General features: G+C 34.1%; 52 protein-coding genes, 1 tRNA gene, 1 pseudogene and 1 riboswitch (2 of these 55 cut by a window edge). Of the genes and pseudogenes, 16 read left to right on the forward strand and 38 right to left on the reverse strand.

Going from position 1 to position 57,671, the window contains the following annotated elements; all coding sequences use genetic code 11:
- Positions 1-16, forward strand: the 3' end of a protein-coding gene (locus tag EB819_RS05815; protein WP_069799126.1) for a glycosyltransferase. The gene continues 803 nt to the left of window position 1, outside the view; only the last 16 of its 819 coding nucleotides appear in the window; the start codon falls outside the window, past its left edge; the stop codon is at positions 14-16.
- 223 nt (positions 17-239) lie between these two features.
- On the opposite strand, the gene EB819_RS05820 is transcribed toward EB819_RS05815, so the two are convergent.
- Genes EB819_RS05820 through EB819_RS05835 form a run of 4 tightly spaced genes read right to left on the reverse strand, consistent with a single transcriptional unit; the run spans position 240 to position 2,818 of the window.
- Positions 240-992 carry a glycosyltransferase domain-containing protein gene (locus tag EB819_RS05820; protein ID WP_069799124.1) on the reverse strand — a complete coding sequence of 251 codons (753 nt, stop codon included), beginning with the start codon at positions 990-992 and terminating at the stop codon, positions 240-242.
- Positions 993-1,805: a 2,3,4,5-tetrahydropyridine-2,6-dicarboxylate N-succinyltransferase gene (locus EB819_RS05825; protein WP_069799122.1), complete on the reverse strand. Its 813-nt coding sequence runs from the start codon at positions 1,803-1,805 to the stop codon at positions 993-995.
- A gap of 20 nt (positions 1,806-1,825) precedes the next feature.
- A complete protein-coding gene (locus EB819_RS05830) occupies positions 1,826-2,290 on the reverse strand; it encodes a hypothetical protein (RefSeq protein WP_069799120.1) in 465 nt (154 codons plus the stop codon).
- A 3-nt stretch (positions 2,291-2,293) separates the two neighbouring features.
- Entirely contained in the window at positions 2,294-2,818 is a 525-nt protein-coding gene (locus EB819_RS05835; RefSeq protein ID WP_069799118.1) for a C40 family peptidase, read from the reverse strand.
- A gap of 206 nt (positions 2,819-3,024) precedes the next feature.
- On the opposite strand from EB819_RS05835, the gene EB819_RS05840 reads away from it, so the two are divergent.
- Positions 3,025-3,669 carry a hypothetical protein gene (locus EB819_RS05840; RefSeq protein ID WP_069799116.1) on the forward strand — a complete coding sequence of 215 codons (645 nt, stop codon included), beginning with the start codon at positions 3,025-3,027 and terminating at the stop codon, positions 3,667-3,669.
- A gap of 683 nt (positions 3,670-4,352) precedes the next feature.
- On the opposite strand, the gene EB819_RS05845 is transcribed toward EB819_RS05840, so the two are convergent.
- The 7 genes from EB819_RS05845 to EB819_RS05870 form a co-directional block, all read right to left on the reverse strand.
- Positions 4,353-4,871, reverse strand: a complete 519-nt coding sequence (locus EB819_RS05845) for a helix-turn-helix domain-containing protein (protein WP_069799114.1) — start codon at positions 4,869-4,871, stop codon at positions 4,353-4,355.
- Positions 4,872-4,933: 62 nt separating this feature from the next.
- Positions 4,934-5,875 (reverse strand): hypothetical protein, encoded by a 942-nt coding sequence (locus tag EB819_RS05850; RefSeq protein ID WP_069799113.1) that lies wholly within the window; start codon positions 5,873-5,875, stop codon positions 4,934-4,936.
- A gap of 131 nt (positions 5,876-6,006) precedes the next feature.
- Entirely contained in the window at positions 6,007-6,132 is a 126-nt protein-coding gene (locus EB819_RS05855) for a hypothetical protein (RefSeq protein WP_245993229.1), read from the reverse strand.
- A 368-nt stretch (positions 6,133-6,500) separates the two neighbouring features.
- Positions 6,501-6,986, reverse strand: a complete 486-nt coding sequence (locus EB819_RS05860; protein WP_124878681.1) for a hypothetical protein — start codon at positions 6,984-6,986, stop codon at positions 6,501-6,503.
- A gap of 370 nt (positions 6,987-7,356) precedes the next feature.
- A complete protein-coding gene (locus EB819_RS12915; protein ID WP_260199814.1) occupies positions 7,357-7,479 on the reverse strand; it encodes a hypothetical protein in 123 nt (40 codons plus the stop codon).
- Between the two features lie 32 nt (positions 7,480-7,511).
- Complete coding sequence (locus EB819_RS05865) at positions 7,512-7,925, reverse strand: hypothetical protein (protein ID WP_069799109.1); 414 nt, start codon at positions 7,923-7,925, stop codon at positions 7,512-7,514.
- Between the two features lie 123 nt (positions 7,926-8,048).
- Entirely contained in the window at positions 8,049-8,906 is an 858-nt protein-coding gene (locus tag EB819_RS05870) for a hypothetical protein (protein WP_069799107.1), read from the reverse strand.
- 87 nt (positions 8,907-8,993) lie between these two features.
- Between EB819_RS05870 and EB819_RS05875 the strand changes: the two genes are divergently transcribed.
- The 6 genes and pseudogenes from EB819_RS05875 (at position 8,994) to EB819_RS13015 (ending at position 13,766) form a co-directional block, all read left to right on the forward strand.
- The gene (locus tag EB819_RS05875) at positions 8,994-9,986 is read left to right on the forward strand and encodes a helix-turn-helix transcriptional regulator (protein ID WP_069799105.1); all 993 of its coding nucleotides are present in this window, start codon (positions 8,994-8,996) and stop codon (positions 9,984-9,986) included.
- A gap of 50 nt (positions 9,987-10,036) precedes the next feature.
- Positions 10,037-10,137, forward strand: a riboswitch (SAM-I-IV-variant riboswitch).
- 53 nt (positions 10,138-10,190) lie between these two features.
- Entirely contained in the window at positions 10,191-10,472 is a 282-nt protein-coding gene (locus EB819_RS05880) for a hypothetical protein (protein ID WP_124878683.1), read from the forward strand.
- Between the two features lie 110 nt (positions 10,473-10,582).
- The gene (locus tag EB819_RS05885) at positions 10,583-11,179 is read left to right on the forward strand and encodes a hypothetical protein (RefSeq protein ID WP_069799103.1); all 597 of its coding nucleotides are present in this window, start codon (positions 10,583-10,585) and stop codon (positions 11,177-11,179) included.
- Between the two features lie 198 nt (positions 11,180-11,377).
- Positions 11,378-12,735: pseudogene (locus tag EB819_RS05890) on the forward strand (IS3 family transposase).
- Positions 12,736-12,831: 96 nt separating this feature from the next.
- Complete coding sequence (locus tag EB819_RS05895; RefSeq protein ID WP_069796498.1) at positions 12,832-13,083, forward strand: hypothetical protein; 252 nt, start codon at positions 12,832-12,834, stop codon at positions 13,081-13,083.
- A 491-nt stretch (positions 13,084-13,574) separates the two neighbouring features.
- A complete protein-coding gene (locus tag EB819_RS13015; RefSeq protein WP_069796499.1) occupies positions 13,575-13,766 on the forward strand; it encodes a transposase in 192 nt (63 codons plus the stop codon).
- A 184-nt stretch (positions 13,767-13,950) separates the two neighbouring features.
- Here the strand turns inward: EB819_RS13015 and EB819_RS05905 are convergent, their stop codons facing one another.
- From EB819_RS05905 to amaB, 15 genes are all read right to left on the reverse strand, one after another.
- Positions 13,951-16,995 carry a type III restriction-modification system endonuclease gene (locus EB819_RS05905; RefSeq protein WP_124878685.1) on the reverse strand — a complete coding sequence of 1,015 codons (3,045 nt, stop codon included), beginning with the start codon at positions 16,993-16,995 and terminating at the stop codon, positions 13,951-13,953.
- Between the two features lie 228 nt (positions 16,996-17,223).
- On the reverse strand, positions 17,224-19,101 hold the full coding sequence (locus EB819_RS05910; protein ID WP_069796503.1) for a site-specific DNA-methyltransferase: 1,878 nt from the start codon (positions 19,099-19,101) through the stop codon (positions 17,224-17,226).
- On the reverse strand, positions 19,098-19,868 hold the full coding sequence (locus tag EB819_RS05915; protein WP_069796505.1) for a DUF4391 domain-containing protein: 771 nt from the start codon (positions 19,866-19,868) through the stop codon (positions 19,098-19,100). Before EB819_RS05915 ends, EB819_RS05910 begins: the two co-directional genes overlap by 4 nt.
- Position 19,869: 1 nt before the next feature.
- Positions 19,870-23,037, reverse strand: a complete 3,168-nt coding sequence (locus EB819_RS05920; RefSeq protein ID WP_069796507.1) for a helicase-related protein — start codon at positions 23,035-23,037, stop codon at positions 19,870-19,872.
- Positions 23,038-24,296: 1,259 nt separating this feature from the next.
- Positions 24,297-26,150 (reverse strand): DNA topoisomerase 3, encoded by a 1,854-nt coding sequence (locus EB819_RS05925; protein ID WP_245993231.1) that lies wholly within the window; start codon positions 26,148-26,150, stop codon positions 24,297-24,299.
- 147 nt (positions 26,151-26,297) lie between these two features.
- On the reverse strand, positions 26,298-27,254 hold the full coding sequence (locus EB819_RS05930) for a type II toxin-antitoxin system HipA family toxin (RefSeq protein WP_245993233.1): 957 nt from the start codon (positions 27,252-27,254) through the stop codon (positions 26,298-26,300).
- Positions 27,244-27,564, reverse strand: coding sequence for a HipA N-terminal domain-containing protein (locus EB819_RS05935; protein ID WP_069796509.1), 321 nt, complete (start codon positions 27,562-27,564; stop codon positions 27,244-27,246). The genes EB819_RS05930 and EB819_RS05935 overlap by 11 nt, the downstream gene beginning before the upstream one ends.
- Positions 27,564-27,767, reverse strand: a complete 204-nt coding sequence (locus EB819_RS05940) for a helix-turn-helix transcriptional regulator (RefSeq protein ID WP_069796510.1) — start codon at positions 27,765-27,767, stop codon at positions 27,564-27,566. The genes EB819_RS05935 and EB819_RS05940 overlap by 1 nt, the downstream gene beginning before the upstream one ends.
- A 162-nt stretch (positions 27,768-27,929) precedes the next feature.
- Positions 27,930-28,003, reverse strand: a tRNA-Ala gene (locus EB819_RS05945).
- A gap of 14 nt (positions 28,004-28,017) precedes the next feature.
- Positions 28,018-28,251 (reverse strand): DUF2007 domain-containing protein, encoded by a 234-nt coding sequence (locus EB819_RS05950; protein ID WP_069796512.1) that lies wholly within the window; start codon positions 28,249-28,251, stop codon positions 28,018-28,020.
- Between the two features lie 30 nt (positions 28,252-28,281).
- Complete coding sequence (locus tag EB819_RS05955; protein ID WP_069796514.1) at positions 28,282-29,550, reverse strand: amidohydrolase family protein; 1,269 nt, start codon at positions 29,548-29,550, stop codon at positions 28,282-28,284.
- A gap of 12 nt (positions 29,551-29,562) precedes the next feature.
- Positions 29,563-32,484 carry an amidohydrolase family protein gene (locus tag EB819_RS05960; RefSeq protein ID WP_164467599.1) on the reverse strand — a complete coding sequence of 974 codons (2,922 nt, stop codon included), beginning with the start codon at positions 32,482-32,484 and terminating at the stop codon, positions 29,563-29,565.
- 176 nt (positions 32,485-32,660) lie between these two features.
- Positions 32,661-33,998, reverse strand: a complete 1,338-nt coding sequence (lat, locus tag EB819_RS05965) for an L-lysine 6-transaminase (RefSeq protein ID WP_069796518.1) — start codon at positions 33,996-33,998, stop codon at positions 32,661-32,663.
- A gap of 42 nt (positions 33,999-34,040) precedes the next feature.
- Entirely contained in the window at positions 34,041-34,658 is a 618-nt protein-coding gene (locus EB819_RS05970; protein ID WP_069796520.1) for a hypothetical protein, read from the reverse strand.
- Positions 34,659-34,726: 68 nt separating this feature from the next.
- The gene (gene amaB, locus EB819_RS05975; protein WP_069796521.1) at positions 34,727-36,280 is read right to left on the reverse strand and encodes an L-piperidine-6-carboxylate dehydrogenase; all 1,554 of its coding nucleotides are present in this window, start codon (positions 36,278-36,280) and stop codon (positions 34,727-34,729) included.
- A 251-nt stretch (positions 36,281-36,531) separates the two neighbouring features.
- Between amaB and serB the strand changes: the two genes are divergently transcribed.
- Both serB and EB819_RS12740 read left to right on the forward strand, forming a co-directional pair.
- On the forward strand, positions 36,532-37,734 hold the full coding sequence (gene serB, locus EB819_RS05980; protein ID WP_317126176.1) for a phosphoserine phosphatase SerB: 1,203 nt from the start codon (positions 36,532-36,534) through the stop codon (positions 37,732-37,734).
- A gap of 247 nt (positions 37,735-37,981) precedes the next feature.
- Positions 37,982-38,122, forward strand: a complete 141-nt coding sequence (locus EB819_RS12740) for a hypothetical protein (RefSeq protein WP_164467601.1) — start codon at positions 37,982-37,984, stop codon at positions 38,120-38,122.
- Here EB819_RS12740 and EB819_RS05985 read toward each other — a convergent pair whose 3' ends face one another.
- The 12 genes from EB819_RS05985 to EB819_RS06040 all read right to left on the reverse strand — a co-directional run bounded on the left by EB819_RS05985 (position 38,123) and on the right by EB819_RS06040 (position 53,179).
- Positions 38,123-38,650, reverse strand: coding sequence for a GNAT family N-acetyltransferase (locus EB819_RS05985; protein ID WP_069796526.1), 528 nt, complete (start codon positions 38,648-38,650; stop codon positions 38,123-38,125).
- Between the two features lie 82 nt (positions 38,651-38,732).
- Positions 38,733-38,939 (reverse strand): YgaP family membrane protein, encoded by a 207-nt coding sequence (locus EB819_RS05990; protein WP_069796528.1) that lies wholly within the window; start codon positions 38,937-38,939, stop codon positions 38,733-38,735.
- Positions 38,940-38,949: 10 nt separating this feature from the next.
- On the reverse strand, positions 38,950-39,252 hold the full coding sequence (locus tag EB819_RS05995; RefSeq protein WP_069796530.1) for a hypothetical protein: 303 nt from the start codon (positions 39,250-39,252) through the stop codon (positions 38,950-38,952).
- Positions 39,253-39,267: 15 nt separating this feature from the next.
- Positions 39,268-42,513 carry an efflux RND transporter permease subunit gene (locus tag EB819_RS06000; protein WP_069796532.1) on the reverse strand — a complete coding sequence of 1,082 codons (3,246 nt, stop codon included), beginning with the start codon at positions 42,511-42,513 and terminating at the stop codon, positions 39,268-39,270.
- Between the two features lie 77 nt (positions 42,514-42,590).
- Positions 42,591-43,679 carry an efflux RND transporter periplasmic adaptor subunit gene (locus EB819_RS06005; RefSeq protein ID WP_069796534.1) on the reverse strand — a complete coding sequence of 363 codons (1,089 nt, stop codon included), beginning with the start codon at positions 43,677-43,679 and terminating at the stop codon, positions 42,591-42,593.
- Positions 43,680-43,739: 60 nt separating this feature from the next.
- A complete protein-coding gene (locus tag EB819_RS06010) occupies positions 43,740-45,047 on the reverse strand; it encodes a TolC family protein (RefSeq protein ID WP_069796779.1) in 1,308 nt (435 codons plus the stop codon).
- Positions 45,048-45,247: 200 nt separating this feature from the next.
- Positions 45,248-45,580, reverse strand: a complete 333-nt coding sequence (locus EB819_RS06015) for a rhodanese-like domain-containing protein (RefSeq protein WP_164467603.1) — start codon at positions 45,578-45,580, stop codon at positions 45,248-45,250.
- 187 nt (positions 45,581-45,767) lie between these two features.
- Positions 45,768-46,811, reverse strand: a complete 1,044-nt coding sequence (locus EB819_RS12950; RefSeq protein WP_069796538.1) for a bifunctional transcriptional activator/DNA repair enzyme AdaA — start codon at positions 46,809-46,811, stop codon at positions 45,768-45,770.
- A 397-nt stretch (positions 46,812-47,208) separates the two neighbouring features.
- Entirely contained in the window at positions 47,209-47,823 is a 615-nt protein-coding gene (locus EB819_RS06025) for a DUF2911 domain-containing protein (RefSeq protein ID WP_069796540.1), read from the reverse strand.
- A 118-nt stretch (positions 47,824-47,941) separates the two neighbouring features.
- Positions 47,942-51,121 carry a carbamoyl-phosphate synthase large subunit gene (gene carB / locus EB819_RS06030; RefSeq protein WP_069796542.1) on the reverse strand — a complete coding sequence of 1,060 codons (3,180 nt, stop codon included), beginning with the start codon at positions 51,119-51,121 and terminating at the stop codon, positions 47,942-47,944.
- Between the two features lie 26 nt (positions 51,122-51,147).
- A complete protein-coding gene (locus EB819_RS06035; protein WP_069796544.1) occupies positions 51,148-52,227 on the reverse strand; it encodes a carbamoyl phosphate synthase small subunit in 1,080 nt (359 codons plus the stop codon).
- A 61-nt stretch (positions 52,228-52,288) separates the two neighbouring features.
- Entirely contained in the window at positions 52,289-53,179 is an 891-nt protein-coding gene (locus EB819_RS06040) for an aspartate carbamoyltransferase catalytic subunit (protein WP_124878687.1), read from the reverse strand.
- Positions 53,180-53,411: 232 nt separating this feature from the next.
- On the opposite strand from EB819_RS06040, the gene EB819_RS06045 reads away from it, so the two are divergent.
- From EB819_RS06045 to EB819_RS06070, 6 genes are all read left to right on the forward strand, one after another.
- Positions 53,412-53,831, forward strand: coding sequence for an IS1/IS1595 family N-terminal zinc-binding domain-containing protein (locus EB819_RS06045; protein ID WP_069796548.1), 420 nt, complete (start codon positions 53,412-53,414; stop codon positions 53,829-53,831).
- 95 nt (positions 53,832-53,926) lie between these two features.
- Entirely contained in the window at positions 53,927-55,168 is a 1,242-nt protein-coding gene (locus EB819_RS06050) for a hypothetical protein (protein WP_069796550.1), read from the forward strand.
- Positions 55,169-55,212: 44 nt separating this feature from the next.
- Positions 55,213-56,796, forward strand: coding sequence for an MFS transporter (locus tag EB819_RS06055; RefSeq protein WP_069796552.1), 1,584 nt, complete (start codon positions 55,213-55,215; stop codon positions 56,794-56,796).
- Positions 56,797-56,912: 116 nt separating this feature from the next.
- Entirely contained in the window at positions 56,913-57,140 is a 228-nt protein-coding gene (locus EB819_RS06060; RefSeq protein WP_069796554.1) for a DUF6814 family protein, read from the forward strand.
- A gap of 90 nt (positions 57,141-57,230) precedes the next feature.
- On the forward strand, positions 57,231-57,425 hold the full coding sequence (locus EB819_RS06065) for a hypothetical protein (protein ID WP_069796556.1): 195 nt from the start codon (positions 57,231-57,233) through the stop codon (positions 57,423-57,425).
- Positions 57,418-57,671: the 5' portion of an ATP-binding protein gene (locus EB819_RS06070; protein ID WP_069796558.1), read on the forward strand. The gene runs 2,401 nt beyond the window's last position; the window shows 254 of its 2,655 coding nt (coding positions 1-254); the start codon lies at positions 57,418-57,420; the stop codon falls past the right edge of the window. The genes EB819_RS06065 and EB819_RS06070 overlap by 8 nt, the downstream gene beginning before the upstream one ends.

The raw sequence follows: 57,671 nt of genomic DNA on the forward strand, positions 1-57,671 counted from the left end.
ATTAGAAGAAAATTAATAAACCATCATAATCAGAAAAATCTAATTAATTTTTAAACGCAAAGATTAATTGCATAAAACAAAAATAATCAAGAAAGCAAAGTTAAAATTCGCTAGCGAATTGATGAAGCTAAGAGGTTTAGATTGAAAAAAATAAAGTAAATAATTGAAATTCTTTGTGTTTTATGAATAAAAGACAACAATTTATAAATAAAAAATCTACTCTTTACGAGTAGATTTTTTTATGAGTCAAGACCTAAAAATCTTTTGATTTTATATTTCCATAGATCTTTGGCAATATTGCTTTTATGCTTCCCAAGAAGGTAAACGTAATCATTCTTCTTTCTGATGTCTCCTGGAATTACATTGTATTTAAAATGATGTTTCCAAGCGACATAATTGAAACTCAATTGGTCTCTTTTAGAAAAGTTCTTCACGAAATACCACCATTCTTCCATGACTTTGATGAGCTTTTCGTGGGTATGTTTTCTTACTAACACTCCACCAGAAATAAGACCATTGTTTTCAGGATAGTTTTCAGATTTTAGAAAATCAACATGTTTTTTGATGACTTCTAAATCGTCTTTTACCTTATTTTCAGTTTCGGCTAATGCTACGATGGCTTCATATTCTTGATAAACGCAATTTCTAGGGTCCATAATGGTTTGATTGTGGTCAAAACACGCCATAGAAACTTCTTCATTCAAGAAATTTTTAATCAACAAATGTGGATTTTTTTTGATGATAAAATTACCATCAATATAAATGCTGTATTGATAATCTTGCAAATGAAGATGTGGTAAAATTTTGTAGTACCTGTTGTTTCGGGTATTGTCTTGACCAACTGGCGGTTCTGTAACTACTACTACCTTCCAACTAGAAGATGAAAGATTACGGTCTGTAAAACAAACGTAATCTACATTTTCGAACTGCGGTTGTTCAATAAGCTCATTATACCCTCCAAAAATAGCAGTGTATACTACAATTTTCTCCATTTATACTGCTACATTATTTTCTCTTAAAGCATCGTTAAGAGAGGTTTTCTTATCTGTAGATTCTTTTCTTTTACCGATAATTAAAGCACAAGGAACTTGGAATTCGCCTGCAGGAAATTGCTTCGTATAACTTCCCGGAATCACCACAGAACGTGCAGGAACTCTACCTTTCAATTCTACTGGAGTATCACCCGTAACGTCTATAATTTTAGTAGAAGCTGTAAGCACTACATTTGCACCTAAAACCGCTTCTTTTTCTACATGAACTCCTTCTACTACAATACATCTAGAACCTACGAAACAATCATCTTCAATGATTACTGGAGCTGCTTGTAATGGCTCGAGAACTCCACCAATTCCTACTCCACCGCTTAAGTGAACGTTTTTACCAATTTGAGCACAAGAACCTACCGTTGCCCAAGTATCTACCATAGTTCCGGAATCTACATACGCCCCAATGTTTACATAAGAAGGCATTAAAATAACTCCCGGAGAAATATAAGCCCCTTCTCTTGCTACAGCATGAGGAACCACTCTCACTCCTTTTTCAGCATAATTTTTCTTCAAAGGAATTTTATCATGGAATTCAAAAGGACCTACTTCTATGGTTTCCATTTTCTGAATAGGGAAATACATTACTACTGCTTTTTTCACCCATTCGTTTACTTGCCAACCGTTTTCTGTAGGTTCAGCAACACGCAATTCGCCTTTATCTAAAAGAGCAATCACTTCTCTAATGGCAGTTTTACTCTCTTCTTTTTGTAATAAATCTCTGTTATCCCAAATGTTCTCAATGGTTTGTTGTAAAGACATAATTATTTTATTTTTTTTAGTTAAAATTGAAAATTATCCAGCAATTCAGCCTCTGGAAAATACTCTGCAAAGGTATTAGATAATTTTGAATTTTTAAATTTTATTAGACTATAACTGCCATCGTAAGCATAAATCTCTATTTCGGCGTCATCTCTTAAAAAATCATTATACCAAATTTCTGGATTTCCTTCTACATAAGGCAAATTTTCTAAGTCTAAGACAATCTCTTTATCCTTGGGAATAGCTGCAAAATATCCATAATTGAACTTGACATCTTTTTGGGCTAAGTCTAAAAAATTTTCAGCATCAAATATTTCATAATTGCTGGAAAAATTCTGAATCGGCAAGTCCTTTTCAGGAGAGAGGAAAAGGTAATCTGTTATTAAAAACTGATACTCTTTCAGTTCACTTTCTATAGGTTTTAAGAGTGAACCTAAATGTGTATGATAAGGTAAATTTTTAAGTTTTTGGATAATATAATTCATTATTTAGAGTACTCTTTTGGCAAAGAGAAAAGCTTTGTTCCAATATTTTTCGTTTAGCGAAGATACGATTACTCCTTTAGAAGTAGAAGCATGAATGAAGGTAATTTCTCCTCTGTTTTTAATTTCTTTTACGATGCCAACATGCGAAACCACTCCATTACCATTGGTCGCAAAAAACAACAAATCTCCGGGTTTTGCTTCCCAAATTTCTATTTTTTTTCCTTGTAATGCTTGGTCAGAAGAGCGTCTTGGCAATTTCACCTTGTTTTCATTGTAAACATTGATGACCAAACCGCTGCAATCTAGACCAGACTTGCTGGTTCCTCCCAGTTTATAAGGAGCACCTAAGAAATCTTCTGCGTCATTTAGGATTTTTTTGACTTGATAAGAATTTTGACCTTCAAATTTGGAGGTTAGGTTTCTAAGGTTCTCTGTGGAAGTGTTAGGTTTGTGAGACACCGTTTTGCGGGAGCCACAAGAAATTACCGTGAGTATCAATACGACTAGAAAAAGTATTCTTTTATTCATGATTCAGTTTTCCCTCTTTTTAGGATATTACAACGATTTATTCATTATTGGAATTCTTCGCTTATAACACCTTTCATTTACTACTTTGACACAAATATAACATTTATTATTTATATATCAACTATACTATAACTATACTATAACTATATATTAAAGTTGTGCATGTCATGACGATTCCTTACTTTTGATATTCATTTAATTAACCCATGGCGAGATACAAGAGCATTTTACAATTTCAGGGGTCTATAGATGGTTTAGTTTTTTATGAACTGAACGGTGTTTCTGTGGTGCGCAAGAAAAGTGGTTTTAATCGAGATGATTTTAAAACCAAGGAAAATTATGCTCGAGTAAGAGAAAACAGCAGTGAGTTTGGGCATTGTTCTAAAACGGGGAAAATGCTCAGAAATGCCATTTATCCTTATTATAAAAATTGTGGAGACCGATATCTGTATCAAAAATTCGCAAAATTAATGACCGCGATTAAAGATTTTGACAGCATTTCTGAACGTGGAAAAAGGACTGTTTACCAAGGTTTGAAAACCACAGATGGTAAAAAGTTGCTTTCTTCATTTGTTTTTGGAAAAATTTCTTCGGCGAAGGATTTTATTAAAAAAACAAGTTATGATGATGGGATTTATGTAGAGCTGAATACGCCACTTACTCTACCCTCTCTGCATTTGGTTTCTATTTTACCGAATTTTGAAAGTTACCGTTTTGAGATTCAAGAGCAAAAAGTTAGTATTGATAATGGTATTTTCACTTTTGATTCCTATTTTCAAGAGGAGGAAGCTTTGCAGTTTGTTGTTATTTATGATGGTGAGGAGATTCTTGGGATGGGGTTTTTAGCCTAAATGGTTTTACACGCAAAGATTTTTTTTATTCTCATTATGTTTAAGGAAGCAAAGTTGGCGAAATTCATTCGCTTTGAAGCGATGGGGAAACTGATGTGATGATGTGGTGATGAGATGGAGGCCACGGATTAAAAATATGAGGCATTGGGTTTTATGCAAAACTACAGCTCCAAAAGAAAATGCCACTGTGACAGAGACAATTTTCTTTTCCCCGACCCTAAAGGGTGGAAAATTGTTTATAGTTAGTTGTGAATTCTGATTCTTTTTACACGCAAAGATTTTTTATATCCTTTATGTTTTTAAGGGAGCAAAGTTGGCGAAATTCATTCGCTATGAAGCAGGGTGGAAAATGATGCGGGATGATGTGATAATGTGATGATGTGGTGATGAGATGGAGGTCACGGATTAAAAATATGAGGCATTGGGTCTTATGCAAAACTACAGCTCCAAAAGACAATACCACTTTAACAGACACAATTTTCTTTTCCCCGACCCTAAAGGGTGGAAAATTGTTTATAGTTAGTTGTGAATTCTGATAAGTTTTGAATGTTTTAAATAATCTGAGGCATTGGGTTAAGTTAAGTAAAGTAGTTTGTTTTTAAATTTTACTATGTAACACAAGAAAGAATTCGTGTGGTAGTAGATTCTCTTTAATCATAATTTTTAAGATAAAACGAATTTAATTATAAATGAACTGGAATTTCAATTAACAATCCTTTATTAAAATATTTTTTTAACTTCATAAAAGATATATTTCTTCCATCATTTTCTAATTCATTAATTAATCTCTTAGACATACCCGTTCTTTCTGCTAATTCTAACACCGAGACATTCTGTTTTACACGTAGAATTTTCAATTGAGGCCCTAATCGATATATTTTATAAACGTTATTGAATTGGAAAGGTTTCAGATTGATCTCTTTTAGGAGAATATTCTTTAATGCTATCCAAAATGAATTCTCTGAAGAATGAAATTGAATAAAGACTTGTTGAGTTTTAACACGATATGCTTCAAACAATAACTGTTTAAATTCGGTAATTTCTTTAGAATTAATTTTCTTTTTGTTAAAATAATCAATTGACTCTGCAATTTCATCATCAAAAAATGATTCAATTTCTAGTAAAATATTCAGTTTATTATTCTCTGAAAGCCTTAAGAATGTTGAACGCATTTTTTCAATTTGTTTTTCTTCGATGGTCATTTATTTTATGTATTTGAGTTATATATTATGATATTATTTTTTTTGGCAGCAGGATTTATCAATCAAAAAGGGAAATCTGAAAAATCATCATTCGAATAATTTTGATCTTCTTTTTCTGTTATGGGATTTGGGAAAGGAATCCAATCAAAATACTTAAGCAATACCTCTGAAAGATTCTGGATGTAATAAACGTCTAATAAATTAAATTTAATTTTATCTACCAAAAAATATCCATTTTTAAAATCTGACTCATAGGGAAATCCATAAATATGATTATGCAAATCATGATCACATCTGATGAGCCAATCTTTAATGGATTCTTCTGAAATTACAGGTATATTTATAAATTCTTGCCAATATTTATATGCTAGTTTTTCGGCTTTCATCATGGAGACTACAAAACTTAATTTAGAAATGTAATCTATAACTTCTTTTTTATAACGGTAAGTTTTACCGTTAAAGATCTCGGACCAATTTTGAAGTTTTTCATAATTTTGATACCACTCTACACAAAAATCGGCAGACAAAATTCCCTCATTCTCTATTTCTGTTTCTATCTCTTTTACTGCTTTGGTCGATAATCGCTCGTCTTGAAAATTTTTAACGGTTGGCAGATAGTTGACCTTATCTTCTTCATAAAAAGAAATACTAGACCATTCGGTTTCAATTTCTTTATCTATGGGGGAGAAAGAGCCACACTTGTATATGTCTGTATAGTCATCTTCAGTTTCATCAAAAATCAAACTCATCATAGATACATTTTCTGAGTTTATGAAAGAATAACCCGTTTTTTCTTTATTGCATGATCCGCAATGACCTTTGCATGCTTTAAAATTAAGATCTACACCTTCATAGGTTTTTATTTTTGTGAAATAGCGTCTCAACTCTTCTACAAAAATATCTTTAGGAACATCTTGATACGCTTGTCCATCATTAAGTAATACCTCTAACATGTCTGCATCAAGGTTCTCGAAAGCTTTGATTATGAGTTGTTTTTTGTTCATTTTAATTTAGTGGAATATTTTTATAAAAAAAGCGAAGCTGAATTACATTCAAGCCCTCCAATTACAATCATATTACTCGATCATTAAAACCAAGATTAAGTATAAGTTCTTAATCAAAATTCTTGTATTCTTTACATCACCTCTACTCTACAGTTTCGGTTGATTTCGTTTACTATATCTACTATTTGTAGGGCTTTTTCATTTCCAAAAAGATGAATAATACCACGAGTATCAATATCTTTGAAAGGGTATTCCATTAATTGTTTAATTTCTACCACACCATTTTCTGAGAAATAATCTATGATTAGGTTTACGGGTTTTATATGCTACCACTAAATACTTAAGTGAATTTAGTTTATACTTTAAATCTTCTGCTTATTGGTTTCTAACAAATTTAAGTAAAATGGATGAAATAAAATTATGGAAAACCGTAATTTTTATAATGTGTCTTTGACAGGTTGGATTAGACAAGCTCTACCACAGGTGGAGGAAATAATTTTCTTTTTCCCTACTCTGACTTCGACTACGTTCAGTCACCGAGGAGGAAAATTGTTTATTGCAATTGTAAATTCTGGAAAGTTTTGTTAATTTAAAGTCACTTATTAGAAATCTGCGTCATCGCGGATTATTCTATTTTCTTTAGTAATCTATAATAAATAACGTTCCCCTTTCCATCGTCTAAGGTCATAATCAGATTTCCCTTTTTTAAGAAATCATTGATGTCAACTGCAAACAAATTTACGCCCCAAAATTCCTGATAATCTTTTATTTCTTTATTATCGATAGTCAAAAACTGCCCATTATATTGGTAATTTGGTGTTTTGTTTGCTGGTAAAACATCAAAAATTTCTTTGAGTTCTTTTGCTGAATAATTGTAGTCTTTGTCTGACATCATAGAATACACTTTGCCATTTTCACAAAATGCAAACCATTGATATTTCTGCGGCCAAGGATTAACTTTATTCAATTTCTCTTCATTTGGGAGTTCGACTTTTTTCCAAAATCCTATTAGCTCTGAAAGTTTTGGAGGTCCTCCAGCTTCAGATTTAGTTTCTTGTCCGAAAACAGAAAATGTAAACAAAGTCATTAAAATCAGTAGTGTGTTTTTCATTGCTATAAATGTAAATTTCATTATTTATACTGTTTCACTCTAATATTTGAAGTGTTTTTATAATTACCACCAACACTCAAATAGACCAAGTATAGTTGTAAGACACTTATAATGAAATAAATATTCGTTTGTAATTTATTGTAAGTAATTGTTTGAGTTCGGTATTTGAGTTTTTGTTTATTAGTTTATAACAAATTTAATTAAAATGAATGAAATGAGTTTTGAAAAGACACTGATTAGAAATCCAGTCCATCGGGTCTTACCTATTTAACTCTGGTATTTTTAGCACGAGATTGCCATAATGTTTTTTCATTCCAAAAATGATTTTTCTACCTTTAATAGCAATTAATTTAGGCTCAAATTTAATTTTTTAGGGATATTCTCTATCCAAATAATTTAATAATTCTTTTTCTATCTCTTCAAGACTCATATCAGAAAACAAATTTTGTTTATCATTTTCTTTAATGACTTTATGATTACCCCATTTTGACATTTTAATAACGTTTTAGGTTACTTATTTCTAATTTAAATAAGTTCGTTTTTATTGATTCTCGGGTCAATATCATCTGAAAATTCCAACATAATTGTCTCATCAGTGGTAACAACTAAAACCCTATTCTGTTCAAATTCTTGCATGAGGTGTTTAGCGATTTTCACTACCTCATGTTTTATAACATTTTCTTCTAATGGAAATTTGGGATAGTTTAAGAAATCTATTTTTAAATGTGGCTCTTTCTGGTCATTTAAAACGATGAGTACTTTACTTACTGCAGCACTCAAAAAAATATTTTTTTGTTCTGAGATTTTTTTCTGCAATTCAGATAATGACTCAATTACAGCGTTTTCCTCAATAGGCTTTTGGCTGTATCCTATTTCTAACCCTATAAAAATACTCGCTTGGAAGGTCTTTACTATTTTTTCTGTACTATTAGTTTGCATATTCACAGGTTTTTAACATATTTCCAAATTATAAATTTAAGAAATTCGAATGTTGTAAATGTGTATTTTTCTTGGTAATTATTTTATAACAAAAATGTAAATAAAATGTGCAGTAGAATTGCATCAGAAAATTAAAATTGAATCTGATGTTTTTATATTGTTATTTAAAAGACGTTCTAGTTCTTCAGATGCCGAAAAGAATGTATTTATATTTTTTACAAAATTTTTAAGATGGTTGAAATTATAAATCAATTGCCCTTCATCCGATTCTGCCATTGCAATAAAATGACGATTATGAGCCATAAAATTTCTTAATTCATAAAGTGATTTGGTAATAAATATATTTCGGTCTAAGAGATTTATGTCAAGTGCATATTCCAACAAATCAGAGAAATAGAAAGTTTGAAACGGATAAACCATACTTCTTTGTTTTTCAACTTTTGAAAGTTTAATTGGATCTAAAGGCATTAATCGTTTATATTTATCGGACCAATAAAATCCTTCATTAGAATTAAACATTTCAGCATCGCGATTGATTTTGACCCAAGAGATTAAATCTTCATTTGAAAGACCATTCTTCATCAATAAACTGCGAAGTGCATTTTCAAAACGATGAAAACTTCGGTAAATTTCGACTGCTACAAACTCGTTATTGTAATCTACAATATGTACAACACCTATAATGCTTCCCTTATCTACCAAAAACTTTATTTCATTTTCGTCAATTTTTTCGAATTTTTTAACTGTATTCAAATCAAAAAGATGTTCATCGGGAGCTAAACAATAATCTTGTGATAGAGAAATTGGTGTAAAACCTGAATGATTTAACTTATAAACTGATTTTCTATCTGCAGCCGGTAAATAAGAAATTCTGTTTCTATAACAAAATTGTTTTAGAAATTCCTCTTTGACAGAATCATAATATATGAGATTTGTAACTGCAATATCTTTTATTTTGGCATTTTTTAGTCTTTCATTCATAGTTATCATTTAATCCTTAAATTTACATATTTCATTTTTAATGATAGGATTTTATAAATTAGTCAATAATTTTTTTTTTGAATTGATATGGCCACCAACAAAAATGCAGTTTTACGTTACAATATACTTGATCATTGTTTCTCTAATTTTTATAAAAAATACTTTATTGAAGACTTGATCAGTGTTTGTGGAGAAAAACTTACGGAACATTTTGGCTATGAAATGTCTGTCTCTAGGCGAACTATTCTAGAAGACATTAAATTCATGAAAAGTGCAGCAGGATATGATGCGCCAATTATTTCCATAGCCGATGGAAAAAAAGTGTATTACCGATATGAGGAAGAAGATTTTTCCATCCTTAAAAAACCTTTAACTGAAAGGGAAAAGCTTGCCCTATCAGAAGTTCTTAACAGTATAAGCAGAATTAAAAATCTACCAGGACTTGTTGGAATGGAAACCGTTCAAACAAAAATATATTCTGTATTAGACATTACAAAAGATGAGAGAAAAATCATCAGTTTTCAGGAAAATGAATTTTTAGTAGGCGTAGAAAATTTAAGTCCCCTCTATCAACACATCAGTCATAAAAATACTTTAAAAATAGAGTATCGCAGTTTCAGAAGTGATCAGAATATTTTTATAGATTTTTCTCCTCAATTTTTAAAGCAATATAATAACCGATGGTTTTTGTTTGGAGAAAATCACGAAAAAGAAGCTGTACAGAATCTTGCCTTAGATCGCATAAAAAGTATTGCTATTAACAATGAGTCTTATAGAGAAGCCATCATAGACTATGATGAATACTTCGATGACATAATAGGAGTAACTGATATTGCTACGCATACCCCCATACAAGTGAAAATAGAAATAAGCGAAGAATCTTTACCCTATATCAAAACTAAACCACTTCATGGATCACAAAAAATAAAAGGAAACCTCTTAACCTTATACGTAAAACACAATTACGAACTTGAATCTCTTTTACTATCTTTTGGTGATAAAATAAAGATTCTGGAACCTGAGTATCTGGTAGAAACTTTAAAAGAACGTATCCAAAAACAATTTGCATTGTATTTCTAATAATTCTTGTTATGCAGATAGACTGCATACATAAGCTATTTCTTTGCATTGTAAATCATCAGGAGCTTCCAGAAAATACCGGAACACCAACCGAGAGACCAAAATCCACGGTGGTAAAGTATGAGGGCATCCGCCAAAATATAAGGTTATACCCACAACTTTTTCCTGCTGATAAAAATAAAATTTAATTCAAAAATTATTTTTATGAGCAAAAGACAAAGCACTACGCTTAAATTCAGAACAAATCCTGCCGTTTTTAACACCCAAAAAAACAGCTTCAACTTTCGTAAGCCGAAATTTATTTTTACAATTTGTGATATCACAAATATGTATTTTAAATACACTGGTTTGACCGAAAAAATAACAACAATTTTAAAGGTAAGAATAAGTGAAGCCATACATTCTTGTAATGAGTTAAAATTGTTTGAATCTTTTTTAGAACATCAGGTTTCTAAATGCTTACAAATCAGCAGCACCTATCATTAAACGAAATTATTAGTTTATATCTCAATACAGAGCAAGGAAATTCAACATATTATTTTACTGAACAACAAGATAATAATATACAAGTCGCATAAAAACTTAATTCATTCACGATGCAAATTATACATCAACAATCACTAGAACATTTGATTACCTTGGAATACCAAAGTGCAATTGCATTTTTTTACATTGATATCAGATATCAAATTAAGAATAACACTTTAATCATTACTGAAGATCTATTTTCAGAGAAAGACTATTATCATTATTTAGAAACAGGAGCCATCAATAGTATAGCTCAAATGAATGATGCCTACTTATATGACCAGAATAAATCTCATACCGAAAACTTAAGTCATGCAATAGAGAAAATCGTTAACAATCGTAGGCTTATCTACGGCATTCCACTGGTTTCAAAATTTGGTAAAAATTTAACTGAAAATGAATGGGAACTTATCGTGAAGAAATTTTCCGTAAAAACTACCACTACGTTCAATTCTAGTTTTTTAGACTTTTTACGAGAAAAAGGACTTCATCCCAAACCTTTTGATGAGGAAAAAGGGCAATGGGTAGCTAACTGTCCTAGCGGTGCAAAGCATCCTATCATGATTAGTGCCTATTTTGATGAATTTGGTTGTGGGTGGTGCAAGAAAAAAGGTGGAAAACAAGAACTTAAGGATTGGATACAAGAAATAAATTTGGAAAAGTAACAATTGCACAAGAAGGAGTATTATTTACATCGAAGACTATGAGCTAAATAATAAGAAAAAGATTTGAAGGAAAAGGATAATTGTTCTATCAAACAAGATACATCTGATAGGAAATAAAATGTAAATCGTCAGCAAAAAGTGGACATTAGATATTAAAAAGTTAAGGAGTGTTTTCAAAAAAAAGAATTACATTTAATTATGGAAACACCTAAGAAAAAAAGTACTGAAAAATTCGTAAAAGACATTCGTAAAAATACACGAAGGATTTTTACAGCCGAGCAAAAAATTCTCATTGTAATGGAAGGACTTCGTGCAGAGACCTCTGTTGTAGAATTATGTAGAAAACACAACATTGCTCAATCGCAATTCTACGCATGGAACAAAGAGTTTATGGAAGCTGGAAAGAAACGTCTCAACGGAGATGTTGTCCGTGAAGCCACCAGTGATGAAGTTTCTAACTTGAGGAAAGAGAATACCCGATTGAAGGAGATGGTAGCAGATTTGGTTCTACGCTATGACATCGTAAAAAAAAGCTTAGACATGCTGGACTAATCCATAAATACCGAAAATATATGAGACTGACAGCAGGCGAAAAATACGAAATTATTCAAACGGTCACCACAAGTGAGATTGGAGTAAAACGAACCTTAGAAAGCTTTGGGATTGCGAGAAGTACGTTTTACAAATGGTATCAAAAGTATTTATAAAACGGCTACGAAGGCTTAGAAACGACCGAAAGAACCTCCAAAAGACAATGGAACAGCATACCTGAAGAACAAAAAGATTTGGTAGTAGAAATAGCATTGGAACATACTGAACTTTCCTCAAGAGAACTGGCACACAAAATTACCGATGAGCAAGGTGTTTTCATCTCAGAATCCAGTGTTTACAGGATTTTAAAGCAACGGGATTTAATCCCGGCACCAAATCATTTTCTTCTTTCAGCTGCAAATGAATTTAAAGACAAGACCGAATTCGTGCATCAAATGTGGCAAACTGATTTTACTTATTTCAAAGTTATCGGTTGGGGCTGGTACTATCTGAGCACCATTTTGGATGATTATAGTCGCTATATTATCCACTGGGAAATCTGCGATTCGATGAAAGCAGAAGACGTGAAAAGAACTGTGAATACGGCAATTGAAAAAGCAAAATTGAAGTCTAAAGCCAAACCAAAATTACTTTCAGACAATGGTTCTTGCTATGTGTCAAACGAACTCAAAGCCTATCTGAAAGATGATTTGAAGATGAAACAAGTACATGGGAAGCCTATGCACCCACAAACCCAAGGGAAAATTGAAAGATACCATAGAACGATTAAAAATGTGGTAAAACTGAATCATTTTTACCATCCTGAAGAACTTATCGAAGCTTTAAAGAAATTCGTGGAAAACTACAATAACAAACGATATCACGAATCTTTGGAAAACCTTACGCCAGCGGATGTGTACTTCGGAAGATCTGAACAGATTTTGGAAAAAAGAAGACAAATAAAATCGGATTCTATCCGTAAAAGAAGACAATTGTATTTTCAACAAAAATTACTAAATTTATAACCTAAAATACTCCTTAAGGATTTATTGCAAAATGTCTAAGTTAGTTTGAAGACATACAGGAAATAAACTGTTTAAAATTAATTAAAATTATTATATATGAATACTAAAAATGATCAATATGATTTTATTAAAACCCTCTCACTATTAAAAGATGAACAACTTATTGAAAAATTTAATCAACAAGTAGGAAACCAAGGTTGGGGAAATGCAAGAGCATATTACTTGGAGGAAATCAGGAAAGAACTATTAAAAAGAAATTTTAAATCTGACAATATCATCACCCGCCATAAAATGTCATTGACAAAAAAAATTAAACTTGAAAACAATCAATTGGTCATTATAGAATAGAATATTATATCTACCATTGTTTATTCACGATATCTCCTACAAGACTTCTTTACTACTCAATTTATATTCCTACATTATTGAAAATTTATTCCTTTTTTAAAGAAAAGAAATAAACAACCACTGTAATAACTAATTTTTGAACTATCAGATTTGATTCAAAAAACTCTTCACTACCCTGACTTCGACTACGATCAGTCAAAGGGTTTCGTGAACTTTGGTCTGCGCTAAACAACCAGTGGTAGCTAAACAATTTTCTTTTCCCCCTACCGTAGCTTCGTGAACTTCGTTCGCAGACCTTCGGTCTGTGCTCAGCCATTGCGACCGTGCTTATTTACTATGTATACTGCGCTGCTAAACAAACTCAATGTAACATAGCTTAGATTGTGCTTGTTTTCTTTTAAACACCCACTCTCTAAATTACAAACTTCGAAAGGTATGAATATGAGCGAAGGAGCTTTTCACGATGTAAACAATTGGACAAGTGCTGAATCTTGTATAGTGTTTTTAAGGATTGGAGAAAGTTTGCCTGTTATTCTGGCATTGCTCCTTTTGAGTTTAGTTCTGGCTCGAGTGTAAGAGGAAGAACCAAAGTAAATCATTTTGCTGATAAGAAAATAAAATCTCTTCTGCATCTCGTAGCATTAAATGCTATAAAATACGATGCAGAACTAAAGGAATATTAGCAACGAAAACGAGATGAAGGCAAACATACGCTCTTGGTACTAAATAATCTAAAACGCAAAATTGTAAGCAGAGCTTTTGCTGTTATTAGCAGAGATTCTCCTTTTGTCAATACTTACAAATTTGCATCTTAAAATTTTTATATTTTTATTTGGTTTTTGCATAGAATGCGCCATAGGAGCCAATTTATTTCAATACAAAATTTTTAACATCCTCAACACTTGTAGCAACTATCATTTCACTACAAATAGCAGTAAAGTGTTTTTTACCACAATCTATCTTTGCTTGCTCCTTTGGTCGTAAATCAAAAAGACCTGTGCTACCTTTTGATTCCACAACGAAGAATAGCTTTTCTTCATCTTTATCCTTCCACATTACCGCCCAGTCTGGATTATATGTTCCTAGCGGTGTATCTATCTTAAACCAATCGGGTAGCTTTGCATAAACAGAAATATTTTTACTTTCTTCAAATTGTTGTGCAAGTTTTGATTCTATGTTTGAATCATAGACTACATGTGTGTAAGGTGACTTCGAACTTTCTTTAAGATTACTTTGGAGGTATCCAAATAACTCTTTGTTTTCAAAAAGTTCTTGGCTGTAAAATTCAGCATCACCCAAACGTTGGTATTTTATTCCATCGATAATGTGCATTCGCATTTGTTCGTTGATAATATCAACACACCCTTCAATGAACTTTTGTGGATTTGCTTTAAAATGTCTTAGTCTATTGGTACCCGTAAGAATTTTAACTATAGATTTACGAGTTAATTGAGTCTCATTTTGTAAATACCCAATGATATCTGGTAAGCGTTCAACTTCACCATAGAGAGTCTCCGATTCGTTCACAACATTACTCACGCCAACACCACCAGCATCCATTGTTAGAGTTCCTTTCGTATATGTTAGCTTTCCTCTAGTAATTTTTAATTGACTATCAATTGCATTAATACACTGTTTGACTAATTTTTCAGAATCAAAATTTACAGAAAAAGTTGTCTTGAACTTTACACGCTCCCAAAGTTCACGAAACTCTGGACTATCGAGAATCATTTTATTAACTTTCACCAATTGCTTTTTACTAGCATCTTTAATCTCCAATCTACCAGCCGTTTCTTTAAGTGTATTGATAATTTGATTGACCACTTGCGGGTTTTCTGTAAATTCTTCGGGCAAGTTAACTTCACCGTCTTTTAATGCAATTCTTAATGTATCTTGAACTTTGCCACATGCATCAATGTAACCCACTGCAACTAAGTGATTGAATAGCTCAACCGATTTTTCCTGTCCTAAATAGATTGTATCAGTTGTTGGGTTTCCTTCTTCATCTTCGATATTAATGATTTCGACAACAACATCACTAAAGCTATGTGAAGCTAATACCCCAAACTTAATTCCTGTCTCTGTTTCAATTTCTTTTTGAAAATTATCCACAAAATCCACATAGGATTCTGTTGCCATTACAGTCAATGTATTTACTTCATGGCCATAAACTCGTTCTCCTTCTTGATTCACGCAAAGGCGAAGACCTCTACCAATTTCTTGTCGTCTTCTTATTTCTGAATTTCCCGCTTCTTTTAAAGTACAAATTTGAAATACGTTGGGATTATCCCATCCCTCCTTTAAAGCAGAGTGCGAGAATATAAAACGAAGTTTAGAATCAAAGCTCAATAACATTTCTTTATCACTCATAATGAGATTGTATGTATCCTCATCTGCATTGGTATTTCCGCTAGTGTCTTTGAAGTATTCAAACTTTTCTTTTTTATTACTACTTTTTGCTTTTTTATCAATAGAGAAATAACCATTATGTATTTGTGAAACAGTTGATTCAATATCTTTAATCTCACCAAACAAGGAATTGTACTTGGGTTTTTTGATCAATTTCAAGTATTCTTTTTCAAATATCTCTGCATATTCTCCATTGGTCACATTTCCGTCTTCATCGTACATCCTATATTTGGATACAGTGTCAATAAAGAATAGACTGAGTACCTTAATTCCTTGAGGATTGAGGATTATTTCTTTATCTAAATGTTCTTCTATGGTCTTGCTGATTAAAGCTGTTTTTACTTGTCGGTCATCAACATTTCCAATGGCTTCTCCTAACCGAATAATCTCCTCTCTACTGGTAAAGTCAATGTATTCGTTTCCTTGGACACCATAAATATCCTTTACAATAAAACCTTCGTATTCATCTCGGTCTGTCAGTTCTTGTAAATCATCGTTTTGCTTTACCCAAACTGCTTTTCTTGATACAGAACCTTGCTTAAATATATCCAGCTCCAATTTAGCTGTTGGAAATCCTTTACTTAATTTAATCTCAAGTAATCTTATATAAGCTTGTGTGTTTGCTCCTTCCGTTTGTACAGAACCAACTTCAATTTGCTTTACCAGTTTCTTCTGATAAGCATCTACAGCATCTAATTTGTACATTAAGTTAACCTTTTCCTTGTGAGTTGCAGAATAACGAACCATTGCCAAAGGATTAAGGTTTTGCACTGCTTTTTTTCTCAAAGCAGTACTCATTGTTGTTTGGGGTTCGTCTATAATGATGAATGGATTGGTATTTTTGATTAAGTCCAAAGGTTTATACCCCAAAGAATCATTGTAACGGTGAATGATGTTAGCTGATTTTTTATCGTCCGATGGGTTTTCAAAACTCTTAGAAAAAGCATCAATATTAATGACCATGATTTCTAGTCGGTCATTCGTTGCAAAATCACGAACTTCATTTAACTTGCTACTGTCGTAGACAAAGAAATTGTAATTCACATTATCATACAACTCTCGTAAATGCTCTTTGGTAATCTGTAATGACTTGAATACCCCTTCTTTAATGGGAATGGATGGAACGACAATAATATGCTTAGAAAATCCAAATTTGGTGTACAATTCCAAAATCGTTCTAAGGTAAACATAGGTCTTACCAGTACCCGTTTCCATTTCAACAGTAAAGTCTAATTCATTTCGATTAACTTCACCTCGGATGGATGGTTTTAATCCGTTACCCAACTGAATATTTTGTACGTTTTCCAATATTTTACCTTCTGTTAAGGTAAGTCGGTTACCGTAACCAGTTTCATTAAACTCTAAGTTTTGCTGTTGTGCTAAGAATGATGGAGAATACACCGTGAAATTGGATTCACATTTTTCTTGTCCTTTGAATATATCTACAATGGCATCAATAGCTTCTTGTTGATAGCTTAATGCTCCGTCAAATTGTATTTTCATAATCTCTATTTTTGTTTTTTTTATCTGATTATCAAATAACCATCAAATAAAAAATCGCTTTATTTTCTAGGCTTTACGCCAATTAGCACCTCTAAAATCAAATAACGGTCAAATAAGATTTCCACCTTGCTTAACTGTGAATAAAACTTGCTTATTTTTCTAAAACAGTTGATTTTAAAGCTTTTTAGCCTTTGTTGATAACCTTGCTTACTAGTGTATAAGTCTTGCTTAAATACTTTTCACCTCGTTTATTCCAAATCGTTTCAAGGTCTGTACTGCATTCGCTTTTTCGACATCAGTGAAACCACTGTCTTTGAAAATCACTCGGCAAGTAGCTGGATTTAGCTCTTGTTTCCATGCGCCAATACCCTCGGCAACTTTGTTTGTGATACCATCTGCCAAGCAAATAAACAAAGCACCAAAACCAACGTTGAACACCTTTTTACCTTCCATGACTTTTTCTTCGATAGGTAAGGTTAAATCCAAACCATACTTCAATAAAATCTCGAACAGCACATCCTCTTCGGTGCGGTCTGCTTTGATGTTTTCTTGAGCCTCAAATAAACTTGTTTCTAAGTCTTCTGGATTACCGTCCCAACCTTTGATGTTGGAACTGTCAAGCTTGAATACCTTGAAACCAAGGTCTAAGTCTTTTACCTTGTCTGGATTTACTTCTGCTATTTTCTTCCCAGCTCTGCGGATTCGCTCCTTACCAATTGCAGTCAATGTTTTGTATCCTGTTTTGTAAGCTTCACTTTTTGAATCAGTTGGTTCTGGTATTTGAACCATAATAAATTTTCTTCTTCCAAAGTCTTCATTGTTTAACTGTAATATAGCCTGAGCTGTAGTCCCTGAGCCTGAAAAAAAATCTAAAATGATTTCATTGTTTTGAGGGACACCAATTCTCAATAAAGGTTCAAGTAAAGTTGTTGGTTTTGCGTATTCGAAAATTCCCTTCTTCTCAAAAATTTTATCTGCCTCACTAGCTGATGTGGATGAGAATCCAAACTCTGTTAAAATAGTAGGTAACGTTAAACCCTGTCTGACTTCATTTAGATATCTTTTTAAATATGGGGCTCCAGTATTTTCTCTAAATCCTATACGACCTTGAGTAATAAATTCGTCCATTTTTTCTCTATTAAAAAGCCAACATCTTCCCTCTGAAGGATAATATTCAATACCTGAACTCGGATTCTTAATCGGATAAATACAAGATTGGACTATTCGTCCGCCTTTTCCATTTGCACTCAAATCAGAAGCTACCCATGGTCCTCTTGAATCATTATCAGGATTGGAGTATCTATCTATAGATTTTTCATCCCTTGGTAATAATCCAAGCTTTTTTGAATTAATGTCTTTGCAATAACATAAAATAAATTCGTGTATTCTTCCAATGTTTCTGTCATTTGGGGGAGTTGCCCTTTTTTTCCAAATTAGGCATTCAAGGAAATTTTCTTCTCCAAAAATTTCATGACAAACTTTCTTTAAATTTTCTACTTCATTATCATCTATACTGATAAAAATTACACCATCTTCTTTTAGTAAATTTCTGGCCAATCTCAATCGTGGATACATCATATTGAGCCAATTAGAATGGTAACGACCGTCACTATCTGAATTTGTTGCAAGTTTATTGCCTTCGCTATCAATTTGACCTGTTATTTCCTGATAGTTTTTAAGATTATCTTTATAATCATCTTTATAAACAAAATCATTTCCAGTATTATAAGGTGGGTCAATGTAAATCATCTTTACCTTGTTGGCATAGCTTTTTTGCATCAACTTTAATACTTCCAAGTTGTCACCCTCAATGTAAAGGTTTTGGGTGGTATCCCAATCCACACTTTCCTCTTTACAGGGTCTTAACGTTCCTGTACTGGGTTTGTGCGCTTCTCTACGTGCTTGTGCCTTGCCAGCCCAAGTGAAACGGTAGTATTCTTCACCTTCTTCAATTTCTTCACCTAAAATTTCTTGAAGTACTTTGAAGTCTATTTTGCCCTCAGCTAATACTTCTGGGAAAAGCTCTTTCAACTTCTGGATGTTTTCATTTACAAGGTCAAGACTTTTAGTTTGTTCTGCTCCTTGTGTTATTTTTTCTAGGCTCATATTTGACTTAGTTTTATTTTGATGTCTTCTATTTGTTTTCTTTTTTGGTGTATCGCTATGTTTAGCGTTACTCTTTGGTTTTGTTGCTTTTCAGCTTTCAATTGATTGGTCAACTTCGAAATATCTCGTTCTAGGTCTTCTATTTGATTTAGCATGACCAAATCATCTTGTGTTCTGGCAGAATTTCTTGCTTGAAAAACACCCGTTACCGAAGCACTATTGAACTGAACAATAGCATTGCAATACCCACGATAAAGCATTTCTAAATTGGTTTTATCTAGCTTAGAAAAGTCTAAAGTAGTTAAAAAAGCATCACTCAGCTCTGTTTTATATAACTTTGAAATTGTTCCAGAGGTATATTGATTCTCTATAGTACGCTTTGTTTTATCGTTTTGGTTGATGCGTTTTTCACATACATTCAGCTTAAACTCGGTGTCATTTTCTACTATGACCAGCATGTTATAAGGAATATGTTTTTGGAAAAGTTGGAAGCAATTCGTAGCCACCTCATCCACTTTTTCATTCCCAACATTACAAATCATTATCTGGACTTCTTCATAGGTTACCAAGTCATTAATAACAGAAGGAACGTTACAATTTGAAGGTTTTAAGCTTGCTAACCATTCCATTTGAACAATAGTACTATTCAGCACTTTCTTTTCAGTAGCTGATAGGTCAAAATTTTTCAAAAAGAAAGCCTTAGTGAGCTTTTTTTGAAGCAATGATCTTTCGGGTAAGTTTAGTATGTCAACGTAGCTTAAACTCAATTTATTTAATGATTATATAACTGATTAATTCCAAACTTTCTTCTTGTTGAATAGCATCAGCGAAAAGCATTGTTCCTCCTGGTGTTGCCAACGAATCCAAACCAATTTCTTCTTGAATACCTTTCACTTCATCCATAGATTTCTTGAGTAGTTTCACATAGGCATCCATTCGCTTATTCCCTTTTGTTTCTTTATCAAATTCTGCAATTAACTCTGGAACTATTCTATCATTACCCATGCACAGCTTTCTGAAATAGTCTAAAGCAGTCTTGGTTTGCACCCCTTTGATAATTTCACTACCATCTAAACTGATATAGACCAAAAAGAATGGGTAGAGAATGTTATTCTTCAAATGCTTTGCATGGTCTTCTGTAGAGTCTTTCAAACAGAAAATAACCCCTTGTTTGATTTCTTCCAGATTGGATTTGACAATGGCATAAGAAGCCTTTGGAATTTCATTTAGCTCCAATAATTGAGCATCTGTACTTTTCTCCAAATCAATCTTGAAATCGTTAAATGTCAAATCGGTAATCGAAATGTTTCCTTGTACATCCTCCAAGTCAATCACTTGGTCTTGTAGCTGTTTTAACTGTCTTTTACGATAATCCAAATCTTGCATTTCACGGCTATTTTGTGAGATGATATTGTCTTCACCCGTGGCACTCACATCAAGCATTACCATACGCCCTTGAACACGAGCTACAAGGTCTATGAATCCATCTAGCTCCATACTAGGAAAGAAGTTCACTAGTTGGATATTTTCATTTTGCGAACCAATACGGTCAATTCGACCAAAGCGTTGAATAATTCGAACGGGATTCCAGTGAATGTCATAGTTTACCAAGTAATCACAGTCTTGAAGGTTTTGTCCCTCTGAAATACAATCAGTACAAATCAGCACATCAATTTCATTCTTTTCGTCTGGATTCAAATCGAATCGTTTTTTAGACTTTGGTGAAAAGTTGGTTAAGATGGAGTTCAAATCAGATTTACAATGAGGCATATTGGTTTTGTTGGTTTCAGAACCAGTGACCAAAGCCGAATATATTCCATATTCTTTTTGTAACCAATCTTTCAACTCTTCATGCAAGTACTTGGCAGTATCGGCAAATGCAGTGAATATGATTACTTTTTTATTTCCTTGATTGATAGGGTTTTGAATCTTGTCTCCAATTCGATTTTTTAGCTCTAAAAGCTTTGCATCTCGATTGTTATCAATTAAACGAATGCTACCTAATAAAGCCGTCAAAACAGCTTTGTCGCCTTTTAAATCTTGTTTCCAACGAATCGTATCAATATCTTGAAGTAAGACCTTTGTTTTACCACCAACAAGTAAATCTTCAAACTCTGTATCATCTATGTCAATATCGGTAATGTTGAAGTCTGTATCGATGTTACCGTTTCGATGCTCTTCAATTTGTCTAAGATTTTCATCAACTGTATGTATTAAACTCTCAACCGTTAACTTGAAGGCATGAATTGAACTTTCTAATCTCTTCAAAAGGTTGATACGCATCAAATAAATCAAACTTTGCTCACGGTCAACCTGTTTAAATACAGAACCCGTAGCAGTTTGCATATCGTATTTTTCTTCGTAAAACTCACGCTTGTCCGCTCTCACGTATCCTAACGGTGAGTATGAAGCAAGGGTTAGGGTGCTAATTTCATCGTAGATTTCACCAATATCTTTGAATTGTTTTTTGGTATCAATCTCTGGATAAATAGTAATTGGGACTAATCGATTCGGGAATTTACCAATGTCTGCTGTATCATAGTATTTTTCGATGTGCTTTCTTGAACGAGCTATAGTAAGCATATCAAGTATTCTGAAATACGACCCATCTAGGTGTTCCATTAACGATTTTACATCCAAATTATTCGGGTCACCATTTCGATACCAGTTGGTAAATCTTCGTTGCGCATCACGCATTACTTGAGTTATACTCTCTATACCGTGACCTGAAAAATAGTTATCATTTCCTTCTGTGATAAATGAAATTTGATTTTTTAAGTCATTCATTTTATTGTTCACAGGTGTTGCCGAAAGCATTAAGACCTTTGTTCGGATGTTTGACTTAATCACATCATTCATCAAACGTTTGTAGCGAGTGATTCCCTCTCTTTTGTTTGGGTTGTTACGGAAGTTATGAGATTCATCAATAACCACAAGGTCATAATTTCCCCAGTTGATAGTTTCCAAGTTAATATCACCCGATTTACCTCTTTCCCTTGAAAGGTCAGTGTGATTCAAAACATCATAATTCAACCTATCCTCAGCTAGCACATTGTAAATATCGTTCTGCTGGTAAACTGTCCAATTCTCTCTAAGCTTCTTTGGAGCAAGTACCAAGATTCTATCATTTCGAAGTTGATAATATTTGATTACAGCTAGAGCCTCAAAAGTTTTTCCAAGTCCAACTGAATCCGCAATGATACAGCCACCGTATTTTTCAATTTTTTCAATAGCTCCGATTACCGCATCTTTTTGAAAGTTGAAAAGCAAGTGCCAAATCTTAGAGTTTTTGAATCCAACTTTTTCCAACTTTTCATCTGCTCGCTCACTTACAGTAGAATAGTGAAATATCTCTCGAATACTGTATTTGTATATCGCTTCTGGAGTTAAATCTATAGTGCTTTTTTGTAGTCGTTGGATAATGGAATCATTCAAAAATGATTTGCTGTTGCTCCATGCATTATTAAACAATGACAAATACTGATTATTTGAATCCTCGAAAGAGTTTATAAAGATTGGAGATTTAGAATTCGCAATACCCAAACATAATGAATCTAAATCAAGAGGTGTAAGCATAAAGCATTGCGAAGTACCATTGTTTTCTATGATTAAGATGTTCTGGTTACCAAGACTACCTTGTCTAATTTCGATTTTATCCTTCAAAAAACTTACAACTTCGTTGATTTTACTTTTTCGGTCTAAAGCAAACTCTAGTTGCTTTTCGGAAGGAGCATGAATCAATCTAAAATCATCTTCGGAATTTAAATCAATTGAAAGCATTATTTGAACTTGAGTTGCTTTTTTTAAAGACTCAACAAGTTCAAATAAAGCGAAGGCGGTGAAGTGATTACAACTTAAATAAACTTTAGACTCATATTTAATTAAAGAATTTACCTCGTTGATAAGGACTATATTTTGGTTATTAATTATTTTCATTACAAATAATAAATCTATTATACAAAAATATTAATTATTAATATTTTTCTCAAAAATACAAAACCAATTGTTACTAAAAAAGAGGAAAACAATAAAATGTTTATTCATTACTTGCTTGAATGAAAAAACACCCCGTCATTCCGATGCTCGGAATGCCACCCCTCTATAAGAGGAGAACTGATTGTATGAATTTTGGCTTCGTGAACTTCGTTCGCAGACTTTTGGTCTTTGATTAGTCAACGGGATTCGTGATGTTATGAACTTGTGAAATCGTAAAGTTGATGATTTGAAAAGTTGTTAAGTCGTAAAGTTGAAATATTTTGCTTTATGAAGAGATTCTTCACTACGCTGTGCTTCGTTCAGAATGACAAGGTTATATATTTTACTGATGATTAGAAATCTGTTTCAATGGGAGAATTGTTTTTGAATCGCAAAGATTTTTTTTTTGAATTGCTTTTTTAAGTGAGCTAAGTTGGCGAAATTCATTCGCTTTGAAGCGGGGTGGAAATTGATGTGGGATGAGGTACGAGATGCGAGTATTTCTATCACAAAGTTCACTGAAATGGGGTGAAATGATGGCGCTTTTGAGGACTCCGAGGAACATTGGAAATTGTGAAGATGTGAAGTTGAAATATTTTGCTTTATGAGGAGATTCTTCACTATGCTGCGCTTCGTTCAGAATGACACAGTTCTGGTTTGTAGTCACGGATTAGAAAATCGCGCCATCAGGATGAGGTGCGAGATGCGGCGTGCGAGGTGCGAGTATTTCTATCACAAAGTTCACGGAGAATCGGTGAAATGATTGTGTTTTTGAGCGCACTGAGGAACATCGGAGATGTTGTGGGAAGTGCACTAGTTTTTCAGTTTATACATGTAGAAAAGAACATATTCTACTTATAAAAAGATTCTTCACTTTGCTACGCTACGTTCAGAATGACAGAGTTCTAGTTTGTATTCACAGATTAGAAAATCGTGCCATCGGGATGAGATGCGAGTTACGAGGTAAGAGTATTTCTATCACAAAGTTCACCAAGTATAGGTGAAATGATGTCGTTTTTGAGGACACTGAGGAACATCGGAGATGTTCTGGAAACTTTCTATAATTTGAGATTTCTAAGAAATGACAAAGTGGCTTCGATAGGCTCAGCCACCAATTAAAGTTATGAAGTTATGAGGTGATTAAAGGCCATTTAAAAAAATGGCTTCGACGGGCTCAGCCACCGGAATTCGACGGGCTCAGCCAACGGAATTTGACAGGCTCAGTCGCCGGGATTGGTGTCTTTTTTCTTTTTGGTTTTGGTTTTGGTGGTTTTTTCTTCTTGAAAAGAGATGACTTTTCCTTTGCTGTCAATGACTTTTTTGGTAAGTTGGGTTACCATTTCGATGAGTTCTTCTTTGAATTTTTGTGCCTCGTATTCGCCTTTTTCAATCTTTCTGAGTTTTTGCTCCCATTCTCCTGTTAGTTCGGCACTTTTTAACAATTCATCTTCTATGGTATCAATTAAATCAATACCCGTTTGAGTCGCGAAAAGATTTTTCCTTTTCTTTTCGATGTATTTTCGTTTAAAAAGCGTTTCAATAATATTAGCTCTTGTAGAAGGCCTTCCTATTCCGTTATTTTTCAAAAGTTCACGCAGTTCTTCGTCTTCCACCTGTCTTCCTGCAGTTTCCATGGCCCTTAGCAATGTAGCTTCTGTATATGGTTTTGGCGGAGTAGTTCTTCCCTGATGCACAAAAGGTTCGTGTTCGCCTTTTTCGCCCACTGTAAATTCAGGAATAAGTTGTTCTTCATTTTTTTCTTCTTTTTCAGCCGTTTCTTTTTGGTCTTTGGCATAGACTATGCGCCAACCTGGCTCGAGAATTTGTTTTCCCGATGCTTTGAAATTGATGGTTCCTACCTGACCTTCTACCAAAGTATTGGAAATTTTACATTCTGGATAAAAGACTGCAATGAAACGCTTTGCCACCAAATCATAGACTAATTTTTCTTCTCTGGTTAAGTTGGAAGTTGGCGGGATTTCCGTTGGAATAATCGCATGATGGTCTGTGACTTTGGCATCATCAAAAACGGCTTTTGACATTGGAATTGGCGCTTCTAAAAGAGGAGCTGTTAAGTCTGAATAAAAATTCATGCTTCTGAGAATTCCCGAAATTTTTGGATATAAGTTCTCCGAAAGGTAGGTGGTATCTACTCTAGGATAGGTGGTGTGTTTTTTTTCGTAGAGGCTTTGAATATAATTGAGCGTGCTTTCTGCAGAAAATCCATATTTTTTATTGGCTTCTACCTGAAGTCCCGTTAAGTCGAACAATCGTGGATTTTTTTCTTTTCCTTCTTTGATTTCAAAAGCAATGATTTCAAAAAGATTTTGTTTGAGATATTCCAAACCTTTTTCAGCTCTTTCTGCCGATTGTAAACGGTCAATTGCCGCTGTGAAAACCACTTCTCGGTATTTGGTTTTGAGTTCCCAATAGTCTTTTTGAACGAAGGCGTCTATTTCTTTTTGGCGTTTCACGAGCATTGCCAAAGTAGGTGTTTGCACTCTCCCAATGGATAAAACGGCTTTGTTTCCTCCAAATTTTTTGGTGAATAAACGGGTAGCATTAATTCCGAGAAGCCAATCTCCTATTGCTCTGGCGTTTCCTGCTAAGTAGAGATTTTTGTAATCTTCGGCAGATTTTAATTTTTCAAAACCTTCTTTTATGGCATCTTCCGTCAAAGAAGAAATCCAGAGTCTTTTTACGGGTTTGTCACATTTGGCTTTTTGTAAAACCCATCGCTGAATGAGTTCTCCTTCTTGACCAGCATCCCCGCAATTGATGACTTCCTCACATTCTTTGACCAAAGATTCTATAACTTTGAACTGTCTTTCTACTCCGGTATTGTTGATTAATTTAATTCCGAAATTTTTAGGAATTATGGGCAGTAAGAAGAGATTCCACGCTTTGTATTCGGGTGCGTAATCGTGAGGTTCTTTCAAGGTACACAGATGTCCGAAAGTCCACGTTACGCAGTAACCATTGCCTTCCATATAGCCACTTTTAGGAGTGGTGGCTCCCAAAACTTTAGCGATATCTCTTGCTACACTTGGTTTTTCTGCAATACAAAGTTTCATGATTGAATTCTAAAAGGGCTGCAAAAATGCATTTTTTTTATTTTAAAAAAGAAATAAATTTACAAAAATATGCTTGATAAAAAACGTTTGTCTTTTATTAAAACGGTTTTTTAAAATTCTTTCTATCCCAATTAATTTTCCGTTTTTCTAAATTTTTGGAAATAATGTATCAAATCTATGGGTGATTAATTGAGTATAATGGGTTTTCATTTCATCAGAAAGAAAACTTTGGTTAATAAAATCTTTCCATTTTGGTAAAACTTTATTAAAACGACTATAAATAGCCTGCAAAGACTTCTCATTAATATTTAAGGAATTGGCTAATTTATTAAAATCCTTTAATCCTATTCTATTTTTCTTACCGTTAATGGTTAATGCAGATTCTTCATTATCATCAGGAATTACAAGTACTGTACTTAACAAATCATAAGCTGGAGAAAACTCATACTCTCCCAAAGCATTTTCAATCAGTGAATAGTTTTTCAAATGCATATCTGAATTTCCTATGAGAAAACTAAAAAGTACCAATTCAAACAAACGTTGAGATTCAAAACCTTTATTTGCAGTGAATTGATATACTAATTTTCCTATTTTTTCTACAGAGCCTCTGTACTTGTGTTCTGTAAGATTTTCGCTTAACTGACAAAAATCTTCTACTGCTATTTTCTTTCCTTTGTTTCTGTCAAATCTTTTGGTAATATAGCCTAACTCACCAGATTTTAGCCTAATAAGAGAATGTTTTGCTACTTTTATTTTTACCAATTCTGCTAAATGCATTGTTAAATCCTCATTTTCTGGCAATTCGGCAAACTGTTGAGATTGAGGCTTAAAAATATAATCCCCATGCAATCCTACTATCGTTAAACGAGGAATTTCTTTTAATTTTTTTTCCAGTTCCAAAGAAAGTTTTGGCTGAACACCAGTAACCGCTATACTTTTAATCACCAATTTTTTGGCGATTTCTTCAGTTTCTTTTAGGTTAAAATCGAGAATAGGTGAAACGTTTGTCCCAAACATTTTTTTGGAACATGCTTGGTGAAAATCTATTTCATTTCCTTCTAAAGGCTGATAACAATACAAACAATTCTTCATTTTAGTTTTCATTTGGAATGATAGAAATACAACCTATACAATCTCTGCACATAGAAAGTAGTAAACCGAAACGATCTCTCGGATTAATTTTCCAGTTGTCTATTGCAATATTCAATAACCATCCTTCAGGAATCAAACCATCAAAAAAAGGAAACAAAATCTTACTTTGAAAAGCAGCCTTTTGTAAAGGCAAAGTTAAACTTACAGGTTTGGAATTTGGGTTTTCAAGATATTGACTTTCATACACAAAAAAATACCCCTCTTCATTTTCAGTGAGAAGTCCTGCCAATTGATATTGATAAAAAACTTGCGCCTGTCTCATTATTCAGATTTTTTAATTACTCCCATTTTACTTCCGAACAACGCCAAGACTTGATTCACTTTATCTAAGCGAACCGTCTGTTTCCCTTGTTCTAACTCCCTAATAAAACGTAACCCAACCCCTGCTCTTTCGGCAAGTTCTGACTGAGTAAGTTTTAATTGTTTGCGTTTTTCCTTAACAAAAAGTGAAAGTTTACTTTCCATTTTATACCCTTTAAGGTACAAATATAGTAAAAATTTATAATAATATACCTTTTCGGGTATAAAAATAGATTTAATTGCATAGATTATACCTTTTCGGGTATAAAATTTGTTTTAAAACAAAAAAAACACTCACAAAATTGCAAGTGTTTTAACGTTTATTTGTGGAGAATATGGGACTCGAACCCACCACCTTTAGACTGCCAGTCTAACGCTCTAGCCAGATGAGCTAATTCCCCATAAAAAAGAAAACTTAGTTTTCTTTTTCTGCCAAATAATGGTCTATAATTTCAAAAGCTTTTTGCTCGTCATGAATGTTTACCTCTAGTTTTAAAGCGGTAGCGGTAGGTGTAGAAAGCAAATTATTAAGGTATTTATTGCTCACTGAACAAGCGATTCCTACATCTTCTAATTTCTTTTTCACGATTTGTATTTGAACCATTTCATCTGCTTCAAATACCGAAACTCTTGGTAATTCTGCTCCCATATTTCTAATTTTAACACAAATTTATAAAAATTACTGATTTAATCGATACTTCTCTTGATATGTTTTGTAAAGTTCTTTCTGTTGATTGTCTAGATTAATTTTTCTACCCTCTATGAAAGCTTCAGTCACATTATTGGTTAATTGATCCAGTGCATCACCCTCAGAAATGAAAAGTGTAGCGCTTTTTCCTACTTCTAAAGTTCCGTAGTTTTTATCAATTCCCAACATTATGGCAAGGTTAATGGTGATGCTTTGTAAGGCTTTCTCTTTTTCTACACCATACGCAACGGTAGTTCCAGCCAAAAACGGAAGATTTCTAGAATTTTGGTATTCCATATCTCCGCTGTAATCTAACCCGTAGAGAATGCCTTTATCTTGCACCAATTTTGCAAATTCGTAAGGTAATCTCGGGGAATCCGAACTGTTGACCGGCAAGCTGTGAACTCTCTTGATGATGAGTGGGAAATTGCTCTTTTTAACATCATCTAAAACCCCTACCAAATTGCTTTCACCAATCAAAACTACATTTTTAAGGTTTAGTTTATTGGCCCAAGCAATCACTTCTAGCGTTTCATTGGCTCCTGCTACTTCCACAAATAGTTTTCTGTTTTCAAAGACTGGTTTTATGGCGTTCAGTTTATAATCTTTCACTTGCTGATTGTCATATTGCTGCGCTCTCTGAAAGAGGGAAGTGAGTTCTTTAATTTTTTCTGTTCTTCTGGTTTGGAATTCCTTGTTTCTTTTTTCATCGTCAATTCTAAAAATTTCAGGCCAAGAAAGGTGCAAAACATTATCCGTAGCTACCACCGCATCTTCCCAGTTCCAAGCGTCTAGTTGCATGATGGAAGAGGTACAAGACAATGTGCCGTGTTTCAGAACCGGCTGAGTTAATAAAACGCCATTACTTCTAATCACGGGAATGACATGAGAGTCTGTATTGAAAGAGATGAGCGAACGTACTTCTGGCGAAATATCATTGGCTTCTCTATAATCTACGGTGGCATTGGTTGCGGAAATTTCTACCAAGCCTAATGTATTATTCACCAAAATAAAACCCGGATAAACGTGTTTATTTTGGGCATTGATGACTTCTGCATTACTCGGAATGCTTCCATTAATCTGGGTGATTTTTCCGTTTTCAAAAACAAGAGAAGCGTTATTTAAAACCGTTCCTGTAGCGGTGTGAATCGTGGCATTGGTAATGGCAATCGGATTTTTTTGTGCAGGTGCAGGATTTGGTCTTTGTGCCAAAACCATTGCCGAAACCAAAATATATAAAGTGAAAAATATTTTTTTCATGAAATTTAATTTTTAGTGTTGATGAAAATCTTCTTCTAACGTATCACAGTGGTACAATTTCTTTTGCTCTGTTTTTACTGACTGGGTATTTCCTTTTTTGGCATCATCTGAGAATAACATTTTTTGAATAATTCTGTTTTTCTCGTTCTTCACCATTTCATCTTTTTCGGCTTGTTTTTGAGCATCAAAAATGAGTTTTCCGTCTACAAAAGTTTTATTTACCGTAGCATAAATACTCAATGGATTGTCTGTCCACAATACCAAATCAGCATCTTTACCTACTTCAATTGTTCCTAATTTATGGTCTAGTTTCAGCATTTTGGCAGGATTCAGCGTTACGGTTTTCCAAGCTTCTTCTTGAGAAATGTTTCCGTATTTAACCAATTTACCTGCTTCCTGATTCAGTCTTCTCGCCATTTCGGCATCATCAGAATTGATGGCGGTATTGACTCCAGATTTTAATAAAATCGCAGCATTGTAAGGAATGGCTTCTCTCACTTCTTCTTTATAACCCCACCAATCTGAGAATGTAGAAGCGTTTGCTCCGTGCAATTTCATCTTGTCTGCCACTTTGTAGCCTTCTAAAATGTGCGTGAAGGTGTTTACTTTGAAATTAAATTTCTCTGCAATTTTCATAAACATGTTGATTTCGCTTTGCACATAAGAATGACAAGTGATGTAGCGTTTAGATTTTAAAATTTCTAAATGCGTTTCTAGTCTTAAATCTTTTCTGTAATTTTTATTGGTTTGCTTTTCTTTTTCGTATTCTAAAGCTCTGGTGAACCAAAAGTCAAATGCCTGTTCTACTCCACCTCTCGACTGAGGAAAACGATTAGGGTTATTGCCCCAATTCGATTGTTTTACGTTTTCTCCCAAAGCAAATTTGATGAATTGAGGCGCATTAGGAAACTTCATGTTTTCGGCATTTTCTCCCCAAGCAAATTTCACAATGGAAGACTGTCCGCCAATAGGATTTGCAGAACCGTGTAATTGTTGTGCTGTGGTAACACCGCCTACAATCTGTCTGTAGAAATTTACATCATCAGGATTGATGACATCGCTCATTCTCACCTCTGCAGAAGAATTGCTTCCCGCTTCATTTACGCCTCTAGAAAGTCCGATATGCGTGTGTTCATCTATGATTCCATTGGTTAAGTGTAAATTGGTTCCGTCAATTTCTTCGGCGTTTCCTTTGCTTAATTGAGTGCCTACTTCTACGATTTTTCCTTTAGAAATTTTAACATCATAATTTTTTACAATTCCTTTTGAGGTATTGGTCCAAACCGTAGCATTTCTAATAATATAATCTTTTTGAGTCGGCACATTTTCGCTTCCAAAAGCTGCAAAAGGATACCAAATTTTACCGATTTCTTTTGGCTTTTCTTCTTCTTTTTTGGTTTCAGCTTCATTATTTTTTACAAAGGTGATGCTGTAAGGAACTTTGTTTCCTTGTTTGTTCAGGGCAAAACCATTGGTGTTTTTATAATCTGCAAGCGGATAAAGAATTCTATAATTCTGTACAGAATCTTTCGGTAAAACCAATTCCAGAGCCATTTTATAGTCGCTCACGTTTAGTTTTACTTTTCCGTCTTTCTTCTCCTGACTTACTTTAGCTTCTGGCTTCAGAAGAGAACCCGCAATTTTTAAATCATAGTTCTGATTGTTTATCGTAAGTTGATACACTCCTCTAATGTCTTGGTCTAACAATTTATTTACCACGAAGTTTTTTCCTGTCACCCAATTTTCCTGTAAAACGGCATCTTTGCTGAATAAATCTTCTGTAAATAATAAGAAATTGGCATAACTTCCTTTTCTTAAATTCCCTAAAGTGGTTTCTGATTTTACAATTTTTGCAGGGTTTTCGGTCAAAGATTTCAGAATTGCTTCTTTAGACAAACCATTTTTATAGAGTTCTCTAATTTTTCCTAAGAATGAAGATTTGTCTTTCAACTTATTCATCGTGAAGGCAAAGTCTACATTTTCTTTTTGAAGAAACATTGCATTATAAGGCGCCAATTCCCAATGCTTTAATTCAGCAACATTGGCATTTTCTACATCTAAAGCATCATTAATCTGATACGGTTTAGGATATTCTAAAGGCAATAAAAAGAAACCACCTGTAGATTTCATTTCTTTGGCTCTTTGGTATTCATTTCCAGAACCCATAAAAACGAATTGCTGTAGGGCTTCGTCTCCAATTTTATCCGCTCTTAAAACGTCCCATTTTTCAGAAGTTTCGATGATGGTTGGTAATTTTTTATATTGATTAAATGCTTCTAAGTTTAGATTTTTCTCTACTGCACTTCCTCCTTTTTCATACCAATCTGCATCTAAATAAAACTGTCTCAACAAGGCAATAGAACCCGCCAAAGAAGTAGGATAAGACTGTCTAGAACTGCCTTTGTCAAAAGAAAGCATTAAAGCTGCATCTTCTTTGATGATTTTTTCTGCAGGTTTTCCGTTTCCTAAATTGTACAGCACCGCAGAACCTCTCACGATTCCATCCTGGTTGAAACTTAAAACTGTACCGAAACCTTGATTTAAGTATTCTTCGTAGTCTTTTCCTTGATTGGTAAATTGGTCAACTGCCCTAGAATAGGCTTTTACAGCATCATTATACGCCGCTGCAGAAGCGGTATTCGGAAGATAGATGCTTCTAGAATCTGCTTGTTTCGCTTCAGATTTTTCTACGCCAATATTGGTATACAAATCAATAAATGAAGGATAGACAAACTTTCCTTTTCCATCAATCACCACGGCATTTTTCGGGATTGCTACTTTACCCGATTCTAACACTTTACCATTTTGAATGACCAAAACTGCATCTGGAATCACTGTTTTGTAATCCTGATACAAGGTGATGTTTTTAATTGCATAAATGCTTTGATCTTTGGTAGTGGTGTCATTTTGCCAATACCCTAATTGTGCTTGCATCCAACTGAAAAGAATGCAAGAAAAGAGACTCAATACTTTCTTCATATCAATAATAATGAACTATTTTTAGATTTTTTAAAAATAGGAATATTTTTTGAAATAAAAAGAGGACAAAAAAAATCGCTCAATTTTTAAAAATTGAACGATTGTGAGAAATATAGTAAATGTTAAAAGTTTTAGTAGTTTGATGCAATTTTTTCTATTTTATCCAAAGCAAATTGCAAGTCTTCTTGAGTTACATTCAAATGTGGACGGAATCTAATCGATTTTTCGCCACAGATGAGTACAATTACGTTTTCTTCGAAGAGTTTTTCTTGGAAATCGGCTCTTGCTTTTCCGTCTGGTAAATCAAAAGCACACATTAATCCTCTTCCTCTTGCATTAGAAATTAGGTGTGGGAACTTCGCTTGAAGTTTTTGTAAACCTTCCAATAAAAATTCGCCTTGTTTCTGAACGTTTTCCAGAAGATTTTCTTTTTCGATAATTTCTAAAACCAATTGGAATCTTAGCATATCGATGAAATTTCCTCCGAAAGTAGAGTTGATTCTAGAACTTTCAGCAAAAACGTGGTGTTCTACTTCGTCTAACTTGGTTTTACTTGCCAAAATACCACAAACCTGTGCTTTTTTCCCGAAAGAAATCACATCCGGAACTACGCTATAATTTTGGAACGCCCACATTTTACCTGTAATTCCGATTCCTGTTTGTACCTCATCAAAAATGAGCAACATTTCGTTTTCGTCGCAGATTCTTCTTAATTCTACTAAAAATTCATCACGGAAATGATTGTCTCCACCTTCAGCCTGAATGGTTTCGATGATGATACAAGCTGCCTTATCTTGATTTGATAAAATCGCTTCTTCAATCTGAACCAAAGCTAATTGTTCATTCTTGATGGTTTCCTGTAAATTTTCTTCGGTGATTGGGAAATACAATTTCGGATTGATGATTCTTGGCCAATCAAACAATGGAAAATATTGATATTTTCTTGGGTCATTGGTATTGGTTAAACTCAATGTATAACCACTTCTTCCATGGAAAGCTTGTTTAAAGTGGATCGCAACAGAGCCTTCGGTTTTGCTTCCTTTGAGCCAATTTTTTCTGGTTTTCCAGTCGAAAGCTGTTTTCAAAGCATTTTCTACTGCAAGAGCACCTCCTTCTACAAAGAAACAATACGGCAATTCTTCTGGAATCGCTACTCTGCTGAAGGTTTCTACGAAATCTGCATATTCCTGTAAATACACATCAGACATGGTAGGTTTGTACACTGCCATTTTGCCCAACCACGCAGATTTCCCTACGATATACGGATGATTATACCCTACCGAAGCAGAACCGAACATTGAAAACATATCCAGAAATTCTGTTCCTGTTAAACGGTCATGAATCCAAGAGCCGTGTGATTTTTCGTAATCCATTACGAAATCAAAACCATCTGCTAAAATATGTTTTCCTAATGTTGCTTTTACTTTGTTGCCTGCAACTTCGTGGCTTAATTCTATTGTTTTGTTCATATGATTAATGTGATAATTTGTTAATTTGTTGATTTGATGATTTTATCCTGCAAGTTCAATATCAATCAATTTCAATTTTTGATTGATTATTTTAAATTCATAGATAACTGAAAATTCCATATTTCCCATTCCTTCTTCGTATTCAGCTTCTGAATACAAATTCAAAATGTAAAGGTCATCTACTTTAGAACAAATCATTTTATATCTTTCTTTTCCTTTTTTGATAAATTTTGCTTCATAATTGCTTTTGACGTAAAACTCATTGAAATCTATTTTTTGAAATAATTCCAAAAAAATTGGACTAAAAATCAAATGATGATACTTTTCGAAGTCCTTATTAGTAAATGGAACTTCAGTATTGTCATTTTTCGTAACATCAATCTCTAACAAATGCCAAATACTATTGGATTCTGACATTATTGGATTCTTAACAAAAGTTTTAATTTTAGTTTCATCATTCTCAAAAAAAGCTTTCTGAAGTTCTTTAAATTGTGCAGCCCAGTTTAAAGAATCTTCAAGTTCAAGTTCAATCAAATCTCTTGGGTAGAAAATTTCTGAATTTTCTTTTTTAATTAAATCGTTATTATTGACTTTCTCTTTTTCCTTCTTTTCACAAGAAAAAACCAGAAAAAATGATAATATTAAAAATAGATTCTTCATTTCACTTCGTTTCATTCAGAATGACAAATGGTAAAACTTCCTGCATCCTGCATTTTACATCTCGCATTTTACAAATCAAACTTAATTCCTTGTGCTAAAGGTAGGTTTGTGGTGTAATTGATGGTATTGGTTTGTCTTCTCATGTACACTTTCCAAGCGTCTGAACCTGATTCTCTACCGCCTCCTGTTTCTTTTTCTCCACCGAAAGCTCCACCAATTTCGGCACCAGAAGTTCCGATGTTTACATTGGCAATTCCACAATCTGAACCTGCGTGAGAAAGGAATTTTTCGGCTTCTCTTAAATTATTGGTCATAATCGCAGAAGATAAACCTTGTGCTACTCCATTTTGAATTTCAATGGCATTTTCTACGTCTCCTGAATATTTTAACAAGTATAAAATCGGTGCAAAAGTTTCGTGCTGTACAATTTCAAAATCGTTTTCTGCTTCTGCAATCGCTGGTTTTACATAGCAACCACTTTCGTAGCCTTTTCCTTTTAAAACACCGCCTTCTACAATCAGTATACCGCCTTCTTTTTTCACTTTTTTCAATGCCTCTTCATACATTTTCACTGCATCGGTATCGATCAATGGACCTACGTGATTATTCTGATCAAGAGGATTTCCTATTTTTAATTGTCCGTAAGCTGCTACAATCGCATCTTTTACTTTATCATAAATGCTTTCATGAATGATGAGTCTTCTGGTAGAAGTACAACGTTGACCCGCAGTTCCTACTGCTCCGAAAACCGCACCAATTACTGTCATTTTAATGTCTGCATCTGGTGTTACGACAATCGCATTATTTCCTCCTAATTCCAGAAGTGATTTTCCTAATCTCGCTGCTACATTTTGGGCTACAATTTTTCCCATTCTGGTAGAACCTGTTGCAGAAACTAGAGGAACTCTGGTGTCTTTTGCCATTAAATCCCCAATTTCAGCATCTCCAATGACTAAATTTGAAATTCCTAAAGGAAGATTATTCTCTTGAAGCACTTCGGTGATGATGTTTTGACAAGCAATTCCGCACAATGGTGTTTTTTCTGAAGGTTTCCACACGCAAACATCTCCACAAATCCAAGCTAATGCAGTGTTCCAAGACCAAACTGCTACTGGAAAATTGAATGCAGAAATAATTCCTACAATACCTAAAGGATGATATTGTTCGTACATTCTGTGACCTGGACGTTCTGAATGCATGGTTAAACCATGTAACTGACGAGATAAACCTACTGCAAAATCGCAGATGTCTATCATCTCTTGAACTTCGCCCAAACCTTCCTGTAGTGATTTACCCATTTCATAAGAAACAAGTTTCCCTAAATCTTCTTTATGTTTTCTGAGTTTATCGCCAAACTGTCTTACGATTTCTCCACGTTTTGGAGCTGGCATCAGTCTGAATTCTTTGAATGCTTTTTCTGCTTCTTCGATTACTTTTTCGTAGTCTTTTTTTGAAGAAGCGGTGACTTTAGCAATTAAATTTCCATCTACTGGCGAGTAACTTTCGATTACTTTTCCTGTAGCAAACCATTTTCCTCCAGTAGAAGAGCCTTTATTCTCTGCTTTAATTCCTAAATTTTTTAAAACTTTTTCAATCCCGAAATCTTTATTTTTCTTTGACATTATGTTGAATTTGAATTTTGGTAAATATATCAAATTTTAAAGAATCAATAAAAAAAATCGCATTTTGTTAAATATTTTTCAAAATTAAACGTTAGATAAATTTATTTTTTACAATAAAAGAATTTGAAAGATAAAATATCTATTATATTAAAAATTTCAGAAAAGAAAATGAATGGTATAGAAAGGGAATTTTGCAGAAATTTTGTATTTTTGGGCAAAGAATTGATATGACCAAACATGAAATTGTATTAATGAGTATTACCGGAGAAGATAAACCCGGGGTAACCTCATCGCTCACTGAAATTTTAAGTAAACACAATGCAACGATTCTCGATATTGGTCAGGCAAACATCCATCAATCCTTATCTTTAGGCATTTTGTTTCGTTTAGATCCTGTTATGCAAGGCAATATTTTGAAAGACTTGCTTTTTAAATCTTACGAACTTGGTGTACAAGCCAAATTTACACCCATCGAAAGAGAAGATTATGATCAATGGGTTTCTAGACAAGGCAAAGAAAGCTACGTGATTACGGTTCTTGGTCAAAAAATAGAAGCCAACCAATTGGCTCATGTCACGAAAGTGATTGCAGAGCAAGGTCTCAACATTGACACCATTAAAAGATTGACAGGAAGAATTCCACTGGATTCTGAAGACGATAGTCAAAATAGGTCTTGTATAGAATTTTCGGTGCGTGGAACTCCACAAAATGTGAATTTAATTCACGAAAAATTTGTGACTTTAAGTGGCGCATTAGACATTGATATTTCATTTCAAAAAGATAATATTTACCGCAGAAACAGACGTTTAATCTGTTTCGATATGGATTCTACTTTAATCAAAACAGAAGTTATCGATGAATTAGCAGAAAGAGCTGGAGCTGGTGAAGAAGTAAGAGCCATCACTGAAGCAGCGATGCGCGGCGAAATAGATTTTAGCGAAAGTTTTAAAAAACGTGTTTCTCTTTTGGAAGGTTTAGACGAATCTGTATTGCAAGAAATTGCAGAAAATCTTCCGATTATGGATGGTGCAGACCGACTGATGCATATTTTAAAGAAATGTGGTTATAAAATTGCCATTCTATCGGGTGGATTTACCTTTTTCGGGAAATATCTTAAAAAACGTTTTGGGGTAGATTATTTATATGCCAACGAACTCGAAATAAAAGATGGAAAGCTTACTGGGAAACATTTGGGAGACATCGTAGATGGAAACAGAAAAGCAGAACTTTTGAAATTTTTGGCTCAAGTAGAAAATATAGAATTGGATCAAGTAATTGCTGTAGGAGACGGCGCCAATGATTTACCGATGCTGAACATTGCAGGATTAGGAATTGCTTTTCATGCCAAACCAAAGGTTAAAGAAAATGCCAGACAATCTATCTCATCAATAGGTTTAGACGGGGTTTTATACTTTTTAGGATTTAGAGACAAACACATCAACGAAGATTTTTAGAATCTTCATCAAATTAGAACCAATTTTTAGCCATTAAGATTTATAAAAATTTAGAATCAATTATCTCGCTGATTAGACGGATTTAGCAGATTTAGATATTCAAAGAATATCGGCTTAATCTGCAAAATCTGCGAGAAATACAATATAAAAAACATTTTTAAATTGAATATTTCAGAGTTTACAAAATTTAAAAAAATAAAATCTAGATAGGCTCTTAAATTCAATATTATAAATTAAAAAAATATTTATGGAAGAAAAAAAGACTCCAAAATGGAAAACCCTTCTTAAAAAATACGGTTGGCTCGGCATTTTATTTTTCTCAGTCAAAGGAACGCTTTCTTTGATTGCTATTATTTGGGGAGCCAATGCTTTGAAAGGCTGCATGTAACTATTTCCAATTTTCTTTTTTAATCCAAAATTCTACATTTTGTTTGGTAGGTTCGCCATGATAGGCTACCATTACTTCGCCTTTGAATTCGGCTCCTAATTTTTCCATGGCTTTTCTTGAACGCCAATTTTCTGCGCCTACATGAAACTTCACCAAATCTACATATTGGAAAATATAGTCTAACATCATTTTTTTAACAATAGGATTCAACTGACCTCCCCAAAATTTTCTGCCGTAAAAAGTATAGCCTATGAAAATAGAGTTTTCATCTTCGTCATAACTGTAAAATCTGGTGCTTCCCGCCACTTCATTGCTTACTTTATCGATGATGATAAAAGCGCCTTCGGAAATCATGGCTCCATCAAAAAAATTTCTAAAAATATCTCTTTGAAAACGGTTTTTATTCGGGTGTTGTTCCCAAACCAAAGGGTCTGAAGCTACTTGATACAATCTTTCGAAATCTGATTCCTGAAGAGGAATCAATCTTACTTTATTCGTTTCTAAAATGGGTTGTATGCTGAAATCCATGACTTTATTTTTAACAAATGTAATAAAAAAGGCCCCACTTGTAAAATACAAATGAAGCCTAAAAACACAAATGAAAAAAAATTTAGTTACAACAAGTGTCTTTTTCGTCTTTTAAGCCCAATTTTTCTAAAATGGTACTTAATAAACACCAGTTGGTAAAAGCGTTTTGAAACAAATTAGCACCTACGAAACCTGTTAACCAAAACCAATTTTGGTGTACAAAAATTCCCAGTAACAAACTTGTTAATATCATGGTTCCTGCGAACCCGTGGATTACTCTTGTCTTCATATTTTTATTGTTATATTGATTTTTCTATATTCATTGTAGCCACATGGATTTTAGAAAGGGATTTTTGTTTTCCATTGAAAAACTCCACTTTTCTATACACTTCTTCATTAAAATTCTCATCGATAAAAACGGCAAATAATACAGAATCTATCTCGGTGTGTGAAGCTCCGAACCAGTTTTCTGAACTGCCATCGCTTTCATTTTTGTAACCTTTTACATAATGGTATGAAAAAGATTTTACTCCAGAATGATTGAGAATATCTTTTACATTTTTCTCAAATTCTCTAATCGCTGTAATCATTAAAAGTTTCATATTGAATACATTTTTTTATAGGTTATCATCTGAAGAAATCTCACCATACTCACTTCTTTCATCTGCGTGTATTTTCTCCCATTTTTTCTTTTCTGTCATGTAATAAATCAACGGAATTACGATTAGCGTCAACAATGTAGAAACGATTGCTCCAAAAACTAATGAAATGGCTAATCCTTGGAAAATAGGGTCGAATAAGATGATTACCGCTCCTATAACCACCGCTCCTGTTGTTAATAAAATTGGTGTAGTTCTTACCGCTCCTGCTTCTATAATCGCCTGTTTCATCGGAATTCCTTCATTGAGTCTGATTTCTATAAAGTCAATGAGCAATACTGAGTTTCTTACCATGACTCCCGCTAAAGCAATCATCCCGATGAATGAAGTTGCGGTGAAGAACGCTCCTAATAACCAGTGTCCCAAGACAATTCCTATTAACGACAATGGAATCGCAACCATCATGACCATTGGTGTTTTAAAGTTTTGGAACCAACCTACAATCAGCATGTAAATAATGATAATTACCACTGCAAAAGCTGCTCCTAAATCTCGGAATACTTCTAACGTAATTTGCCATTCTCCGTCCCATTTCACGGTATAATCATCTTCATTGCTTGGTTGATTCATGTACAGTTCATTAATAGAATATCCTTTTGGAAGTTGCATTTTTTTCAATTTTTCTTCCATTCCTAGAATTGCGTACGCTGGACTTTCTAAACCTCCTGCCATATCTGCCAATACATACACTACCCTTTTTTGGTCTTTTCTGTAAATGGTTTTCTGTAATTCTTCGCGCTGAACTTTCACCAAATCACTTACAGGAACCATATTCCCCATTTGTCCTTTAATTTTTACATCAGTAATGTCTGTAATTGATGTTTTATCCGCATCATTCAATTTCATTACGATATCTACCGCATCGTTCGATTTCTCATCATACAGATTTCCAATCGGATGTTCACCCATCAAATACGTGATATTTCCTACAATTTGCGCTGGAGCAACACCGTTCAACATTGCTTTTTCTTTATCAGCAACCAATTTGAACTCTGTTTGTGGCGCTTCAACCATCCAATCTACATCTACCACATCATCTGTATTGTTCAGAATATTTTGAACCTGATTGGCTACTTTAATTTGCTCATCGTAATCAGGACCATAAATTTCTGCCACAATGGTTGATAAAACTGGCGGACCAGGTGGTACTTCTACAATTTTTACATTGGCATTGTATTTTTTTGCAATTTTCTGAATTTCTGGACGAATGTTTTTTGCTACATCGTGACTTTGATTATTTCTGTCTTCTTTGTGCAATAAATTCACTTGAATATCAGCGGTATTGCTTTGTCCACGCATATCATAATGACGAACCAAACCATTGAAAGTAATCGGTGCAGAAGACCCGACGTAAGACTGATAATTTACCACTTCTGGAACTGTTTTCAGGTACTGCGCAATTTCTTGAGAAACTGATGCCGTTCTTTCCAAAGTCGTTCCTTCTGGCATATCAATCACCACTTGGATTTCATTTTTATTGTCAAAAGGAAGCATTTTTACTGCCACCCATTTTGTAGCGAAAGCCAACATAGAAATCAATAGCAACACTACGGTAATTCCCATCATCGTCCAACGTTTTTTGCCGCTGTCTAAGAATGGTTGTTCTATTTTTTTGTAAATTTTATAGATTTTGCTGGTTTCCATTCCCTGTTCTTCCTTGTGTTCTTCGTTATCTTTTACTTTCAATAAATGATAACCCAGATAAGGGGTAACCGTTAACGCTACGAATAATGAAAGCATCATCGCAATAGAAGCACCAATTGGCATTGGAGACATATAAGGTCCCATCATTCCGCTTACGAAAGCCATCGGTAAAATGGCAGCAATTACGGTGAACGTTGCCAAAATCGTAGGGTTTCCAACTTCATTTATGGCATAAATCGCAGCTTGTTTGAATGGCAATTTCTTCATGTGGAAGTGACGGTGCATGTTTTCAGCAATAATAATACTGTCGTCTACCACAATTCCCACCACAAAAACCAATGCGAAAAGCGTGATTCTGTTCAGCGTATAACCCAACATATAGTAACTGAAAAGCGTCAATGCAAAGGTTAAAGGAACTGAGAAGAAAACGACTAATCCGCCTCTCCAACCCATTGCCAACATAACCAGAACAGTAACTGCTAAAATCGCAACTCCAAGGTGCATCAATAATTCTGAAACTTTATGAGAAGCGGTTTCTCCGTAATTTCTGGTGACTTCTACATGAACATCATTCGGAATTAACGTTTTCTTTAAATCTTCTACTTTATCCAAAATTTGTTCAGAAATTTTCATGGCATCTGCTCCTTTCACTTTAGAAACAGAAAGCGTAACGGCAGGATATTCTGACTTGAATTTTTTACCATTTTCAACTGCATTTCCATAACCGAAACTCACATAATTCGCTGGAGATTGCGCTCCATCTTCTACTTTTGCAATTTGTTTCAGGTAAACCGGCATATTTTGCGAAGTTCCCACCACCAAATTTTCTACATCTTCGGCGGAACTTAAAAATTGCCCTGTTGTTAAAAGATATTGCGTATCATTAGAATCGAAACTTCCTGATTGAGAGCTTCCGTTATTGGCTTGAATCATTTGCATCACGTTTAATGCGTCAATGCTTAATTCCGCCATTTTATCTTTGTCTAACTCTACTTTTAATTGGCGGTTTCTTCCTCCAATCACTTTGGTTAAAGAAACGTCTTTAATTTTTTTGATTTCCGAAGACAATTCTTCTGTCATCTGACGAAGTTCGTAATCGTTGTATTTTTCACTCCAAAGTGTTAAACCTAGCATCGGAACATCGTCAATAGAACGTGTTTTCACCATCGGTTCATAAACGCCTTTCGGAAAAATATTTTTATTTTTCATGAGTTCGTCATACAATTTAACGTAAGAACGCTCTGTATCTTCGCCTACGTAAAACTGAACGATAATCATGGCTTGTCCGTTCATTGCCATAGAATGAACGTGCTCTACTCCTTTTATATTTGAGATGATTTTTTCTAATGGTTTCACCACTCTGCTTTCTACCTCTTTAGGTGAAGCACCAGGATAACCTACCATTACGTCTGCCATCGGAACGATAATTTGTGGCTCTTCTTCTCTTGGTATTAATGTGGAACTGTACACCCCAATAATCATCAATGCAATCATCAACAAAATCGTTAATTTTGAATTGATAAAAAACTCGGCGATGCGTCCTGCAAATCCTTTTTCCATACTATTCTCTATTTGTTACGGGTTTCGGGTTACGGGTTTCGAGTAAAAAACTCATATCTCGTATCTCGGAACTCATATTATTTTAAAGTAACTTTTGCACCGTTATACAATTTTCCTTGTGCTGAAATGATATATTGGTCATTTGCATTAAGACCTGATAAAATTTCTACTTGATCACCGAAAGTTTTACCCACTTTTACCCATCTTAGAACTGCGGTATTTTGTGAACTCACGGTGTACACTCCTGTTAATTGTCCGTTTTCTACAAATGCAGATTTAGGAATCATTACGCCATCCTGAAAATCTTGGTTTACATTTCCAGAATTTTTGAAAGGAAACTGAACATTCACAAACATCCCTGGTAATAAATCTTTAGAAGCAGGAACATTGACTTTCACTAAGTATTGTCCACCTGTATTTGTTGAAGATTTGCTGATTTCTGAAACCGTACCCGAAACTTCCTTATTGGTAGATTTTAAAGTTACTTTTACGGGCATTCCAGATTTTAAAAGGGTAATATTCTGTTCAGAAACTAAAACCTGGGCTTGTAAAGCTCCTGGAGATTCTATGGTTAACAAAGGCATTCCTGGACTTGCCATATCCCCTTGACTGGCATATTTCGCAGTAACCGTACCAGAAATAGGTGCCGTAACGTTGGTATATCTGTACTGAGCGTTTACTTCGTTTTTCATTTGCTGCGCTGCTTGTAAACCTGCTTGAGCCATTTCGTAGCGCGCTCTCATATCATCTAATTCTTTTTGAGAAGCAGACTGATTTTTGTATAAATTTTGAAATCTTTCAAAATCTTTTTTCGCGATATTGTAGTTGGCTTGTGCTTGCGCTATTCCAGCAGAAGCTTGTCCGCCTTTTGCCTGAATATCTGTACTGTTGATGCTTACTAAAAGTTGACCCGCATTCACATATTGCCCTACTTCTGCGCGCATTGCAGTAATGTACCCCATCATTCTGGTAGAAACATTTACCGAATTTTTAGCGACTAATTTTCCACTTGCTGTAGCATTAGAACCTACTGCGTTGGTGGCAGATTTATTTACGATAACCGCGATTGGTTTGTCATTCAATTCTGCAGATTTTTTTTCGTCTGAAGAACAACTTGCAAGGAATACGCTTCCTAAAAATAATGCTGAATAAATATATTTTTTCATAATGATTTATTTAAATTTAAAACACAGAGAAGCAGTGAACACACAGCGTTCACAGAGATTTTAATTTTTTAAAAATTTATAGTATTCTAAAGCGACATTGTATTCAAAAATAGCTTGTTGATATTCCAAATCTTTTTGAGACATGGTGGTTTCACTCATTAATAAGTCTGAAGATTTCTCTAAACCTTGGTCGTATCTGTTTTTACGAATTCTATACGCTTCTTTGCTTTGTTCCAGCGCTAGTTTAGAAAGGTTTACCTTGTTTTCTGCATCTTGAACTTGGCGATTTGCTTTATTGAGTTCTAACTGACTTTGTTTATTGTATTGAGTGATTTCGGTTTGTGCTTTGGTGAGTTCTGCTTTGTATTTTTCCTGTTCAGATTTTGCTTTTAATCCATCAAAAACATTCCAAGACAACTGAACTCCCGCCAAATAACCATTGGCACCAAACTGTGCGAATTTATTATCATACAATTCAAAACTTCCGAAAGCATTTAATCTTGGCAAAAACTTGGCTTTGGTTGATTTAATCAGATAATCATATGCTTCTAGAGATTTTTGATACGCCTGTAAATCTTTTCTTTCCACATTTAGTGTAGCCGTATTTTCTAAAATCTGGTTTTGAAATTCTAATTTTTCACTAGGCTTAAAAACCTTATTGAAAGACTCTTCGTCTAATAAGAAATAAAGGTAATCCGAAGCATTTTTTATGTTAGATTTTGCATAAGCGATTTGATTTTCAATTTCTTTTACGCGAACGTCTATGTACAACACTTCCGTTTTCTGAATCATTCCGTTTTTGAAATAATTGTCGATTACTTTTTTGTTAGCGAGCGTTGTAGTTTTAGCATTTTCAAGTGTTTCAAGCATTCTGTAGGCTAATTGCAGTTGCATGTATGCTTTTTTGAACTCAAACTGAATGTATTCTTTGGTTCTTTCTGCTTTAATTTTTAAAACTTCAGATTTTACTTGTCCTGCTTTTTTAAGATACACTGCATCCATATTGATGATGGGTTGTTGCACCTCAATTTTAGTAGCGAAATTAGAAATTGCGTCTGGAGCATTTAATTTAGCTGGGTCAAAATCCATTTGCGTGATACGCTCTTGATTCAATTTAGAACCGAAAGCATACAAAGGATTATTGGTATTCGAAAAGGTGTAAGAAGCATTTACGTTGGGTAAATACATTGCTCTCGTTCCCAATAGTTCTGCTTGTGCTAATTTGGCTTCGTCATTAGCCAATTTCACTTGAAGATTTTGGTCTACCATTCTTTGTTCTAATTCTGCTCTAGAAATTCTGATGGTATCTTGAGAGAAACCTTTCAGAACGAGCGAAAAAACAAAAACTACCGTTAAAAATTTTCTCATTCTATTTAAATTTTTCTTTTTTGTCATTTATTTTAATTATTGAAATCGAGAATTTTGATACACGTTCTCTATTTCTTTGGCAAAAATATAGGTGAGAAAAATCTTGTGCAGTAACTTATGTTACATTCAGAAAATTCTTTTGTTAGAAAGAAAAAAACGCCAGAAAAATTCTGACGTTTCAAAAGGTAATTTTCGATATTTCAATTTAAACATTCTCCAGTTATAGAAAGGGAATGGGAAATTATTTCTGGTGGATTTCCAAGAAGAGGTAAATTATTTTGTTGCCATTTCACCAAACCACCTTCTAAATAGTAAATCTGGTTAAAGTCTCTGTCTTCCAAATATTTGGCAACACTTTTACTTCTGACACTGTTGTTACAAACCAAAACGATTTTTTTATCTGCATCAAAATTTGTCAATTGTTCTTCTATCTCGCTGAAAGGAATATTTTCTACGATAGGAAGATTTATTTTATACAATTCAAATTCATAGCGTTCTCTAACGTCTACCAACTGAATGGTATCGTTTATCATCGTTTGAAAGGTATTCGGACAAATGCTTTTCATAGAAATTCTCAATTTATTGGGTTAAAAAAGACTCTGTTTATCTTTATTGAATGCAAAATTGAATTTTTCTGAAAAACCGCTTTGTAACCAATGTTACAAACATCAAGAGAATTGATAATATCTATTTAAAGATAAAATTTTAATAGAAATTATGCTAAAACAAAATAGCGCCTTCTAATTCTAGGAGTTTTTGTTTTCGCCAAATTCCACCGCCATAACCTATAAGATTTCCATCACTGCCAATCACTCTGTGACAAGGAACCAAGATGGAAATTTTATTCATTCCATTGGCATTTGCCACTGCTCTCACTTTTTTGCTATCTCCCAAAATTTCAGATTGTTTCGCATAGCTCCAAGTTTCACCAAAAGGAATTTTCATCAAGATTTCCCAAACTGATTTCTGAAAATCTGAACCCACAAAATGTAGCGGAACGGTAAATTCTTTTCTTTTTCCTTCAAAATATTCGGTAAGTTGTTCTTCTAAAATTTTAAAATGAGAGTTTTCTCCTTGAATAATATTGGCATTTAAGGATTTAGAGAGGTGTTTCAGTTCGGTTTCCAGCATTTTTCTGTCTGTAAATTCTAGCATACAAATTCCTTCATCCGTTGCAGCAGCATACATGGTTCCGAGTGGTGTTTCGATGCGTTTTAAATCAATTACTTTCTGATTTTTAGAATTTTTAGGAGACACTCCGAAAACATTATTAAAACTTTCGGTAAAACCGCTTAAACTTTCGTAGCCACTTTCTAGAGCGGTTTCCGTTACGGTTTCTCCTTGTTGAATTTTCTTAAATGCAGAATTAATTCTGAACATTCTTTGATACGCCTGAAACGTAATTCCGTGATTTTTCAGAAACCAACGTCTCATGGTTGCAGGTTCTATTCCGCGTTTTACCAAGTCGTAATCTTTGAACTTCAAAGAAGGATTTTCTGCTAATTCTGTGATGATTTCCTGAATATATTTCGGAGTTTCATTCAGTTTTTCTAATGGTTTACAAACCTTACAAGGGCGATATCCTTTCAGAATCGCATCTTTAGTATTGCTGAAAAATTCTACATTTTCGGGTTTTGGTTTTCGGGCGGTACAAGTTGGTCTACAGAAAATTCCCGTAGTTTTTACGCCCATCCAAAAAACGCCTTCGAAACTTGCATCTTTATTGAAAGAAGCATTATACATGATATCGTTAGGTAAGTTCATAAATGATGATTGATATATGATGATTGAAAAAAGATATGATAAACTTTGTCAAAGATTTTAAAACTTTGACAAAGTAATGCAAATGTAAATTTTTAGGAATGGATAATACAACCGAAAAATGAACAAGTATTTTTGATTTTAGATTTTAGATGTGAGATTTTAGATGTGAGATGTTGGATGGGACTCTTCGACTACCGCTCAGAGTGACAATTATTTAAAATTCTGTTGTTTTTGCGCGAGGGCGAAGTGTATTGTTGGAGCTCTTTTTAATTTTTTAGAAAAAAATTAAAAAAGCGACTACACGAAGACCGAACTTTTTTCGGCGGATGAAAAAACGCTTTTAGAAAAATTTCTAAAAGCGTTTTTAGCGTTGGCAAAAAAAGGACGCGCCCAAAAATTACTTTTTCGGTTCGTTTTTCTTTTTGATATCGCTTTCTATTTTTTTAATGGCTTTTAAATTATCAATAATCTGTAGCGTTTCTTCTACATTCAGAATTTCTACCGGAACATCTGCTCTGGTTTTGTCCCACTCGAAAACTAAATTTAATTTTTCGTCTGTAATATCTTCGAAATTAATGGTAAAACGTTCCATTTTTTCGTTCATCATTTTTACAGGAACGATAGTGGTTGCTACATCTTCTTTTGCATCATAGGTATAAGCCCCCCAATTGTTAACCCCTCTGTTTAAAATGATTTTCCATTCTTTTTCTTGAGGAACTACATACAAAGCGTAGGTTCCTTTTTTCACTTTTTGACCGCCAAAAAGCACTTCTTGACCAAAAGTAATTCTGGTGGCTTCATTGGCTCCAGCTCTCCATACTTGACCGAAAGGAACCAATTCTCCGAAGATTTTTCTTCCTTTTACCGCTGGTCTACCATATTCTATAGAAATTTTGGTCACCGAAAATTGCTGTTCTACGGTTTGTCTTGGACTAACTGCTGGAATGTTATATTGCTGAGCAAAAGCGTGTACACTTACTGCCAATGCTAAAGAAAATATCAGTTTTTTCATATTTTTTATTTTTAATTTTTGATAAAGATAAAAAAAATAGTTAATGATAAAATAGAATATAAAAAAAATCCTTTAAGGTTTTGAAACCTTAAAGGATTGCTATTTCTAGAGAAAATTTTTACATTTTTTCCATTTTGAAAGTCATGCTTTCGATAACTTTGAGCATTGCTTCTACAGTATCCATACTGGTAAGACAAGGAACGCCATTTTCTACCGAAGTTCTACGGATTAAGAACCCGTCATTCATCGATTGTTTTCCTTTAGTAGTGGTATTCACTACATATTGTACTTTTCCTTTTTGGATTAAACTGATTAAGTTCTCTGTTTCTTCTTCTATTTTATACCCAATTTTGGTTGGGATATTGAGTTCGTTAAAATATCTAGAAGTTCCTCTGGTTGCCCAAATTTTGAAACCTATATCGTAGAATCTTTTCGCTAATCTTGCTGCTTCTGGCTTATTCACATCATCTATGGTAAATAAGATAGAACCGTGTAAAGGAACTTTTCTACCTGCACCGATTAAACCTTTGTACAAGGCTTTTTCTAGCGTAGAATCTTTGCCCATTACTTCTCCTGTAGATTTCATTTCTGGTCCCAGTGTTACATCTACTCTTGTCAATTTACTGAACGAGAATACTGGTACTTTTACAAAAATTCCTTCTTTATTTGGAACCAATCCATCTTTGTAACCTAAATCTTTCAGATTTGCTCCGAGAATTGCTTTGGTCGCTAAATTCGCCATTGGAACTTCTGTAATTTTTGACAAGAAAGGAACGGTTCTCGATGAACGCGGATTTACCTCAATCACGTAGACATTTCCATCAGAAATTACATACTGAATATTCATTAAACCTACTACTTTCAACCCTTTTGCTAAACGTTTGGTATAATCTTCTAGTGTTGCAATCTGGTCTGGAGTAAGCGTTTGTGGAGGATATACTGCAATAGAATCTCCTGAGTGAACTCCCGCTCTTTCGATGTGTTCCATAATTCCTGGAATTACGGTAGTTTCGCCATCACAAATCGCGTCTACTTCTACTTCTTTTCCGGTAAGATAACGGTCTACTAAAACTGGGTGTTCTGGACTTGCATCTACCGCATGTTCCATGTAATGGTCTAGTTCTGCATCGTTGTATACGATTTCCATGGCTCTTCCTCCCAGAACGTAACTTGGTCTCACTAAAACTGGGAATCCAATTTCATTGGCAATTTTAATTGCTTCTTCTTTAGAGAAACACGTTTTACCAAGAGGTTGTGGAATGCCTAATTCCTGCAGTGCATGTTCGAATTTATCTCTGTTTTCGGCTCTGTCTAAATCTTCTAGAGAAGTTCCCAGAATTTCTACACCATGAGCTGCTAATTTATCAGCAAGGTTAATCGCGGTTTGTCCACCAAACTGTACAATCACTCCTTTTGGTTTTTCGAGTTCTATGATGTTCATTACATCTTCCTCTGTTAAAGGCTCGAAATATAGCTTATCCGAAATCGAGAAATCTGTAGAAACTGTTTCTGGATTGTTATTGATGATAATCGCTTCGTAACCCATTTGTTTGATTGCCCAAACTGAGTGAACGGTAGCGTAATCAAATTCTACCCCTTGACCAATTCTGATAGGACCAGAACCTAAAACGATGATTTTTTCTTTATCCGAAGGAATGCTCTCGTTTTCTTCTTCATACGTTCCGTAGAAATAAGGAGTAGCAGATTCAAATTCTGCGGCGCAAGTATCTACCATTTTGTAAACTGGCATTACTCCGTTTTCTTTTCTGAACTTGAAGATTTCTCTGTGGTCTGTTTCCCAAAGATGTGCGATATTAATATCTGAGAAGCCTAATCTTTTCGCTTCCAGTAATATTTCTTTGTTAAATTTATTTTCCGCAATGGTTTTTTCAAAATCAATCAGTTTTTTGAATTTCCAAACGAAGAATTTATCTATTTTACTCCATTCTACGATGGTTTCCCAATCATAACCTCTTCTTAAAGCTTCGCCGATGATGAATAATCTTTCGTCATCACACACTCTAATTCTGCGTTCGATATCTTCGTCTGTTAAGGCAAGTGCAGGTTTGGTTTTTAATCCTAAATGTTGCAATCCCGTTTCTAAAGAACGAATCGCTTTCATTAATGATTCTTCAAAACTTCTACCAATCGCCATTACTTCACCTGTAGCTTTCATTTGGGTAGAAAGTCTTCTGTCAGCTGTTTCGAATTTATCAAATGGGAATCTAGGAATTTTAGTTACCACATAATCCAGAGCAGGCTCGAAACAAGCATAAGTTTTTCCTGTAACTGGATTAAGCATTTCGTCTAAAGTTAGTCCTACTGCAATTTTAGCCGCTAATTTCGCAATTGGATAACCTGTTGCTTTACTTGCTAAAGCCGAACTTCTAGAAACTCTAGGATTTACTTCGATAATATAATAGTTGAAAGAATGAGGGTCTAAAGCCAACTGTACGTTACAACCTCCTTCTATTCCGAGAGCTCTAATAATTTTAAGTGAAGCATTTCTGAGCATCTGATATTCTCTGTCAGAAAGCGTTTGCGAAGGCGCAACTACGATAGAATCTCCAGTGTGAACACCTACTGGATCTATGTTTTCCATGTTACAAACCACGATAGCATTATCGTTTTTGTCACGCATTACTTCGTATTCTATTTCTTTAAACCCTGCAATTGATTTTTCAATTAAACATTGAGTCACTGGAGAATATTTCAGTCCAAGTTCTGCAATTTCTGTCAGTTGGTATTCATCATAAGCAATTCCACCGCCTGTTCCACCCATGGTAAAAGCAGGACGAACAATTACTGGATAACCAATTTTTTCTGCAAAAGCTAATGCGCCTTCTACTGTATTTACAATATCAGAATCTGGAACCGGCTCGTTTAATTCTCTCATTAATTCACGGAACAAATCTCTGTCTTCTGCTCTATTAATCGCAGAAAGTTTAGTTCCTAGAACTTCTACTCCACATTCTTCTAAAATTCCAGAATTTTGTAATTCTACTGCCATGTTCAATCCTGTTTGTCCACCCAAAGTTGGCAAAAGTGCATCTGGACGCTCTTTTCTAATGATATGACTTACAAATGGAAGAGAAATAGGCTCTATATATACTTTGTCTGCAATTTCTACATCGGTCATGATGGTTGCAGGATTAGAATTGATGAGGATTACTCTGTACCCTTCTTCTTTTAATGCAAGGCAAGCTTGAGTTCCTGCATAGTCAAATTCTGCAGCTTGCCCGATGATAATTGGGCCGCTTCCTATTACTAAAATGGTTTTAATATCTGTTCTTTTCATTTTTTCTTTTTACAAATTTTTAGTAATTAGTTCTTATTTTTAAACTCTTCCATCATTTCCACAAATTCATCAAAAAGATAATTGGCATCTTCTGGACCTGGACTTGCTTCTGGATGATATTGTACCGAAAAACATGGATATTTCTTATGACGAACTCCTTCGTTTGTTTTATCATTCAGAGCGATGTGTGTAACTTCTAAATCGGTATTTTCTAGAGATTCTTCGTCTATTGCATAACCGTGATTCTGAGAAGTAATCGCTACTTTACCAGTTTTTAAATCTAGAACAGGGTGATTTCCACCTCTGTGTCCGAATTTTAATTTATAGGTTTTTGCTCCACAAGCCAAACCAATTAACTGATGACCTAAACAAATTCCGAAGATTGGAACTTTACCCAGTAAACCATTGATTAATTCTGAAGCCCCTTTTACATCTTGTGGATCACCAGGACCGTTAGAAAGCATTACTCCATCTGGATTCATTAATAGAATCTCATCCGCAGTAGTATCTTGAGACACCACGATAATGTCGCAATCTCTCTGAGAAAGTTCTCTGATGATGCCTAATTTAGAACCAAAATCTACTAAAACCACTTTGAAACCTCTTCCTGGACTTGCATAAGGCGTTTTGGTAGAAACTTGCTCCACTTGATTGGTTGGGAAATTTTTAGATTTCAGTTCAGCAATTACTGCTGTTTCATCTGCATTTTCATCTACAATTTTCCCTTTTAAAACCCCGTGATTTCTGATAATTCTGGTCAGTTTTCTGGTATCAATCCCTGAAATTCCTGATAGCTTTTTTTTGGCAAAAAATTCATCTAAAGACAATTGACTTCTAAAATTAGAAGGAAAATCACACAATTCCCTCACGATTAAGCCTTTGATTGCGGGCTCAATACTTTCGAAATCATCTCTATTAATTCCGTAATTACCAATTAATGGATAAGTCATGGTTACAATTTGACCGCAATATGAAGGGTCTGAAATAAGTTCTTGATAACCAGTCATCCCGGTATTGAACACCACTTCTCCTTCAGTATCGGTATTTGCACCAAAACCTTGTCCGTGAAAAACTTCACCTGATTCTAAAATTAATTTCTTTTTCATTCCTTTTTAATAGATTTCCAGAGCAGTATTACTCTGACTTTTCACTTTTATCTGTATTAATTTATTCAAATTCAAAACCTCTTTCTTCTAAAACTTTTTTCAAGATCGCAATTCTTGCAAATACTCCATTTTGCATTTGTTTAAAGATTCTAGAACGTTCGCATTCTACCAAATCATTATCTATTTCTACCCCTCTGTTAATTGGAGCGGGATGCATGATGATGGCATTCGGTTTCATTTTTTGCTCACGCTCTTTGGTAAGACCATATTTTTTGAGATAATCTTGAGGCGTCAATTTCATTTTTTCATCATGTCTTTCGTGCTGAATTCTAAGCAACATGAGTACATCTACATCTGTAACCAGTGCATCTAAATCTCTATAGGTTCCGTTCATTAAACTTCCTTCATCAAACCATTCTCTTGGCCCGGAAAAATACACTTTTGCTCCTAATCTTCTTAATGTAGTGGCATTAGAATTAGCTACTCTACTGTGTTTGATATCTCCTACGATTCCCACTTTCAAATCTTTAAAATCACCAAATTCTTGTTTGATGGTTATTAAATCTAGTAACGCTTGACTTGGGTGATGCCCAATTCCGTCTCCAGCATTTACCACTCCCATTTTCACACCTTTCAATTCATCATAAAATCTGGTTTTTTGGTGCCTGATTACGGAAAGGTTTATCCCAATTGATTCCAGCGTTTTAATGGTATCTAAAAGACTTTCGCCTTTATTGATAGAACTTTTAGACTCATCAAAATGTACTACATTTAATCCTAATTTTTTCTCAGCCACCTCAAAACTTATTTTCGTTCTGGTACTGTCTTCAAAAAAAAGATTCGCTACAAAAATGTCTGATTTGGCCTTTACTGTTTTGCCGTTTGCGAATTCTAGCGCTTGATGTAATAGTTTTTCAACGCTTTCTAGTGACAATCTGGATAATTTAATCATGATACTATGGTTTTAAACAAAAAAAACGAAGCCCCAACAGCTTCGTTTTCAATAAATAAAAATATTTTGTCCGTCGGATTGAAGTCCGATATTTATGTTCAATAAAAAATTTATCGTTTTCATTGGTTGCAAATATACATATTAACTTTTTGCCTTCAAAATTTTTAGAAAAAATTAATTTTATTTAACATTATTATTGCAAAATAAGTATATCTTTGCTAAAAACGTATATATGAAAATAAATTGTTGCCCGAAATGCGAAAACTCCGAAATCGTTAAAAGTGGCATTGTTAAAGGAAAACAGCGCTATTTTTGCAGAGACTGCAATTACTATTTCACTGTCAATAAAATTGGAAAAAAGATAGATGATTACTATGTAACGAAAGCTTTACAACTCTATTTAGAAGGCCTCAGTTTAAGAGAAATAGAGCGTATTCTGGGCATTTCGCATGTCACTATCAGTTCTTGGATTAAGGAATACAATATTAAAAAACCCCCACATTCGGATTTTCATGCTACTTATAAGGTTTTCAAACAAATAGAACTGGCAGAATACATCAGAAATGAAGAAAATCTTAAAGGTTCTGGACTCATCATCACCGAATTCGGAGATAAGTTTATGATGATAAAATGGGAACGTTTTAAAAAGTAACTATACTTATTTACAAAAATATATACAAAATTTTTACAGAGTTTTTTTTATTATCAGTTTAGCGATGTTAAAATCACAAAAAACTGTTTAATATTATGAAGAAAACTCAATTAATCTTCGCTGGTATTGCTAGTTTATTATTTAGCAATGCTTTATTCTCTCAAGAGAAACCAAAAGAATGGGATGTAAGTCTCTATGGTTTTGCAAGAGCAGATTATATTTTCGATTCGAGACAGTCTGCACAGGTGAGAGAATACCATCTCAACCTTTATCCTTTAGACAAAAAATTAGATGCAAATGGTGATGATATTAATGCTACTGGTGCCAGTAATTTTTTATCAGTAGTTTCTCGATTGGGTGTAAATTTTAAAGGTCCCAATGTTTGGGGCGCAAAAGCGAGTGGAAAATTAGAAGGCGACTTCTTTGGAAACACTCAAGAAAGCATTGGTCTTTTCAGATTAAGACATGCTTATGCACAATTGGCTTGGGAAAAATCTTCACTTACTTTAGGACAGACCTGGTATCCTTCTTATGTTCCTGAAGTTTTCCCGGGAGTTGCCAATTTCAGCACGGGAATTATGTTTAATCCTTTTGGCTGGGTTGGACAAATTCGATTCAGACAAAGTTTAACTCCTAATCTTTCTTTAGATTTAGTAGCTTACAAAGACAGAGAGTTTCAAGCTCCTGTAGTTTCTGGAAACGCTAATAACTCTCCTAGTTTTAATTCTACCACTCCTACTTTACATGCACAGTTGCAATACAAAACCAAAAATGTGATTGCAGGTGTAGGTGCAGAATATCAATCTTTAAAACCTGTGATTACTAGTGGTGGATTGGCTTCTGATGAAAAACTGAATTCTACCATGCTTATGGGGTATCTTAAATATTCTAATGAAAACGTAGTTGCAAAATTCTATGGAATTTCTGGTGGAAACTTGCACCATTTGGTAATGCTTGGTGGTTATGCTTCTTATGCTGAAACTAACGGAATAGATTCTTACAAACCTACTAAAACCTCAGCTTTTTGGGTAGATATTGCAAGTAATAAACCTAGTGTAGCACCAGGAGTTTTCTTTGGATATACGAAAAACAGTGGTTTAGAAGACGCTAATTACAAATCACTTTATGTAAGAGGTGTTTCTGGAACCAGAGTGGTTGACAATGTTTGGAGAGCTTCTGCTAGAGTAGATTTCAAACAAAATAAATTTAGAATAACTCCAGAATTAGAATATACTGCTGCAACTTGGGGAGATTTAAAAACCGATGCCACATCAGGAAACAATGAAACCAATGTAGGAAATTTCCGTGCAATGGTAAGTGCTGCATATTCTTTCTAAAAAATTTAAAAAAATATTATTAACAAAACTAAAAAAATAAACACATGAGTCATCAATTTAACACACAAGCAGAGCATGATGCTTACGTAGATGAACGTAAAAAATCTTCAACTCTTTGGAGCATTATCATGGCGTCTTCTCTGGGAACGCTTATCGAATGGTATGATTTCTATATTTTCGGGAGTTTAGCTGTAGTTTTATCTACTAAATTCTTCCCAGCAGATAATCCTACTGCAGCATTTTTATCTACTCTAGCCACTTTCGCAGCTGGATTCGTAGTAAGACCTTTCGGAGCTTTATTTTTCGGAAGATTAGGAGATATTATTGGTAGAAAGTACACTTTCTTGGTTACTTTATTAATCATGGGATTCTCTACATTCTTAATCGGTTGTATTCCAAGTTATGAAACCATCGGTTTTATGGCTCCAGTTTTAGTATTAATTCTTCGTTTATTACAAGGTTTAGCACTTGGTGGTGAATACGGAGGTGCTGCAACTTATGTAGCAGAATACGCAGAACACAACAGACGTGGTTACTGGACTTCTTGGATTCAGACTACTGCCACTTCAGGTTTATTCATTTCACTTATCGTGATTTTGGTGACTAAAAGTTCATTAACTGCAGAAGAATTTGACAATTGGGGATGGAGAGTTCCTTTCTGGATTTCTATTTTAATGGTGGGCGTTTCTTATATCATTAGAAAAAACATGAAAGAATCTCCACTTTTTGCAAAAGCTAAAAAAGAAGGAAAAACTTCAACCAATCCACTAAAAGAATCTTTCGGGAATAAATACAACTTCAAATATGTTTTATTAGCATTATTCGGTGCTGTAATGGGACAAGGTGTAGTTTGGTACACTGGTCAGTTCTACGCGATGTCTTTCATGCAAAAAGTTATGAATATAGAATCTGCACAAGTAGACTCATTGATGGCAGCCGCATTATTTATCGGAACTCCATTATTCGTATTATTCGGTTGGCTATCTGATAAAGTAGGAAGAAAACCAATTATGATGATTGGTCTTTTATTGGCAATTTTCGCTTACAGACCTATTTACAACCAAATGTTTAAACTGGGAGATTTCTCTCAGAAACAAGAATTAAAAGACAAATTCACTTCTGAAGCAACTGCCAAAGTTCTAGAAGGAACTAAAGTAGACTCTATTTATACTACTCAAAAATTCTATGCAGACGGAAGTAATGTAAAAGAAGTGGTGACTAAACATCTAGAAAACGGAAAAGTTTTACTAGACGAAAAAGGAAAAGATAAAGTAGAAACTAAAATCACGAAAACAATAGACAGCACTACCAAATGGACACTTGCTTTCTGGGTTTTCTTACAAGTTGTTTTCGTAACAATGGTTTATGGACCTATTGCTGCTTTCTTAGTAGAAATGTTCCCAATTAGAATCAGATATACTTCTATGTCGCTTCCTTATCATATTGGTAATGGTATCTTCGGAGGTTTATTACCTGCAGTTGCTACTTATTTGGTAACCTCTGCTAAAGACGCTGGAAATCCAGAATATTACTTACAAGGTTTATGGTATCCAATTATCGTAGCGGCAGTGAGTTTAATCATCGGAGTAATTTACTTAGACGGAAAAGATAGAAATGTAGAGGATTAATGATGGATGTGAGATGATGGATGCAGGAAGTTACACAAAAAAAACAGCACCCTGCATCTAACTTCTATCACCCAACAAAATTTTAAAAATTTTTACTAACTTTAAAAAACAAAAAAATGGACGCAATAAAAAAAATATTAGGTATCGTTTGGCTAGCTCTAGCAGCAGTGGTAGCTTACCTTGGGTTGACTGTTCTAGGGATTCCAAAAATAACTTCGGGTAAACAAGAAGACTTGGTTTTCGGGAGCATCATCGTTTTTATTTTAATGCCTATTGTGGTAGGTGGATTAGCAACTTTCGGATGGTATTCTCTGAAAGGCGAATATTCTGCCGATAAAAAATAATTTTTGGTATCAGAAATAAGAGATTTCAGCTTTTCCAGACTTTGGAAAACTGAAATCTCAATTCTGATTTTAAGATAACCCTTCTGAAAAATGAAAAAAAGACACGAGCAAAAATTGGTAATTCTAAGTATGGTGCTTTTTGTATCGTTCAATGCACCTATTTTGCTTTTGTTTAATCAGGTTAAAGCCTATTTTGGGCTTCCGTTTATTTACATCTACATTTTCGGAATTTGGTTCGCTTCAAGTATCATTTCTTTTGTAATATTTAAAAAATTTGATGAATAATTTACAGTTATTTGCCATCATCATGCTTTATTTAGCGCTTTTGTTCTTCATTGCTTACTGGGCAGAGAAGAAGAAGAGTAATTTTTGGGCGAATAATCCTTATATTTATTCCCTTTCATTAGCGGTATATTGCACCGCTTGGACGTATTACGGAAGCATCGGCGTTGCTGCCAATCAAGGTTTAGAATATTTGGCGATTTACATCGGGCCTATTATTATTATTCCCGCTTGGATTGTCATCAATAA

Source organism: Cloacibacterium normanense (genome assembly GCF_003860565.1).
In the GTDB taxonomy this organism is placed as follows: Bacteria; Bacteroidota; Bacteroidia; order Flavobacteriales; family Weeksellaceae; genus Cloacibacterium; species Cloacibacterium normanense.

Coding starts and splice junctions, on each gene's coding strand:
- EB819_RS05990 (WP_069796528.1), bottom strand. CDS start 38,939: ATGAAGACAAGAGTAATCCACGGGTTCGCAGGAACCATGATATTAACA.
- EB819_RS05970 (WP_069796520.1), bottom strand. CDS start 34,658: ATGAAGAATCTATTTTTAATATTATCATTTTTTCTGGTTTTTTCTTGT.
- EB819_RS06040 (WP_124878687.1), bottom strand. CDS start 53,179: ATGATTAAATTATCCAGATTGTCACTAGAAAGCGTTGAAAAACTATTA.
- lat (WP_069796518.1), bottom strand. CDS start 33,998: ATGAACAAAACAATAGAATTAAGCCACGAAGTTGCAGGCAACAAAGTA.
- EB819_RS05865 (WP_069799109.1), bottom strand. CDS start 7,925: ATGCAAACTAATAGTACAGAAAAAATAGTAAAGACCTTCCAAGCGAGT.
- serB (WP_317126176.1), top strand. CDS start 36,532: ATGAGTATTACCGGAGAAGATAAACCCGGGGTAACCTCATCGCTCACT.
- EB819_RS05955 (WP_069796514.1), bottom strand. CDS start 29,550: ATGAAAAAAATATTTTTCACTTTATATATTTTGGTTTCGGCAATGGTT.
- EB819_RS05925 (WP_245993231.1), bottom strand. CDS start 26,150: ATGAAACTTTGTATTGCAGAAAAACCAAGTGTAGCAAGAGATATCGCT.
- EB819_RS05885 (WP_069799103.1), top strand. CDS start 10,583: ATGCAAATTATACATCAACAATCACTAGAACATTTGATTACCTTGGAA.
- EB819_RS05895 (WP_069796498.1), top strand. CDS start 12,832: ATGAATACTAAAAATGATCAATATGATTTTATTAAAACCCTCTCACTA.
- EB819_RS05875 (WP_069799105.1), top strand. CDS start 8,994: ATGGCCACCAACAAAAATGCAGTTTTACGTTACAATATACTTGATCAT.
- EB819_RS05820 (WP_069799124.1), bottom strand. CDS start 992: ATGGAGAAAATTGTAGTATACACTGCTATTTTTGGAGGGTATAATGAG.
- EB819_RS06050 (WP_069796550.1), top strand. CDS start 53,927: ATGAAGAAAACTCAATTAATCTTCGCTGGTATTGCTAGTTTATTATTT.
- EB819_RS06060 (WP_069796554.1), top strand. CDS start 56,913: ATGGACGCAATAAAAAAAATATTAGGTATCGTTTGGCTAGCTCTAGCA.
- amaB (WP_069796521.1), bottom strand. CDS start 36,280: ATGTCAAAGAAAAATAAAGATTTCGGGATTGAAAAAGTTTTAAAAAAT.
- EB819_RS05855 (WP_245993229.1), bottom strand. CDS start 6,132: ATGGAATACCCTTTCAAAGATATTGATACTCGTGGTATTATTCATCTT.
- EB819_RS12915 (WP_260199814.1), bottom strand. CDS start 7,479: ATGTCAAAATGGGGTAATCATAAAGTCATTAAAGAAAATGATAAACAA.
- EB819_RS05870 (WP_069799107.1), bottom strand. CDS start 8,906: ATGAATGAAAGACTAAAAAATGCCAAAATAAAAGATATTGCAGTTACA.
- EB819_RS05860 (WP_124878681.1), bottom strand. CDS start 6,986: ATGAAAAACACACTACTGATTTTAATGACTTTGTTTACATTTTCTGTT.
- EB819_RS06005 (WP_069796534.1), bottom strand. CDS start 43,679: ATGAAAAAATATATTTATTCAGCATTATTTTTAGGAAGCGTATTCCTT.
- EB819_RS05950 (WP_069796512.1), bottom strand. CDS start 28,251: ATGGGAGCAGAATTACCAAGAGTTTCGGTATTTGAAGCAGATGAAATG.
- EB819_RS12740 (WP_164467601.1), top strand. CDS start 37,982: ATGGAAGAAAAAAAGACTCCAAAATGGAAAACCCTTCTTAAAAAATAC.
- EB819_RS06055 (WP_069796552.1), top strand. CDS start 55,213: ATGAGTCATCAATTTAACACACAAGCAGAGCATGATGCTTACGTAGAT.
- EB819_RS05940 (WP_069796510.1), bottom strand. CDS start 27,767: ATGGAAAGTAAACTTTCACTTTTTGTTAAGGAAAAACGCAAACAATTA.
- EB819_RS05935 (WP_069796509.1), bottom strand. CDS start 27,564: ATGAGACAGGCGCAAGTTTTTTATCAATATCAATTGGCAGGACTTCTC.
- EB819_RS05835 (WP_069799118.1), bottom strand. CDS start 2,818: ATGAATAAAAGAATACTTTTTCTAGTCGTATTGATACTCACGGTAATT.
- EB819_RS05880 (WP_124878683.1), top strand. CDS start 10,191: ATGAGCAAAAGACAAAGCACTACGCTTAAATTCAGAACAAATCCTGCC.
- EB819_RS06045 (WP_069796548.1), top strand. CDS start 53,412: ATGAAAATAAATTGTTGCCCGAAATGCGAAAACTCCGAAATCGTTAAA.
- EB819_RS06025 (WP_069796540.1), bottom strand. CDS start 47,823: ATGAAAAAACTGATATTTTCTTTAGCATTGGCAGTAAGTGTACACGCT.
- EB819_RS05850 (WP_069799113.1), bottom strand. CDS start 5,875: ATGAACAAAAAACAACTCATAATCAAAGCTTTCGAGAACCTTGATGCA.
- EB819_RS05840 (WP_069799116.1), top strand. CDS start 3,025: ATGGCGAGATACAAGAGCATTTTACAATTTCAGGGGTCTATAGATGGT.
- EB819_RS12950 (WP_069796538.1), bottom strand. CDS start 46,811: ATGAACTTACCTAACGATATCATGTATAATGCTTCTTTCAATAAAGAT.
- EB819_RS05930 (WP_245993233.1), bottom strand. CDS start 27,254: ATGAAAACTAAAATGAAGAATTGTTTGTATTGTTATCAGCCTTTAGAA.
- carB (WP_069796542.1), bottom strand. CDS start 51,121: ATGAAAAGAACAGATATTAAAACCATTTTAGTAATAGGAAGCGGCCCA.
- EB819_RS06010 (WP_069796779.1), bottom strand. CDS start 45,047: ATGAGAAAATTTTTAACGGTAGTTTTTGTTTTTTCGCTCGTTCTGAAA.
- EB819_RS05985 (WP_069796526.1), bottom strand. CDS start 38,650: ATGGATTTCAGCATACAACCCATTTTAGAAACGAATAAAGTAAGATTG.
- EB819_RS05825 (WP_069799122.1), bottom strand. CDS start 1,805: ATGTCTTTACAACAAACCATTGAGAACATTTGGGATAACAGAGATTTA.
- EB819_RS06035 (WP_069796544.1), bottom strand. CDS start 52,227: ATGAAAAAGAAATTAATTTTAGAATCAGGTGAAGTTTTTCACGGACAA.
- EB819_RS05995 (WP_069796530.1), bottom strand. CDS start 39,252: ATGAAACTTTTAATGATTACAGCGATTAGAGAATTTGAGAAAAATGTA.
- EB819_RS05910 (WP_069796503.1), bottom strand. CDS start 19,101: ATGAGCCTAGAAAAAATAACACAAGGAGCAGAACAAACTAAAAGTCTT.
- EB819_RS05960 (WP_164467599.1), bottom strand. CDS start 32,484: ATGCAAGCACAATTAGGGTATTGGCAAAATGACACCACTACCAAAGAT.
- EB819_RS06015 (WP_164467603.1), bottom strand. CDS start 45,580: ATGATAAACGATACCATTCAGTTGGTAGACGTTAGAGAACGCTATGAA.
- EB819_RS06065 (WP_069796556.1), top strand. CDS start 57,231: ATGAAAAAAAGACACGAGCAAAAATTGGTAATTCTAAGTATGGTGCTT.
- EB819_RS05830 (WP_069799120.1), bottom strand. CDS start 2,290: ATGAATTATATTATCCAAAAACTTAAAAATTTACCTTATCATACACAT.
- EB819_RS05845 (WP_069799114.1), bottom strand. CDS start 4,871: ATGACCATCGAAGAAAAACAAATTGAAAAAATGCGTTCAACATTCTTA.
- EB819_RS06000 (WP_069796532.1), bottom strand. CDS start 42,513: ATGGAAAAAGGATTTGCAGGACGCATCGCCGAGTTTTTTATCAATTCA.
- EB819_RS05905 (WP_124878685.1), bottom strand. CDS start 16,995: ATGAAAATACAATTTGACGGAGCATTAAGCTATCAACAAGAAGCTATT.
- EB819_RS05920 (WP_069796507.1), bottom strand. CDS start 23,037: ATGAAAATAATTAATAACCAAAATATAGTCCTTATCAACGAGGTAAAT.